The organism is Rhodoblastus acidophilus (assembly GCF_025961575.1).
Taxonomy (GTDB): domain Bacteria; phylum Pseudomonadota; class Alphaproteobacteria; order Rhizobiales; family Beijerinckiaceae; genus Rhodoblastus; species Rhodoblastus acidophilus_C.
Map to the genome: position 1 here is coordinate 1 of NZ_JAOQNX010000005.1, position 57,671 is coordinate 57,671.

Here is a 57,671-nt window from a genome sequence, read left to right on the forward strand (position 1 = left end):
GTGGCGGTGTTCTTCGGCATGCTGGGCGTGACCCTGTTCGGCCTGTTCCTCACACCGGTGTTCTACGTCCTGGTCCGGAGCCTGGAGGCGCGGCTGTCGTCCTCTCAGTCTCGAGAGATCGTGGCTGAGCATGGAGCGCCCGCGGAGTGAATTTGCATCGCAATTACGCGGGCGCCTGCGCGACAGTCGCGCTTGGGCGGCGCGATCGGCTGCATAAGCGACGATCTCAACTCGCTTGGGGGAGTCGCTGTCTCGGTCAACCTCGACCCAATCCGGCGCCGCTCGGGGCCTTTTAAGTTAAATCAAAGACTCAGCCCGCAAACAGACTACAACCGGACAGCCCATGCACGGGCGCCGGAACTTGCACGTCAGGCAGCTTTTGTGAGCGGTGAGGAGTGTCCTTGGAAGATCAATGCAATAACTCGTTGGTTTTAGGTCAGTTGCGGAGGATAGTGGCGGCTTCAGTTCGAGCGTTTCCTCGTGAAATTGAAGCGGGTTCGATCGCGCAAGAGTTTTTGGTTCCGCTTGATGAGGCCGAATCGCAGCTGGCGATCTGCGCCTCGCGTGGCTGGCTGGAACGCCGCCACACTGGCAAATTCCGTGCGACGCAAGCGGGCGCCAAAGCTGCGGGCGTATATTGGTGGCATCATGAGATTGGCGCGACCGATTGAGGTCAAAACACAGCGCGCAGATTTTCACCGACCTGTTGCGTCACAATCCGAAATCATCGTGGAAACGGTCGATCTGGCGCATGCGCTCATGCAGGATCGCGCCAAAACACGAAATGCCTTTCGTACCGGAAAACGTAGCCCTCGACGCCGAACTCGGCCGGGACCGGGCGTGACGGCGCCTCACGCGCCTCGACGCCTGAAGCGGGGCCGAAAATCCGCTAGTGCGGAAATTCTCTGATTTCAGTATCTTAGAAAACGGATGGCGGAGAGGGAGGGATACTCCGCCAAGTCCCTGCTTTCCTTGATTTCTCTAGGCTTTCAGGTCACGCTCTAGCGCCAGTGGGTCACACCTCGGGGCACAAGTCAAGCGTCACATTTCATCCCCTTTGGAAGCCACCAAAATGGCTCGCGAATGCGACCCGGCTCGTGACACACACATACGGCCTTTGCGGCGGTAGTCGCCGGAAGCACACATCAGCACCATGGGAGCATTGCCATCATCGGTGTGAACCGCGGGCGCCGAAAGGGCAGCGCCAATTTAGAAGCCGTTGTGAAGAGATTATCGACAAGATACCGAATGCTTGCGACCTCATCGAGCGATGCACCGGAAGCCGCCTCCGACGAGGTTTGAAGCTCGTTGAGGTTTGACAGCAACTCCCAATCTCGTAGGCAGAAGACGCCACTTTCGGGTGAGCCTCCGAGGCCAAGAACCACGCGGTGAACCGTCGCGCCGGTACCCGTAATCTCATCTTCCGACAGAGCAATGAGGAGCGGCCCCGCAAGGCCTTTGACCCGCGCGAAGAGTGCTTCCCGCTCACTGCTCTCGGCAAGCGCGCGATCCATCAGTGGATGCCCGATACCCAGCAGTTTGACCATCGCTTGGTCCGACGGTAGTGCGCGCTCTAAGACGAGTCCGTCGTATCGTTTTTTCAGATCGGGGCTTCCACGCCAGCTTTCCGGCGTTGCCACCGACAAGCCCGTTTCGGACCGCGTGACGCGACGGTTGGCCAGCAGCATCGCTTGCCGAAAAAAGGGCTCGAGAGCCGGCAGATCGAGCTTGGGGATCTCGGCGCTTGCCGATTGAAAATCGTAACGAGCAACGTTTCCAACTAGGGCGCGCACGGCTTCGACCGCATCCGTTCCCCCAAACTGAGCTGTTTTTGCATTGAACCAATCGGATAATCGGTCCGACGGACGCCTGAGCCCTTCGGCGAAAAGTTCGTCGAAAAACCCGCTGCTCGTCATACCAATCACCAATTGGGAGATGTCCTCTGCCTCTTCCATGGACGCTGAGAGCGCTGCCTGGATGCGAGTCAGCTTTTCCTGCAGCAGCGCCCAAATCCTCGCCTCGACAGTCTCTGGGTTTCGCAGAAGAAACACCTGTACCGCCCGCTTTTGGCCATAGCGGTTCAATCGTCCAACGCGCTGGTGCAGGCGCATAGGGTTCCATGGGAGATCGACATGTACGAGGGTCGCACAGCGCTCCTGAAGGTCGATTCCTTCGCCGCCGGCTTCGGTGGAGATGAGAAAGCGGGTTCGGCCAGCGTTGAAATCTGCAGCGGCCTTGTCGCGAGGGCACTGCAAAATACGATCTTGTTTCGCTTCGCCAGCGACGATCAGTTTTTCATCGCCGTTGATAAAGCCCACGCAGCCGGGCCCGAAACGTTTCTCGATGGACGAGAACACGAGGGACTGCGTCGCTTTGTACTCAGTGAAAAGCAGGACGGGCTCAGCCGCAGAAAGACGGGTTTCGATCAGGTCGACAAGGCGCGCAACCTTGGTTTCCTGTACGACCTTCCGAGCCAGCTCCAGGATCTCGCCAAGGCGCTCGATCTCGTCCTTCATGAGCATTAGCGCGATCTGATCCGGACGGCTCTCTTCAGCCTCTGCAGCTTCGTCCAAAGTCTCAGGCTCGATTTCGTCGGGGGGCGTCACATCCGACAACCGTCGCGCCAGCATCGCCCGGCGGCGTTCTAGAGCAGCTCCAATTGCCGCGATGGAACTAGCTGCTAGCTTCTGGAGCGCAATGAGAAGCAGCATTCTTGCCGTCTGTTGCCGCCCAGTGAGGCTCAATGCATATGCCCGGCCGTCGATGATAAAATTGCTCATCGTCTCGTAGAATGCGGCCTCGGCGGTCGAATAGCCGTAGTCGACAGTCTCGGTGGCGACGGGACGAAACAGCTTATTTCCTTGAAGGTCCGTTACCAAAGCCTTGTTGTTGCGAATCATGGCCTTATGAAGATCCGGCAACTGGGCTCCAATTTCGCGCTCCGGATCAAAGAGGTCTGGCCTTACGAGCTTCATAAGGGCCATGAAGCCGTAGTCCTTCCCCCGGTGTGGCGTGCCCGTGAACAGCACTAGGGATCTAACCTTTCCGGCGTCCTCGAGCGCCTGGAGCAACGAAAATGTAAGCGTCGTGGCTCTCTCCTGAGCCTGGAAATGGTGCGCCTCATCAACGATGATCAGATCCCACGGTTCGGCCGTTAGAAGCCTCTCCTTGGCGCTCTTCATGCGAAGCGTGTGGAACGAGGCCACCACTTGCTGCGACGTCTCCCAGAAGTTGATGCGACCGCGATCCAGATCCGCGGCGTATTCCTGCAGTCGGATGTCGAACATGGTCTTGAGCCGCGCCCGCCATTGCCCGACCAGACGGGCTGGCGTTAGGACGAGCAGCCGTCTAACCCGGCCCGACGACAGGAGCGGCTCCACGATCAGTCCGGCCTCTATGGTTTTGCCGAGACCTACATCGTCGGCCACGAGCCACCGCGTGGGCCAAGTGCGCGTGACCTGCCGGCAAACCCAAAGCTGATGAGGTAGAAGCTGCACCCGGGAACGCGAAAATACGCCCCACTGGTCATTCACCGAGCGAATTGCGAGCGCCTGTGCGCGGGTCAGCGTAGCGAGAGCCTCGTCAAAACGTCCATTCGCGAGCGCGTCCATGAGTGAACGCACGCGCGACAGTTCGGCGGCCTCCACCTGCTCGATGGCCATTCCGAACCGGACAACGACCGTAGCGCCGAGATCCGCAACGACGCGGCCTTCGCCGTGCTGCGGATGGCGGACGCACTGATCAGCCGTAAATTTTGTCATGAGGCCCAATCCTCATCGTCATCGGTTGACGTATTGTTGTCGAAGTCGAACGGCGTGGGCCCATGCAGGAGTGCTTGCAGCACTTCGACGCGGCGACCGTGCGCAACGATCTGCAACGGTAGATCGAGATCGCCAAGGAAAATGGCGCGATCGCCGATATGGGCTTCAACTTGGGCGTAAATCTCTGGGCTGAGATCCATGTTTGCCTCAGGCCCGAGATCGATGCCGAGATTGTTGGCGAAGAGCGAGCGCACGCGCGCCGTGCTGGCCCAGCCATAGGGACGCATGATGGTCGAGTCTTCAACTGACCAGACGTTATGACGCACCGCTTCGCGCACCAACCAGTTTGCGCCAAGGCCCAGGCTTTGGGTAAGAGGCGCGCCTTCAAGGCCGCGCCGCTGCCACAGCGGCGAGGCGCTCGGTCGCCACACATCCGACAGGGTGATGGAACCATGTTTTCGCACGATGGCTGGCAGTGTCAGTGCGAGATCTATGTACTCCGGTAGCCAGCGTGCGACGACGTAAAGATCGACAAGTGCGCGCCGCCACTGAGGAAACTCTATCCGCCAGGCGTCAGCCTGCGCAAAGTCTTCAAGTCGCCGGACCCAGGGCTCCGGGCTGTCGGGTAGCTGCGCGGACGCCATTTCGGCCCACCAGCCATCGCGAACGGCGGCCGCAATGAAGTTGCGGTGCTGCTGGTCGTCAGAGCGTCCGATCGTACGGAAAATGCCCAAAGCAAAAAAGGTGAACCAGCCAATGCGCTCATCATCACCCGATTGATCCGTAAGCAGTCGGGGATGGAAGTCTTCTGGGTAAGCATCACGATCTGATTGGACGCGTTCCTTGCGAGCCTCTTTTTTCCACCAGTCGTGCAGCCGCTCGAAAAAGGTTGCCGGGTCTACCCGCCCGTCCATAGTCCGAGGCTCTTCGTGATCGTCATTTTCTTGCTCAAACGTGATGGACCAGCGTTTCCGCTGTTCCTCGGGGTAAAGGCGTCCAAGCAGGGTCGGGAGGTCGTCGGGCGCAATCCTTGCTACAAGCGGGCTGGAGCGCAACTCGTCCGATCGCTCAGGCAACCAGTTTGGACGATTCCGCGCCAAAGTATCGCCCAAAGCCGGCCCTTGTGCGCCCTTCTGCACGTAGTTCAACATGGCCGCTTGCTTTTCCGGGTCGCTCATAAGCGACGCCCATTCAGCAAACGTCCCAGCTGTCTGCTGAAAGCCGCTGCGTTCCCGTGCGAGCCGGTATAAAGCAAGAGCCGAGTCCGCATACTCAGAGTCGGCCATTGCAGCGTCGGGCGCAAAGGCCAGGATCAGCGCTTCTTCGTCGGACACATCCGCCGATGCACGGGACGGCAACCGCGCCTCTCGCCAGGAGCCGTCAGCCATTTGGAAACGCCCTTTGCTGATGGCATCTAGCACCGCCTGCTGCTCTCCCCATGGGAGCTGGCTCACCCTCTCGCGGTTTAGAATTCGCCCCATTTGTCCGGCCCGCTCCGGTGTGATCCGACTGTCATCGCGCAGCTCCCTCGTGACCAACGTTGCGAGCGTCAAGGCGGATGGCGTGACGAAACCCAGGGCCGATAATTGCAATGCCGCATCCGATGAAACAGTGCTATCTGCTATATCAGCTAACGCCAGCCAGTCATTTAGGTCGGCCAAGATTGCTGGATTAACGAGGGCGCCGCTCGCGACGTGCCGGGCGTGCGCGCAGGAAAGAATGGAAAGGTTTTGGCAGGCCGGTCGGCAGGACTGGACAATCTCCCACCAACCGTCCAAAGCCTCGGTCCGGACCATGGAGATGACGCGCGATGGGATCATCGAAATCCATCGCAAACAGATCAGCCAACCGCCGCCAAAAAGTCGCCGGCCCGGTTTTCGATGAAGTATCGGCCAGTCCCGCCAAAGCAGCAAAAATCGCCCAGTCGCGAGCAATCAGGTCGTGAAGCTCGCACAATCGCGCGCCGAGGCTGGCGCCAATTCGTTCGAACGTGGCCTCGGGCTCATCTACGCTCCGCGCGAGCGAACCGCGGCCTGGATCAACGCGGAACTGGCGAGCATTCATCAGCCAGCCCGAGGCGAGGCTTTCCGCGAGCGGCGCCAGCAGCCAGAGATTCGGTAACCTTGCTTCGGCAGGCCTCGGTCCATCGGCTGAGAGAGGCATGAAAAAAGTTGTCTCTTCGCCGAGTTCGAGCGCCAGCCCCCGCCCTGGCTCCGCTCCTCCTAGCACCACAACGCTAATCCCCGGCGCCCCCGTCGCCTCGAAGCGCGCGGTCCAAACGCGCGATTCTGGCCCGGACAATTCAATCTTGCGAATGCAACGGCTCATCGCCGGCAACCACCGTGCTGCCTGCTGGAACGCCGTGACCGCGTTCTCCGCATGCCCTTCGCGACCAGGCTCGACCGGAATGTCGATGACCGTAGCCCGCCTCCCATCTTGGATGAAGTCAAGCGAGATACGCCGGCCGGCATCCCAGACGCCCGGCAACATACCGCCGTGCACCCGACAGGCTACAAACCCGCTTGCGATCCCGACATCCTCCGAAAGCAAATGCACGCTCTTGAAGCCTAAGCCGAAGCGCCCCGTTACCCCCTCGCGCTTATCCGAAAGGTTCATAAGCAGCATGTTGAAAAGATCGTGGTGCCAGCCCTCGCGCTGGCCAAACTCGGCATCTTCCCCAGGGTGATTGACGGGACGACCCCAATGCAGGACGCGTAGACCACGGTCTAACGACTCTAACCGGAACCACGCCTTATCGGGCGGAGGATGCTGGACGGCTGCATCGTCGGCGTTTTGGAAAAGCTCGAAGAGAACCCGGTCGGGGCTGTAGCCAAACTGCTCGATTTTTTCGCGAATGGTGTAAAGAAGCTCGCTCGCCGGCTGCTGCTGCTGCTGGACAGCTGTCCAGAGATTTCTTTTCAGCTCAGGAAGGCGCTTCGTCCGCTCATTTCCAGGAGGGATAGCGCCCTCACTACGTTTGTACTCGTCCAGCGCGCGGCGCAGCGCTGTGCCAGGCGTTGGTTTCAGTTCGTCAAGAATTTGAGGAAAGCGATCCTCCAGCCGCGCACAGGCGTCGTCGACGGTGGTCTGTTCGACGCGCGTGCATTCTCTGACCAGATCATCCAGCATCTCGACACACTGCGACTGATACCCATAACATTCGACAGCCAAGGTCCGGATCAGCTTTTGGATTTGTTCGGCTTCGACCGGTTGGGCGACATCGGCGACCATCACAGTCCGTAGCCAGTGATCTCTACCCTCCAAATCGACAGTCCTGCGGGGCCGGTGCCCATCCCCAATGATCAGCAAAGGTTCAAGAGATCCAGCGGGCAGTTGGACGCGTTCGCCCGTGAGCGCGAGCACGTCGACATGGCGCGGTTGCGCGAGCTCGAATTTGAGCAACGTTTTTTGGCGTATGTTGTAGAGGCTATGGCCCGGAAATTGAGGGCTGAACGCGTTATCAATTTCGTCCCGAATGCGTCTCCAAATTCGATCCGTGGCAGCCTCAGGTAACGCGAGTTCCTTGGAAACAAGCGCCCGGAAGCTTTCGGTCTGCCGGACGATGCCGACGAGCAGAGCCAGGAGTTCGGGCGGCACCTCGGACTTTGCGCGCGACAAAACTTTCTTCAGAGAGGTTGCACAGTCTCGTTCCAGTTGCAAAAGCGTGCGTGATTGAGCCGCCGAATTGCAAGACATTCCGCTGTCCGGCGCAACGTCAGATATCCGATCATCGGACGAGCTCGCCGGCCAGAATGCCTCCAATTCCCGTGCCAGTCGATGCGAGGCGGCAATCCCGCTGACGCCGCCCGCAACCTCCCGCGCTGACCGCCAATTTCCGTCCGAGGTAGGCACCAGTATGTCGGACATCACCTGTCGCAGCGCCGCAGACGGCCACGAACAGACGACGCAAAATGCACGGGTGAACACATCCCGCGCGGCCTCCACGCCCCCTTCTGCCAGTTCGGAGAGCGCTTGCATGTGTCGCACGGCCTGCTCGATGTCGCCTGCGGCCACCGATCCGAATGCAGATAGGATCCTAGCTTTTACGGGCGCGGGGAATAAAAGGAAGGCTGCTCAAGGCGGACGCCAAGATTCTCGGTCTTGACGAGGCTTACTTCGAGCTCAACCGCACCATGCGCATCGGCTGGCGCATTGACCTGGATTGCGATTTTAAGTCTTGGGAAGGACTCAAGGAAGCCATTGAGACGCTCGTCGTGGAGCATCGGCTTCCTTGCCTTCCCCATGCAGCTGTCGGACGGTGTTGCTCCGCGAGTGGCCGGGTCAGCCATCCCCATCTCTGGTGGCTGCTGCCTCATGGCGCCGCCGTCTGGTGTGATGAGAATGATCCACGGTGCAACCCTCGTCAAATCGCATTTTTCAAAGGCGTGGTCGGCGGCTGCACAGCGGCCCTGCTCGACCTTGGCGCCGACCCGACGGCGTGCTTGTTGCCGCTCAAAGGCAAATCGCCATTGTCGCCCCTATGGGACAGCGTGTTCTGGAACCAAGCCGACTTTCCCACGCTCGCCGACTGGGCGCGCTTCGTCGACACCGGCGCCAAACTCGCCACATTGTCCCGCGCCGCCGCCCGGCGCGACTCGGGCCTGTCGGCAAAGGAGTCAAACGCGGCGTTCTTGGCCTTCCGGCGTCTCGCCTTGGATGCGCTGCGCGCTATGGCCGAGGTCGCAGACCCAGAATATGTCGCTGCGCTCGAAGACCGCGCCGCCTTGAAGCGGCTCCTCTTGAACCGCAGCCGCCACGACGTCGCGGCCACGGCATCGACGCATGAAGACAGGAAACGCGCCTTTGCCGTCTTCGACCGCGTTGCCGGCTATATCGCGGAAGCATGGGATCCGACGCAGGTCCGCCGCCCGGTCGATCGCGGCGCCTGCGCCGCCGAGGTCGAGGGCCTGCCACTGCCCGCGCGCCAACGGATCGGCGCGCTTCACGCGGCGTGCGTGAAGTCAGAAGAAACCAGGCGCCGGATTCGCGACGCCTATTTCGGTCTGGCGGCCATCGGAGCCAAGGCGCCGACGCCCAAGTCGGTCGCTGGCTTCCTCCAGCTATCGGGGCGGCCCGTAAGCGAGAAGACCGTGCGGCGGCAATGGGATGCGGTCGTCGGCGACATGGTTCCGGACAGTAAGTGTTAGATCCCCGGTAGACGAGCGAGTTGATGCTGCGTGGACTACATGTCGATGACGTCGATTGTTGGGAAGGCCTGCGGCGTCAATCGGCGCCGCGGGCCTTAAACTGATGGGGCTGCTATTTGGACCAGTCAGGGTCGATGCAGGCGACGACGGCTTCCCTGAATTCCCCCGACACGCTGGACATGTTACGCCAAGTGAGACCGTTATCGACTTTGTCGGCGAGGTTGCTGTAGCCGAGGCGATAAAGTAACGCACCGAGGAGGACGCCCTCCCCCGAACTGCAATAGGAGCTGTATTCGTCAATGCGCTTGACGAAGACTTCCCAGTCACCGCCGTTAAAGTCGGTCGATTTGTGTCTGAAGTCGCCGTATGACGTCGCCGCTTCAAGCTTGGCTCCAAGTCCGATGGCGGAGATTACGCTCTTCACGCCGACGTTCTGTTTGAATTTTTTGAACTGCAACTCGCTCTCCTTTATCGCCACGGCCACTGCCGTGACGCAAGATTCTAGGGCGATAGAAGCATTAAAAACAATCGCTTATATATTTTTTGCTCGCGGACGAGCTCCTCCTGAAGCCTTTTGCATGGGCTTGGGATCAACGAGGATCGTCGGTGGATGCGTCGAGTGGCAGTGGTTCATAGAAAACATCGCGCCAAAGCTTCTGCTTCTGTAATGCGGAAAAAATGGCGATTTGTTCCAATATGCATGTTCACAAATGTTCTTCCCAAGATTCAATTGTGGCACAAATATGGCGATGGTCGCTCGAAATCAGTGATCATCGCACCCGATGATTCGCCCTGTGCTGCATCTCAGGTCGATCCTGAGATGAGAGCGCTGACCATGTTTCGGACAATAGGTGTCAGATCCCCGGGGAGTCCAACGTCGAAGCCAAAGAACATCCGCTAAATTAAAAAGAACTCACCTTGCATGAAAGTGATTCGCATCTGATACTCGACGCTAGGCCGTCAGGAACTCCTATTCGGGAAAGCCCCGAATGGTCCTGACCGATCTGCGTATACGCGAGCGTAGATGCCTGTGAATCCGCCCCTCGACGTCACAAGACGCGTGCAGGCTCTGTGGAGCCGGGGGAAAGAGGATGAAGCGTGATTTCCCTTCGTGGAGCGCTTTTACCATGCTTGATCAACAGCATGACAGTTTTCTTGTTTTCTCTCACGTCACCAACGACGGCACCGCGGCGGTATTCACACGTCGCAATCCCGGTTTTGTAGGCGACCCCGACTTCGACCAATTGTCAATCGCTGTGAACGGCGACGGGTTGATGGTCCTGTCGTGCGCAGATGGCGCGTCTTTGGTCGAGGTCGGCGACGGCACTCGCGAAAGCAGCGAGCAGGTGGCCGCCCTTGGTGTTGTAACCAGGGAGGCGATCTCGACGATCTTGGCGAAGAACACGTCGAAGCCCATGCGGGAATTCGCGATGGAATGGTTGGCGATGCAAGCTGTAAGGGCTTTCTCTCGCTTCGATGCGGAGCGGAAATTCCATAATGACGCTCAAAGACTGGCCGCTGCCCTCGGTCTGTGGTCGAAGAGCGAAGGAGTAGAGGCATGAACCGCGCAAAGGTCGAGCTTCCAAAACTCCCGCTCAATGTGAGCGCCTACATCGAAGCGCAAGAAGGGGCAATCGCCTCGTTACGCGAAATCAACTATTTGGAAAGCCATGGGCGCGACGCCGTTGGCGATGCCGACGCATTGCGTAAGATCATAGTCGGCCACCGCACCCGGCTCGACAGTCTTCGAGCTGTCGAAATTGCGACAGAAAGGCAGATCGAGACCGTATTGCGTTTCGTAAATGGTCGAGCCAAACGACACGCGGTCACAAATGCTCAGCAGATCGCAGCCATAGCTAAACAGATCAACGCGCACATGAATCAGGCGAACTTCTACTTGCGTGAGCGAGCCGGCGCCGAGGCGACGTACCGGAGCGGTGGAGCAATGGAAAAAAATCAGTCGCGTGAAATTACCCGGCTAGTCTTCCGTGTCGGCACCAACGGGAGGGCGCTCAGTCTCATCTATGCGGCGAAGGAACAAACGTCCGCCATGGATATCCAGACGCTGTCAATCGCGCTGAAGCCTGCGGCTCATGCATCGTGGCTGGCCCGCGTCGGGCGGAAATACGGTGTTCTATTGCGGAAGTCGCCCGCGCTCGATTTGACCATCGCGGAAGAACAGAAAAAGCAGATGGCCTTCGAATTCGTCTGACGCCTCTCCACTTGGTCGCGAAAAATAGCTTAAGAGGTCGCCACCGAAAAATCGGAGGCGACCTTCTTTATATTGGTGCTTTAGAATGGATTCTTTCGATTTCGTATTACGACAGCATTGAATATTTCCTGATCACGATTCAAAGTTGTTGAGAGCATTAGATAAGCCAGCAATTGGATGTATTACACACATCCATCTGGCCAGGAGGACGCCTCCGTGGACCACCAAGTTTCCAACGCCCCCAGCATGTCGGATCAGGGCGGGGTTGCGCGACCGTCGCTCGCCCGCAAGCCGTTATCCATCCGTCTGTCGGAACAAGAGCTGCGAGCCGTAATCGCCGCCGCGAGCGCATGCGGGCAGGAGCCGAGCGTCTTCATCAGACGCGCCGCGATGTCTGCTGCCGGCCGGCCCGTGTCGGCGACGGTGGCGCGACGCGACGCACTTGCGCAGGAGACGGCGAAGGCCATCGGCCACCTCGGTCGCATCGGTAGTCTTTTCAATCAGGTTGCTCGGATTGCCAATTCCGGGCGGCTCGGCGCAGCGGACGCGGCTTACGCATATGGACGGGCCGCGCGGGAACTGGCGTCGCTCCGGCAAGCTCTGATCACGCAGAACGGGGATTGACGTGAGTTGTGATTATCACCTCTGTCAGGCACGGTCGGACGGATTGCGATTGTCGCCGGCTTGCAGATCACCTCTCCATAAGGATCGGGCAGACGGTGCGGATCGTCGCTTCTTTGGATGTCGATCCGACTTTGCCTCTAGCCGACATCTTCAACGATCTGCGGCGATCGACACTGTTGTCGCGACGCGCTTCCGTCGGCTTTCATCACATCACGGTCAATCCTGCGAAATTATGGTCAGCCATGCAACGGGACGAGGCGTTTCGTCGCGTCCTCGTCGAACTAAGAGCGGTTTCTCATGCTTGGGTCGCCGTCGAGCATGCTGGCAAAGTGCGCGCCATGGCTGGTGGAGCGCCGACTCATTGGCACATGATTATCGCGCATGTTGGCCCGGACGGTCGGGCGCTGGACATGCGCGGCTCGTTCGCGCGGTTGGAGGCAATAGCGCGCACATGCGAGGCCGATTTCGGCGAGCCGCTGACGCGGGTCCGCCGCACGGCAGCCGTAGCGCGGCAGTTGGGGCAAATGGGGCGGGAGGATGTCGCCACAGCCCTGACTTCAATCTCGACCGGCATGATGCCGCGCAGCGCGATGTCGTCGTCGAGTCGCCAGCGCGCTGCACGGGAAGGACTCGACCTGCCCGCAGCCCGCGCGGCGGTTCGTGCGGCTTGGGATTCCGAGGACTTCATCGGCACGCTGGCGGCCTCAGGTTTGCGACTCGGACGAGGGGACCGAAGACCGATACCGGTAATCAAGACCGTCGATGGACGGGTGGTCGGCGCGGCGGATCGGCTGGCTGGCGTCGCGCGCACAGAGGCGATCAACCGGTTGGAGGCTGAGATGGCGAGACCGAAGAAAACGAAGCAAGGAGAGACCGATGAGCGAAAAGACGACTCCCGCAGACGAGGCTCCGCTGCTCGTCCGGCACGGAAAAACGATTTGGCGCGACGTGGTCGAGACGAAGGCGACGGCGGAGACGATTCTGGGTCTGCTGACGCCGGAGGAAGAGTCGCCGGTCCTCGATTCGCTAACGCGGATCGAAGCCAAGCTCGACACCCTCCTCTTCCTGCTACTGCCGCCCGCAGCCGGCGCCAGCGCGCCCTAATTGAGCTGCGGATGGCGGACGCGGTGGCGAGGGCTCGGGCACGGAAGGGCCGCACCACAGCGTCCGACGTTCAACTGACGAAAGCAGCGTTATGGCGGCGCCTTTTCGGCGCTGACCTGTCGCCGGAACTCATAGCGGCGCTCTCTTACGTCGATGTAAGGGAACGGCTTGTGAAGTTGACGAGTGGTGGCTGGGTTCGCGACCAAGGGGACAAAATGTTTGCCTCTGGCGCCGATCCGCGCGTGGTCGCCATTATGGTCGAAGCAGCCAAAGCGAAGGGGTGGCGCGGCGTTAGGATTTGGGGTGACGAAGCTTTTCTGCGCGAGGCCCGGCACCAGTTTGAGTCGGCTGGTATCGCCGTCGAGGTTGTCAATCCGCCGCAGGTTTCCAAGATCGAGCCGGTAGAGGCACCGCCCGTTGCGCCTCCGGACACGGCTGAGGTTTTGGCGCAATTCCGCCGCTGGCGCGCCAACGCCGAGGGGAGGCTCGCCGATATTCGTCACCCGGCGGCGCCGTCCGCAGACTTGATTGCCGCGCGGACAGCGGAAAAGGAAACGGAAGACGCATGGCGTCATGCCGTTCAGCGCGAAAAGGCAGCGCGGCAAGCGCGGAACGCAGCGCGACAGGACTTTGAAAAGGCTGGATTTCTAAGTCGAAAAGCCGCGCGCGCACGGCTGGAGGCCGCGCAAGCTGATCTTGAAGCGCTCCGTGAGGCGCTCCGCGATGCGTCTGGTGAACACGACGACGCCAAGCTGCAAGCCGACAACCTTCAGCGCGACCACGACCAGGCAGAGCGACAGCGGCGCGCCAATCGCGCCGGCGAGGAACGCCGCGCGCAAGCCGAAGTGGTCTTTGCTTCGGAATGCGCGCGGATCGCGGCGGAATCGCTCGACATTGCGGTCCATGGGCGCGAAGCCGTCGAGGCCGAAGCCCGGGCGCAACTGGCTGCGCGAACCACCCGCGATGCTGCCGACGCTCTTTTTGGCGTTGATGCGGAAGTCAGCTCAGTGGTCTCTCCCCCCTGAAGCTCCCGGTCCTACCCAACGTCATCGTTTTGGCTTGGCTTCCGTCAAGCTCCAGAAACCGTATTTCCGGCCATGGCTTTTTCGCAGCTCGGTCACATAGGCGGCGTGGTCCGCGATGCCGCCCCAATCCTCGATTTCGGCGGCGAGCGTTTCCAGTTGCGCGAGGTAGCGGGCGCCGTGGCCATAGGCCTGCGACTTGCCGCGCTTGAGGATGTCGTCGAGCAGGGCGCGATACAGCACGCTTGCGGCCAGCGGAAATTTCTCTTCCAACGCCGAGGCCGCGCGTCCCAAAGCGCCGTAGTGCTGGCCGTCCCACTGTCCGGCCTTCGCCGCCACCAGTTTCGCCGCACGGTCGAGGTGCGGCCATGCGATGAAAAAGGCCAGCGCCGAATAGAGCTGGCGGCTCGCCTCCACATGAGCGAAGGCGCGGGCCAGTTCGTCATCTTCCTCGAAATCGCCGAGTTTTTGCAGGTAGTCGCGCAGCGGCGCCGGATCGAGCGTCTCCGCAAACGCTTGCCAGCGCAACGTTTGCGCCGACGGCTTGTCGCCTTGCGCTTCCAAAATGCGCGCCTCGAGGGCGACCCTCTCGACGTCATGGAGCCGCCTGATCCTGCCCTCGGCGACATCGGCGCTCGATGCATAGGCGACGCCACCCCGGTGGTCCCGGCGCGCCCAGTCCAGCGCCTCATCAAGCCGCCCCGCCGCCAAAAGTCTTTCCGCCGCGCGCAGTGGGTTCTGGCTCCATGCGGGCCGCTGCGCCTCCAGAATGAGAAAGGCGTCCAGATCGCCGCGCGCGTCGGCGACGGCCTGCCGCACCCTGATGAAGTGATCTTCCGGCCCCGCCTTGGCCAGTTCCCGGTCCCATGCCGCCAGCGCCGGCCCCGGCAACAGGGGGGCTATGGCGATGGCGATTTCGGCGCCGAGACCATGGGTGTCGAGGTCGAGGCTTTTGGTCAGCCGTTTGGCGAGGCCGGCGCGTTCGCCTTCCGGCAGCTTCTGCGCCAGTTCCGGCGCCGCCTTGGCCGCGCGCCAATACACGTCCTGGATGCGCCCGCTGGAGTCGTCGATGCGTTCAAAAACCTTGGCGTGGGTGTCGACAAAGCGTAGCAGGCGTTCCAACGCCATGGCAGCGGCGGCTTGCGCCAGTTCTTTGGCGATGGTCTCCACCGTGGCGGCGAGATCGGCGGCGAAATCTTTTTCCTTCTCCCATGCCACCATGGCGCGCGCTTTTTCCAGCGCGGCGAGGCGGCGGTCGATCAGGGCGGCCACGGCCTCCGGTCCCTTGGCACCGGCCAGCGCCGCATTGACCTTCTTGCGAAAGGGGGCGTTGGCTTTCGTCTCGTCCAGAATGATTTGGGCCAGCTTTTCGGTGCCGAGCGCGACAAGATTTTCTAGTGAGAGGGAGGTTTTGTGCGCCATTCCATTTCCTCGCAGCGCCAATGACGGCGTCACAGTCGCGCAGCGCTTTGCCAAAGCTCATCCCTGCAAATAGCATGGTATAATGTTTAATCGGGCGATTCGCCGCCAACGGATTTTCTCTTGTTCAAACTCCGCGACCCGAGCATCGATTTGATCAACGATGGCAAGTTTCGTATCGTTGATCCGGGTCCGTTACATGCGCCAATCTGCGGATTTTCCATCGCCAGAGACATCGATTTTTCATTGACGTTGGAGACAGAGGCCAGCGCGGACGCAAAGTCGACGTCGGTCGAACATCCATCGGGAACGGTGCGGCTGAACACCGAAAAGGTTGAACTGGTCAACGATGCCGGCATTAAGGCGGTGATGTCTGGCGTGCAGCCGCATTCCTACATAATCACGGACTATTTTGGGCCTGGCGTTCGCAAGGAGACGTCTCGGGTCCATTTGCTTACGGTAGAGACGGCAGCCGCCACCGCTCCAGCTTACACGATTGAATGGCTCCAAAACGTGCCGTCGAAACCTTTCGTCTGGCCCGACCTGCTCGAAACATTAACCGAGCCGGGTGCCGGAAACGGCATCGAATTTTCGGAAAAAGGCCTGCGTCTTTTCGACCAAGAAGGTCGGCAAGGATTTTCGCGCAATTCTGCCCGCGTGACGATCGCCGGCCATCACCTATGCGCTTGTTCACTCGATCGCCCTGACGATGAAGCCAAAAACAGGCCCGGCATCATTGTTTATGCGGGCATCCCCGACGACCTGACCAGAAAGAAAATTCGGACCGCACTGGGATTCGCGCTTGGTAGTTATCTCGTCGAAACCGGCCACACAATCTATGATCACGACTGGAGGATCGTGAGCGCGAGTGTCCGCAGCGCCTATAGCCTCGGGCAAAGGGCCTTCGACCTTTTCACGCTGCCCCTTGCTCATTTGAGCGATCACAACTGGCTTCATGAACTCGGGCGCCAGAAGCTAACTCGCCTGTTGAATGCGCTGGTCGAGAAGTATGACGATCTGGACCTTGGCAACTTGAGCTGGAACTATTGGCATGCGCGAACGGCGACAGTGCACATTGCCCCGGCGCACTACGGTGCCGCCATTGAAGCGTTACAGCGTTCGTACATGAAACTGAATCCAGACAAGGTTCCGACGACAATCTTGAGTCGGGCGGAATGGACAACGCTGCGATCCGCCATCGGCAACACAATCATGGCCGCCAGCGCCACTGAGGAACAGAAACGACTTCTTGGCGGCAAGGTCGACAGTCTGAATGCTCGTCCTCAGCGCGAACTTTTGGCTTCGGTCCTTCGGGAACTCGATATCGACCTTGGGGTCGATGAGGACGCCGCATGGCGCCGGCGAAACTCTGCCGCCCACGGGTCCCCGATCACGTCCGGCAAAGAGGTTTCGGCAATTCGGGACATGCGATTGCTTGAGGGGCTCTTTCATCGCATGTTGCTCCGGGCCGCCGACGCGGCTGACGCCTACATCGACTATGCGTCGCCGGGACATCCAATTCGTCCACTGAAACAGCCCCCGGAAAATGTCGTCACTGCTGCTGGTCGATAGGATGCACAGGTGGCGCGAAGTCGCCAGAGCGCATCCAAGGCCGCCGCGTCGGACCATTCACTTGCCGCCGCCGAATAAGGATCGCGTGGTAGCGGATGGCGTGGGCCGGTTGGCCCAACATAGGAGTCCCGTCGACGTCTTCCGTTCGCTCATCGGGCTGGAACCCCTCGTCGTCTCGCTGGAGCGGGCGAAACTCAAACTCGAAATCGGGATGCTTCTTAGCGTAGGCATCGAGGTCGTTGACGATGCGCTTTTCGTATCTGCGGGCACGCGCCCAAACCTTCTCTGCTTTGCCAGTCTCTCGCGCCTTGGCGTGCACCTGAAAGACGCAGGCCGACAGGAGGCGAGGCGCGAACTCGTCCTTCAGGCAATTCACAAACGACAAGATTTTCTTCAGGTCTTTCTCCAGCTCGCCGCCTAGCTTTTTGGCGCCGATCTTCACTTCGACCAGAAACTCGGGGATACCACATCCAAGTACGGCGACGTCAAAACGCTTGCTTCCAAGCGTGAAAGGTTTCTGGAAATTGCGGATCAAGGCATGTCGCTCGACTCGGTTCGCAAGAAATTCCAACGCGACATCCGGATAGCTCGAACGGAGGAGCGCCCGAGCAATTTCGACGGTCATCAAATATTCAGTTGCGACCGCGTCGCCGTGGTAATCTGTCAATTCCGCCATAAAGGATTTGGCGTTTTCCACGCCCGAGCACACCGCCTTCAAGCGGGTTGTTTCGACGTCGCTTAAGTCCAAGCCCGACCTTCCCATGTCCGCCTTCACTCGCCCTGTGCTGATTAACCGGCGCGGTCGGCCTTACTCCGTCGCGGCGGCATTGCGCCCGCGTGTCCTGCGCGGCGCGGCGACGGGTGAGGCTTTGATTCGCTCCAGCAGGACCGACGCGGGTTCGTCATCGGGGTCTTGGGGCACAAGCTCGCCGCGAAAAGCTTTGGCGAGAAGGGCCTGATCCAGCCGGTCGAGGATTTTGGAGGCCGACGCCGCCTCGGCGGCCATGCGATCGATTTTGGCGAAAGCGGATTCGATGCGGCGGACGATTTCGCCGGCTTGCTCCGAGTCCACAATGGGAACTTCGAACGCGCGAATCTGCTCAAAACTCAGATGAGGCCGGGCAGCGCCATACATTGCTTCGTTGAAGTCGCCTCGACCATGTTTTTCGCTGTTGAACCAGTAGGCGTAGAACGACGCCACTGATGGGTCGCTGAGCCGAAGCAGAGCTACACTCTGACATACAAAGTAATTCTCATGCTCGTCTGAAACCCAGCAGATGTCGCCCGTTCCCGCTCCGACGATAGTCAGAAGAAGATCGTTCTTTTGAATTTTTGACCGTTGGGCATCACGTCCATCTAGAGGTGGATCAACGAACCGTTTCGGCGACGGGTCGAACCGCAACGGTCGTATGTTCCCGGCCAGCACAAAAACGCTCTCACCCCGATCATAATAGGTCGCCCAATCCCGCGATCCACTTGTGAGGTGTGACATGAGTTCGCCGAAGGGCCGTCTTCTGGCGTCCTCTGTGGCCATGGCGATGATCTCACCCATGATCGCCTGTTTGGCGCGGGCGACGAGGGCGGGGATGCGGTCGAGATCGGCGCGAGCGCGTTTGCTGCTCGCGTCCAGCGCATCCAGTTTGGCGACGATGCGGCGTTGCTCAGGCAAAGGCGGAAGCGCGATATGAAACGCCTTGACCTCGGGAAAATAGATCGTCGTGTGCGTCGATCCATTCCCGAAGCGCCTGATGTCACTGCCTTCGGCCAGAAGCGCCAGCATCAAATAGTCGGGGTCAAGCGCATCGCCACATGACCAAGTGACAAAATCCTGACTGGTCGCCATCGGACGCGCCATCTTGACGACGTATCCGACGGATGCGGTTCTGGACAAACAAACCGTATCTTTTGGCAACCAGCGCGCGGCTGAATTCGCCAAGCCGAGTTCTGTCACATGCTGTTCAGTATCTTCGATGACGCGGCCATGATGCCGGTTGGCGTCGCGCAGACCGATCCATGGAACATCGCCATCCCAGTATTCGGGAAATTGGCGGCTCGGCGTGTGGCCTGTTCCGAGTTCGGCCAAATCGGAAAGCGGCGTCCAAGCCCATCCGCTCTTGAGCTTTGTGCAAGGGTTGCCAACGGAGATCGCATTCTTGCCCGGAATAACCCGTTCACTCGCGGGACGGCCACTCATTTCAAATTCATTCCAGTCTAGGTCCCGTTCTGGCTTTACTGATCAATGCGCCGCATTCGTTCTTGGCGGTTCGGGCAAAAGCCGGCCATCGGCATCGACGAGGACAACCTTTCCATCACGGCAGGTCGCAAGGGGGCGGCCCGTGCGGCGAGAGTCCTCAAGCAGCGCTTGCCCGGCGGCCTCGATGCCCTGCTTGATGCCCTCCATCAGTGAGGGCGGGGTGCGCTGCGTCATGGCATTTGCTCCTGAACCCGGCTCCACAGCGCGGGATCGTGAAGGGTGACGGCTCCGGCGCGCTTTTCGACGATGAACCGCGCGGGCGAAAATTCCGCGTCCAGAATAGCGCCGTCTTCGGCCATCGGCCAATAGAGATCCAACAGATTGCGCCAGCCGGCGCCATGGCGGCGGCGGATGACGTCGGGCGGGATGTCATGGCCGCCCTCGCTGACCCGACGGGCGACGCGGACCATGGCGAGTTCTGGCGAGCGCAGCCAGAAAAACAGCAAGGTGAAGCGATAGCCGAGTTGTTGGCATCGGCGGATCAGGGCGGCGTGGCCGCGCCCGGCGCAGGTGGTTTCGAAGGCGAAGGATGCGCCGGCGCCGATCAACTGTTCCATCCGCTCCAGCATGACCCGTCCCGCCGCCAACGCCGCGCCGTCCGGATTGAACGGCGACAACCCCTTGGCGATCTCGTCGGCGTTGACGAATTCGACGATACCGGTGAAGCGCGGCAACAGCACCTTGGCGGCGGTGGTCTTTCCGGCGCCATTGGGGCCGCCGATGACGAGAAGCTCCTTCATGCGACCGGCTCGCCGGCCAGTTCCTCGCCCAGCGCCTCGATCTCCAGCAGCGCGCTTTTCAGATGCCCCATCAGCGCGTCGATCAATTCCTCCGGCTCGGTCAGCGTATCTTCGGCGTCATTGGACGCATCCCGCAGCCAGGTGATGTCGAGATTGTCGCCCCGCGCGGCGATGAACTCGCGGGTGAAACAGCGGAAGCGGCCTTCCTCGCCCTGATCGACGCGGGGCGCGCGGCCTAGCGGATCGGTGCCGAAGGCGGTTTCAAAATCGGCGAAATGTTCAAGCGTCAACGGGCTGGTCTTGCCAAAGGCGGGCATATTTCCGCGCAAGTCATAGATCCAGACTCTTTCGGTCTGGCCGCTGTCGCCAATCCCCTTGGTGAAGAAGATGACATTGGTCTTCACGCCCTGCGCGTAAAAAATGCCGGTGGGCAGGCGCAGAATCGTGTGCAGGTCGGCGCGGTCCATCACCATCCGCCGCAGGTCGCGCCCGCGACCGTCTTCAAACAACACGTTGTCGGGCACGACAATGGCGGCGCGCCCGCCGGGTTTTAACGCACGCAGGCAATGTTCCACAAAGGGAAGCTGATAGGAGGATACGGCGGCGGTCACGGTGAGGTCGTCGCGCGACGGTTTTCCGCCCGCCGGGCCGAACGGCGGATTGGTGAGGATGACATCGGCCTTTTGCAGCTCGGCGCCATCGGGCGAAAGCGTGTCGCCAAGGCGGATGTGCCAGCTGTCGATCCCGTGCAAAAACAGGTTCATCAGCAGCAGGCGATAGACGCCCTCGACGTTTTCCATGCCATGCAAAGCATGGTGGATCTGGAATTCCTGCGCCTTGGGCGGGAGGGTGAAGAAGTCATCCGTGGCGGCGCGCATATAACTGTTGGCGGCGATGAGGAAGCCGCCGGTGCCCGTGGCGGGGTCCTGAATGGTTTCACCGGCTTCGGGCTGCATCAGCCTCACCAGCAGGTCGATCAGCACGCGTGGGGTAAAATACTGTCCGGCGCCGCGCTTGGTTTCCTCGGCGTTTTTCTGCAACAGGCCTTCGTAGAGATCGCCGAAGGAATCGCGCGCCTCGCTGAACCAGCGCAGGTCGTCGATGGCTGCCACCAGTCTGTCGAGGTTGACCGGCTCGCGAATAAAAGTGGCGGCGTTGGCGAAGACCGCTTGCACCGTGCGATCCAGTCGTTTTTCCGGGTCGCCGAGATCGGCGAGGATGCGGCGATAAAGCGCCAGCCGCTTGATCCCCTCCTCGGCGACAAGATCGCCCCAGCGCGCGCCGGCCGGAATCTTGCCGTCCTCGCGCTTATGTTCCGCCATCATTTTGAGGAACAGCAGATAAGTCAGCTCGGTGACATATTGCTGGTAGGTGATTCCGTCTTTACGGAGCACCGTGCAGAGCCGCCAGAGCTTTTGGACCAGATCGGACGAGGGATTCATAGACACTCCGAATCGACCGGCTAGCTGGCGCGGCCCCAGATCGCTTCGTTAAAGTCGGCAAGCACGTCCTGCAAGCCATGGCCGAATTCTGCGTCAACGGTGTCAAAACCGCCCTGCGCCGCGAAGGCCGGCTCGGCGAGGATGGCGCGGTCGCCGACGGGTTGCTCTTTCAGGACGCGCCCGATGCGCCGCAGCCATTGCTTCTGTTTTTGGGTCCATGGCTTTGCGGCCTCGATCCGGGCAAGCGCGGAATCGACGCGGGCCGCATAGGGAACGAGCGGATCGCCCAACGCGGCCTGCCGGACAAAGCCGATGATGTGGGCGGCGATGTCGGCGTTGCGGGCGCGGCCATAGGCGCGGCGCAGCTTGGCTTCGGAAAAGCCGTGGTCGTCGAGTTCGGCGGCGAGGGTTTTCAGTTCGTTGCGGGTGAGTTCGCGGGGTTTTTGCGTCGCGGCGATCAACGCCGCCGATGCATTCATGTTCTCGCGCACGAACCGCTCGAAGGCGGAGATATAGTCTTCCGGACTGGCGGCGCCTTCGAACACATCCTCGACGGACACCAATTCATCGGAATGGGTGGAAATGTAGATCCCCCGGTCGCCGCCAGCCGGGCGGGCGCCCGAGGCGACGCCCAGCGCGGACGACTGGCTTTGCAAAAAGGCAGCGGCCTCATGAGGCGCCGCCGCGCGCAAGCGGGCGAGGAATTGTTCGGGCGTGGCGCCGGAAGCGCGCTCAAAAGCCTCGCGCTGCGGCTCGGTGAAATGGCGCATGGCGCGGCGCAGGCGCACAACGATCTGATCGCGCACGAAGATGCGGTCCTCGTCCGTCGGCGCCCGCAAGAAATCCGAGACGAGAGTGGCGAGCGAGACATTGGCGTCAACGACGACCGGCCTCATGTCGGTGACGGCCTGAAGATTGGCGTAGATATCGACGGCGTCGAAAATGCGAAACACTTCCTTGCCGATCTCGTCGCATTTCCGCGTCGCCCGCCCGATCATCTGGTCATAGAGGATGCGGCTGTTGACCCGGCGGACGAAGACCAGATTGCAGATGGCGGGAACATCGACGCCCGTGGTGAGCAGATCGACGGTGACGACATATTTCGGGCGAGGGTCGTTGCGGTAGGCGAGGATGAGATCGCCGGGCTTGTCTACCTTGCCGGTGATTTTTTGGACGAGGTCGTGCGGCTGCGGACCGTATTCGGTTTCCAACGCCTTGCGGAGCTGATCGACCAGCGTGTCGGCGTGGTCGTCGCGGGCGGCGAACAGCAGGGTTTTGCCGGGGGCCGAGGGCGGGATTTCCAAGGCGACGGCCTCGGCCACGACGCGGTTGAACTCGGTCGAATAGACTTTTTTGTTGAATTCCTGGATTTCGAAATCGACCTGATCGGGCGTTTGGAAAAGGTCGATCTGGCCGCTGCGGGGATCGATGATTTCGACTTCGTCACCCGCCGAAAAGGTGATGCCGGCGACAGCCAGGGCGGTCTTGATGCGGCGCGGCGGCGCGTGGTCGATGAGATAGCCGTCCACGACGGCCTGCCGGTAGCTGTAGCGATAAACGGGGGCGCCAAAAATTTCGGCGGTATGCAAGGCGGGCGTCGCGGTCAGCGCGATATTGGCCGCGTCGAAATAGTCGAGGACGCGGCGGTATTTGGAAAGGTAATCCTCCAGCGAGCGGAATTCGAGGTCCTCCTCGCGCAGTTCGGCGTCGAGCGTATAGCCGCGATGCGCCTCATCGACGACGATGCAATCGTAGGTTCCCGGCGAGGGGCGTTCGTCGATGCCCTCGGCTGAGATGACCCGCTTGACCATCGCCTGCACTGTGGCGACGTGGACGCGGGTTTCCTTGGCCGGCAGCTTCGCGTCGAGTCCGGCGACCGAATAGCTCTCGTCAAACTTCAGAAGGCCCTCAAGTTCGGTATTGGCGAGGGCGCGCAGGGTTTGCTTGCCGAGTTCGTTTCGGTCGACCAGAAACAGGATGCGGCGGAACCGCTTGTGCTTGAGCAGCCGATACATCAGGGCGATGCAGGTGCGGGTTTTTCCCGTCCCTGTCGCCATGGCGACGAGAATTTCGCGCTGGCTGCGTCCGAGCGCCGCCTCGATTGCCGTGATCGCCTCCTGCTGATAGGGGCGAATGCCGGCGTAATCGAAGGATTCGGCGGCGAGGCCTGAGCCATCGGTCGTCTGCGCCAGCTTTTCCCTGAGATCGTGCGGTGTGAACCAGTCGCTCAGGGCCAAGGGCAGATTGGCGGCGCGTCGGGCGTCGCGGAACCAGACGCCGGATTTCGTCAGCATCTGCTTCACATAGGGGCGACCGTTGGTGGCGAAGAGAAAGGGAACGCCGCCGGGCGCATCCCCCGACAGCGCGGCAGGCAGGCGGTGTTCGTTGTCCAGCTTGACGCCTTTGGCATAGCGGCCAGTCTGGACCAGAACGCCGGGAACATCGGTCTTGCCGCGCTTGGCTTCGATCAGGCCAACGCAATGACCATCGAGAAACAGGGCGTAATCGACGGGGCCGGTGGCGGTTGGCCATTCGGCGATGGCTATGGCTGGCGTGGAATCGGGACGTGTTCCCGCAGCATGGCGCAGGCGCGCCGAATCCACGGTCCAGCCGGCTGCGGCCAGCTTGGCGTCGATGAGGACGCGGGTGTCGGCTTCATCCAGTTCAATGTTCGCGTCGGCGGTTTCGGCCTGCTGCGCCCTTTGCGCCATGTCGGCGGGAGTCTGACTTTGCGCCTCGGCCCGCAGGCGGTCGAGCGTGCGCTGGACTTGGTCGCGGGCTGCGGCTTCTTCCGCCGCCAATTGCTCCCACTGGACGCGTTCTTCAGCTTCGCGTTTTGCCAAGGCCTCGGCGTCGAGGCGACTGCGCGCGGTCTCCTCGGCGACCCGACGCGCTTTTTCCGCTGCGCTTTCGGTTGCGGCGAGCTGGTCGCGCAGCCGCGCGATCTCTTCGGTCAGTTCGGCCTTTGAGTCGTTCGGCGGTTCGGGCGGGCAAAAGGCGCCGGCATGGAAATTTCTGTCCGGTCCATAAGCGCGCAGGAACCACACGCCGAGTTGGCGCGCGACCTTCAGCCCGGTCAAGGCCTGCTGTGGCGTGCCGAGGTTTTCGTGGACGGCGGCGTTGCCGTATCGGCGAAGAAAATGGAAGACGTCTGCCGCCTGCTTCGGCAGCTTGCCTGCTTGTTGCAAGCTGCGAAGGGTCTCGTCGAAATTGGCGCGGGCGTCGAGGGCGAGACCGTTTCGGGCGGCGAGCGATTTCGCCATGTATTCAGCAAATTGCCGCAATTTCCCCAGCGCGGTTGGGGCGTCCGCATGGAAGGCCCATTCGGCGAGGGCGCCCAGACGGGCGAGGTCCGCGTCAAATGACTTCAGGAAATCGAAGTTGCGAGAATTCGGGCCCACAATGGCCGCCTGCTTGGTTTCGAACGCGGGCATATTGGCTCAGGCTCAGGCATTCCGCAACGGTCGTCATTTCTTGCGTTTGGAGCGGCCATAACGCCGCGCGCAGCGAAGATGTCATCGCGAGGACTTCAAGAGCCAGCGAAACACAGGGCAGCGTCATGGTCACCGCCAGCAGCGAGCGCCGTACTGCCTGATATGGGGAAATTGACCGCCCCAGCCGCGCGATCAACCCGGCTCGCTTCCTCCCGTCGTTCCGCCGGTCGTGCAGCTCCGCCCCGCACGCGGCGCGCCGAAAGCGCGGGGTTTGATCGCGCGGCCATTGGTTCGGTCCGCATGTCCCCATCAGGCCGCACACGGCCCGCGACCAAGGGGACCATGATGAAAGCCCAGCATTTCGACATCCATCAGAGCATCACCGACACGATCATCGTCGCGATCGAGCGCGGCGCCGGCGAGTTCCAGCTTCCATGGCATCGGTCGGCGGGGAGCGCCATGCGCCCAACCAATATCGATTCGAAAAAGCGGTACAGGGGCGTGAACGTCGTCGCTCTCTGGGCGATCTCCGACCAGCATGGCTATTCGTCGGGCCTCTGGGGCACCTATCGCCAATGGGCGGAGGCCGGCGCCCAAGTCCGCAAAGGCGAGAAGGCGGCGTATGTGGCCTTCTACAAGGAGATCGCGGTCACCGACGAGGAGGACCGCCGCGAGACGCGCCTCATCGCACGCGCGAGCCCGGTCTTCGCGGCAGAACAGGTGGACGGCTATGCCGCGCCCACGCCAGACGCAACGACGTCTCCCATGACGCCGATCGAGCAAGCCGAGGCGTTTGTCTCTCACACAGGCGCGGTGATCCAGCATGGTGGCGACCGAGCCTTCTATCGCCCGGCAACCGACCAGATTGCTCTACCGGTCCGCGAAGCCTTCGTGGGAACTCCGACGATCTCCCCGGCGGAAGCCTATTACGCGACCGCATTTCATGAGCTGACCCACTGGACTGGCCATGAGAGCCGCTGCAACCGTCAACTTGGCAAGCGTTTCGGTGACGCGGCGTATGCGGCGGAGGAACTCGTTGCGGAACTCGGCGCCGCTTTCCTCTGCGCGGACGTTGGCGTCAGCGCGGAACCGCGACTCGACCACGCTCAATATCTCGACCACTGGCTCCGCCTGATGCGAGCCGACAAGCGCGCCATTTTCACCGCCGCCGCGAAGGCGAGCGAGGCGGTTGCCTATTTGACGGCCTTGCAAGGAGGGTGAGGCGAAGGCCTCCTTTCTTCCGTCCTGTGCGGAAATCAAGATTTTCGCACGTCCAGATGGGCTCTTGTGAAACAACGAGTTAGCATGTGCAAAAGTCTGGTGCGAAAAGGATGCGCGGATGGCCGTAATTGGATATGCAAGAGTTTCGACCGACGGCCAGTCTATCGATGCGCAGGTTGCGGAGTTGTCGGCAGCGGGCGTTGACCGAATTTACCGGGAGAAGGTGAGTGGCGCGAAGGCGGATCGGGCCGAACTCAAGCGCGCCATAGCCGCTGTTCGAGGCGGCGACATTCTCGTCGTTACTCGCCTCGATCGCCTTGCCCGTTCCACACGTGACCTTCTAAATGTTTTGGCCGCACTATCGGATCAGGGCGCTGGTTTTCGATCGCTGCGCGACACTTGGGCCGACACGACGACGGCGCATGGCAGGCTGATGGTGACGATCTTGGCGGGACTTGCGGAATTTGAGCGCGAACTCATCCTTGCACGGACCGGCGAGGGCCGGGAAAGGGCTAAGGAACGAGGAGTCCGTCTTGGCCGAAAGCCGAAATTGACCGCACATCAACGCCGCGAGGCAATCGCGAGACGTGAGGCTGGAGAATCGGTCTGCGAGATCGCACGCTCCTACGCCGTGCATCACACAACAATCTGCCGGCTGCGATAAGAGCATCTGCGTCGCTGTTACAAGCCGTGCGCGAAGGCGTACGGTAGAATTGCGATGACGCCATTCTCGACATGCCGGAGAACCTGGTCTTCAGCTGTGATCAGAGAAGGTGGGCTTGAGAGCCTACGCAATCACTTGTTAATGGTTTAGTTCGACGTTCGAAGACGGATGACGCGCGGAAGCCTGACGACCTCGTTTTATGTCTGCGCAGCAGCCGCGATCTCCGTGAAGATTTGCCAAATGGCCTTGGATGATATGTGCGAATTTGGAGGCAAAGGTGGTTGATATTAATCAACATGATAGCGCCCTGTTGATAAAGGCCATTATGGACGGAGACGCCGTACTCTTTCTTGGTGCTGGCGCATCGGCCACTTCGACCAACTCCAAGGGAGAACGGGTCAAGCAGGGCAGAGCCTTGGCCGAGCGCCTCGCAACGGAGGCCGGGTTTCCGTACGCTGGGGAGCCGTTGCCGGACGTCTTGGAAGCCGTGACCGGTCATCGCATAAGTAAGCAGCAGTTCGTCGATATATTGCAGGCTGAATACACCTCCACGACACCCTCAGATGAGTTGAAAAAGCTATTTAAATATAGCTGGCGACGTATTTACACATGGAATATAGATGACGCTATTGAAAACACAAAACACAGCGCGCAAACTCGGCGATATGTAAATGGGCTATCCGACAAGGTTTCGTCTTATACAGGAATTGAATACGTACATGTCGTTCATCTTCATGGAGAAGCACTAAAGCCGGAACACGGTTTTATATTTACTCCAAAAGAATACAACGCACGACTCAATGAAGATCGTCATGACTGGTATCGCCAAGCTGCGACTGATTACGTAGCAAAGGTACCTATTTTTATCGGAAGTCGCCTTGAAGAGCCAATACTATCTGCTGAGCTTGATCGCGCGCGTCCTACGCCAGACTCGCAGCTCGGCCTTGCATTTCTAGTCACGCCTGACGATTTTACTCCTATACAATTGGCAGGGTTCGCATCACGAAACATCGTTGTAGTTAAGGGTTACTTGAGCGACTTCGTTCAGTGGCTCGATAAAGCAATCGGCCCTCAAGTCACGCCATTAGATGTCAGCCAGTCTAACAGCCTATTTACTCGAAAGCTCGCGGCACGCATCACTCCCACCAAGAGCGAGGTTGACACAGCAGATTCAATTGTCCTGCACACGTGGCTAGATACTAAAAGCAAGGCTGAAGAGCTTCAAGGTCTCGCGCGGGCCGAAGTTGCGAGGGCATTCCTGGAAGGGTTCCCGCCTACGTGGAAGTTGGCAGCTACGGATATTCCCGTATGGCTGACTAAAACAACCGAACTGTACACGGCTTTGTCAAGCTCTATTGCCTCAAGAGATAGAATGTTTCTCGTTTATGGGCAGGCTGGAAGCGGAAAAACAACAGCTCTTCTTCAGTCGATGATCAGGTTTATGCGGGAAAATACAAGCTATCCTGTTTACGAAATCAAAAGCGATGCAAAGTCGCTTCGCTCGTCCTTGGAGTTGATTCATAAACTACATAAGGACGAGCATGCTGTCGTATATGTCGGGGATGCAATCCTGTTCGGAGATTTATTAGAAGAGGACATTTTGACGCTCCCTGCCGGAAGCTTGACTGTAATCTCTAGCGCGCGAACGAGCGAATGGCGTCGCCATATCGAACGTCGAGTCGGGGATGTCACAACAAGCTTTGAATTTCAGCGCTTTGTGTCGGACGATCATGCGGCTTTGATTGATCGCCTACTCAAATATGTACCTGCGCCGTATTTTAGGAAATTGTCGCCATCCCAGCGCGCAGAGAAGCTTGCCTCATCAAAGGATCAGCTACTCATCGCACTAAAGGAGGCAACGTCATCTGAGAGGTTTACAAAAATCATCGCAGATGAATACGAAAACCTACCGGATGATGATTGTAGAAACCTTTTGCTGATCGTTGGCTTGGCAACCATGGCCCGCACCGGGATATCAAAGGGGGCGACTAGGGAAGCTTTCAATCGGATTAGAAAGTCGCTATCTTTCGAGGGGGCGCTGGGGCATTTGGCAGGCATTGTGTCGCCTAATCCATCAGACAGATACGTCGCGCGCCATGAAGTTTACGTCAGGCACATCATTGAGAATGTTGCTGATTTCAAGAGCATAATTCATGCTGCTATACAAATTCTTAGAACATACACAAAATATGATCTTCCGATTGTAAAGAATGTTGTGCGTCTTGATGGCGCATTGTTCAAGTTCATACTTAACCATGACTTTATTGGCGAAAATGCACGCCGAAGGAATGAGATTCGTAGAGGGCTTGAGCTGTACAAGAGTTTTGAGATAGATTTCCAGCTCGATGGTCATTACTGGCTACAATACGGGCAGTACCTCGCTATGTTCGGCGAATTGGAGCCCGCCATCACAGTCCTGACCAAGTCGATAGAGGCATATCCGGGCAATAGCTACGCTTTACATGCTCTCGCAGATTTGCAATTGCGTGTTGCCTACGAACGTCAAAACTACGATTCCGAAACGGCGAGGTTGCTCACGGCAGCTGCTACCACGCTTGAGGCGTTACATGCGCGTGAATACTCGGATGTCGATTATTACCCTATAGTGACTCTTTCGGAGAAATACATAGGAGCCTTGATAAAAAACAGGCAAATGGAAACGGCGCTTGATGCATCGCGACGATATTATAAAATAATTTCTGAAATACCGCATGAAAACGAACAAATGTCGAAGGCAAAGATTAAGCTTGCTCACTTTATTACCCACAGAACGTGGAAAGCCGTGGACGACGCGCCACAACCTTTAAAGGCGCGCGATGCCAAGCGACGCAAAAAGGGTCCTAGAAAACGGATTAAACGCGCTGGTCCAAAAAACGCGGGTTAGGGACGCAAGAGAGTATCGAAGCTATCCAACCGTTTTGAAGTCGCCGCTGCCGTTGAACGGCGCGGCGGCTTTACGGAATAGAGACACGTCAACGCGTCAGGCGATGAGTCCCTTGAGGGAAGGATAGGCGGCAGGCGACCACGCAGCTCTTTACGACTCAGACGGGCCCTTCTTGGGTCTGCCCCCCTTCCTTACCTTCGACGCCATGGCCTCGAAATCCAGTCCCTTGAATACGGACCAGTCGATGGCCTCCATCAGCGGCAGTCGAGCCAGCTGTTGGCATTCCGCCCTTGTCAGGGAACGGTTGGAGCCATAATCGTCATGGACGTCAACGCGTGTGCTCTGCCCCATCTGCTTGCGCCGCGTCTCGCCTTCGATCGCGGCATCGACCATCGCGTCCTTGGCGCCGTGGCGCAACGCGTGGGGAACCTCGATGTTGCAGCCGATCGCGCCGGCCTTTTGTAGCAGGCGACCGCACCGCTTTGATGCTGCGTCGGCAGGGTCCGCGCAGGCGTGCAACTGGCGGAAGATGAACGCATCCCCTTGTGCTTTGGCCCAATCGGTGAGGCCGCAGTCGTCCCACAGCTCGTGGAGAACAAAGAAGTTCAGGCTGTCCGGCGTCTTGTAAGGCACGCGGTACCATTTTCCCTTCTGCGAGTCGAAGGCCACCCCGTCGATGCGGACAATGCTGACGCCATGTTTCGTCTGGAAGTCACTGCCGCGCAGATAAGCGAGCAAGCCGAGTCGCCGCGACGTGGTCTGCGCCAGCGCCGGAAGCAGCGCGTCGTCGATGAAGCCGGAGGCGACGCCGATGCGGAACACCTCGTCGAGCCGCTCGGCGTCGAGTGCCTCGCGAGTGGCGGAGGGTCTCAACTGTTTTGGCCAGATCAGCCTCATTTTGCCGAAGGGGTTGTGAATAGGGTGTATTCGAACGGCGTGGTTGATCACGGCCTTGATGGCAGGCAGGTAGCCATCCTCCATCGTCTTGCGGGTCAGCCGCTCCCAACAGTTTTCCTTTTTGTTGATCTCGATGGCCGCCTTCGGTCCGATCGCCCGAACGGTGGAGGATTCTGGCATTTCCTTGCCGAAGGCGAGGGGAAGGTGCTGCGCCTCATTGACAAACTTTTGCAGATCGAATGGCAGGTATTGATCAATAGGCTTGTCGCCCATGACAGCAACGAAGACTTCGGCGCGCATGCGCGCCGTCGAAATCGCGCCCCTTTCAGCCCCGGCGCCTTCGCGCAGTTCGAGATATTCGGCGAGGGCTTCGCTGAACAGGGGCGCCTCGGATTTGGGGCGTGCGGGCGCAGCCGGCTGCGCTGGCATGGCCGCCTGCGGCGCTGGAGTAATGGTTTGCGGCGAGTTGGGCGTGGCGGCGATCTCGGGCGAAACAACAGGGACGGACTGCCGCGCTCCTACGTCACCACCTAATGGCTGGGGCAGCCCATTGCCCAGACCGCCGCTCACAAGAGTCTGCGTCATGGCGTTGAAGGCCGCAGCCCCTGCGTTCACGGCCTCCTCGAACGCAGTCATCCGGTACTTGAGGTTGGCGCGCAGGAGATCGGCGTTGGCGGCAATCGGGGAATGCGTTCCTTCGCCAAGCCGGATGTCCCGTTCAAGGGCGCAACCTTCCCGTATAAAGGCAAGATGATGCTCTGCTCGAGGAGGAAGAGCGGGAAAGGGCGGCGCTTCCTTCTTCACGGTCACTAAAGCTGTGGCGAAGAGCTGCGCCATTTCCTTGAGGAATGCCGACGCCTCTGGAGGGGAGGAGTCGCCATTCCTCGCGTAGCCATCGCCGAAATCGAACTCGTCTTGCTGCATCTTGTCTTCCATCCGTCTGTCCCAGCGGGCGAAGAGCGCCTCGGCGAGGTCGGCGAGATGCAGCGCCCATGCTTGGGCGGTACGAGTCGACACAGCTCCCAGTCGCAATCTATGAGGCGCCGGTTTTTTCAAAACGGCAAGCCTCTTCGGCAGGCGAGGGCGAATCTGGAAGAAGAAGACGTCGCCGCGGCGCACGAGGTAGGAGGGGCGGCTACTGCGGCGGCGGACTACATTATGGACTACAAGTTGGGATACATCGTTCGCCATGGCTCGACCGGTTTTTGGCCGAACCCGTGACTTTCAGGCGTTTCCGCTTGGGCGGAAACTGGCGGATGGGGGATCAGAAACTGGCGGAGAGGGAGGGATTCGAACCCCCGATACGGTTGCCCGTATGCCGCATTTCGAGTGCGGTGCTTTCAACCACTCAGCCACCTCTCCAATCCAGGTGTGTCGACGAGGCCAAGGGCTCGCCGGTGGTGAGGCGGCGCAATAACATGCCCCCACGCAAAAACGCAAGGCTCAACCGCACGTAAAAATGATAAAGATCGCCAACGCCAGCGTCCCGCCGATCCGGCCTTGACTTGGCTCGCCTTTTGCGTCTATGAAGCCAGACGGTCTGTCGTGGCGTTCCGCCGCGATTTCTCGTTTTTGCCCTGCAAAGACGGCCGTTTCCTTGGGTTTCGGGCCTCGCGTCCAAACCTTTCCCTGCTGGTTCAGCTGCAAAAAAGCCGGTCGCGCAAAAAAAAAAGCGCAGATCGGAAGAGAACACGAGGAAAAACGATGTTCGCAGTCATCAAAACCGGCGGCAAGCAGTATCGCGTCGCCGCCGATGAAAAAATCACCGTCATGTCGCTCGAAGGCAATGCCGGCGACAAGGTCACTTTCTCCGACGTTCTGATCGTCGAAAAGGACGGCGCCGCCACCATCGGCGCGCCTTTCGTCGCCGGCGCCTCCGTCACCGCCGAGATCGTCGAACAGGCCCGCGGCCCGAAGGTCATCTCCTTCAAAAAGCGCCGCCGCAAGAATTCCAAGCGCAAGCGGGGTCACCGCCAGGATCTGACCATCGTGCGCATTCTCGAAGTCGTCGCCGCCTAATCCGCGCGAAAACTTCTTCAAACTGGAACTCGGCCGCGCATGCGGCGTTAAGGATCTCGGAGCAGGACAATGGCTCACAAAAAGGCAGGCGGTTCATCCCGCAACGGGCGCGACTCTGACGGTCGTCGCCTTGGCGTGAAAAAATTCGGCGGCGAAGCGGTGTTGGCTGGCAACATCCTCGTGCGTCAGCGCGGCACCAAATGGCATCCCGGCGCCAATGTCGGCATGGGCAAGGATCACACCCTGTTCGCCCTCGTAGACGGCAAAGTCGTGTTTAAAACCCAGGGCGCCCGATCGGTCATTACCGTCGCCGCCACCCCGGCCCAAGTACCGGCCGAAGCCGCAGAATAAATCCGGGAGATGAAACGGTCTCCCGAGGCGCAAGTTCCCGGGAGGCCGAAAGGCCCGGTTTTCAAGCCCAAAATCTGGGCGCGAAGACATCCAGCTCCAAGCTGCCAGGGGAACGCGCGCGTTCCCCTTTTTGCTTGCGAACTGGAGTGTCTCTATGTTCCCTGATCTCGCCCGCGACGACGTTTTTCGTCTCGAAACGCGCCGCCTCTGGCTGCGCTGGCCGGAAGCCGCCGATGCGCCCGTCCTCGCAGCCCTTGCCGGCGACTGGGAGGTCGCGCGCCTCACCGCCCATATTCCGCATCCCTATGGCGTTGACGACGCGCAGGCCTTCGTGCGCGACAGCCGGGAGGGCAATGCCGCCGGGCGGCATTTGCGCCTGGTGATGACGCGGAAAACCGGCGATCGCGCCCCCATCGGCATGATCGCTTTGGAGCCCGGCGCTCAAAAATTCGAGCTCGGCTATTGGCTGGGCCGCGCTTTTTGGCGACAGGGTTTTGCCGCGGAGGCGGCGGGCGCCATGATCGACGCCTGTTTCCTGGTGACGCGGGCGCCTGCGCTCACCGCCGCCGCGCTGGAGGAACATACCGCTTCGCAGGCGGTGCTGCGCCGCGTCGGTTTTGCCCCGGTGGGCGAAGCGCCGGCGCCGGGCCGCCATGCCGGGGCGAAAGCGCTGCTGTTCGCCCTCGACCGCGAAAGCTGGGCGCGCGCCGCTTGAGGCGCGGCGCGCCTTGAGCTAGAGCCTGTCCACGGCGTTTTCGCCGGGGCCGCCCCTGCTTGGACCGCCCTCGTCCTTCGAGACGCCCGCTGCGCGGGCTCCTCAGGATGAGGGCTACTTTTGATGAGGGCTCCTTTGGACGAGGGCTCCTGGGGGGCTTCGGGGTGATGCGTTTTTCAGAGCTGGCCAGAAAGAAGAAAAGTAAATGAAATTCCTTGACCAGGCTAAGATCTACGTTCGCTCCGGCGACGGCGGGGCGGGTTGCGTCTCGTTCCGGCGCGAAAAATTCATCGAATTCGGCGGTCCCGATGGCGGCGACGGCGGACGCGGCGGCGATGTCGTCGCCGAATGCGTCCAGGGTTTGAATACGCTGATCGACTATCGCTACCAGCAGCATTTCAAGGCCAAGACCGGCATGCACGGCATGGGCAAGAACCGCGCGGGCGGGCGCGGCGCCGATGCGGTGTTGAAAGTGCCTGAAGGCACGCAGATTTTTGAAGAGGACGGCGAGACTCTGATCGCCGATCTCACCGAGGTCGGGCAGCGCGTCGTCATCTGCAAGGGCGGCAATGGCGGGTTTGGCAATCTGCATTTCACCACTTCGACCAATCGCGCGCCGCGCCGGGCCAATCCGGGCCAGGAGGGCGAGGAGCGCACCATCATTCTGCGCCTGAAACTCATTGCCGACGCGGGGCTGGTTGGTTTGCCCAATGCGGGAAAAAGCACGTTTTTGTCGACGGTTTCCGCCGCGCGGCCGAAGATCGCCGATTATCCGTTCACGACCCTGCACCCGAATCTGGGGGTGGTGAATTGCGACGGGCGCGAATTCGTGATGGCCGACATTCCCGGGCTGATCGAGGGCGCGCATGAGGGCCATGGGCTCGGCGACCGCTTTTTGGGCCATGTCGAGCGCACCGGCGTGCTGCTGCATCTGGTCGACGGCGCCGGCGAGCATGCCGGCAAGGCCTATAAGATCGTGCGCGGCGAGCTGGAGGCCTATGGTCATGGCCTCGACGAAAAGCCGGAGGTGGTGGCGCTGACCAAGACCGACGCGCTCGATCCGGAGACGCTGAAGCAGCAGATCGAGCGGCTGAAGCGGGCGATCAAGAGCGCCGGGCCGGTTTTGCCGGAGGGCGAAAAGCCGCGGGCGCCGTTGAAAATTTCGGCGGTCGCTGGGGAGGGCGTCACCGAGGCCTTGCGGGCGGTGCTGGCCTTTGTCGACGCCAAGCGCCGTGCGGAGGCCGAGGCCGCGCCGGCGCCGGAATGGCGGCCATGAATAGCCGACCGCCGGGCCGGCGCGTTGGCGCTTTTTTGGCGCCGTTGTTTTCGGGCTTTCGGCCGCGGATTCGGGGTTTTTCTACCTTGAGTTGAAAACGAATCGCGAAATGTGATCGCATTTTCGCGTTTTTTTGCGTTTTTTCGCAAAAAAGCGATCAAAACGCGTCGGTTTTCGCGCCTACAATTCTGGGGTTGTGGCGGAGCCCGCGTGGGACGGGCGCGAGTCTTCTTGTCAAAAACCCTTTAAATTCAGGTTTTTGGCGTGAAAACGTTTCACGTGGAACATAGAGTGAACAAAATACGCGTTTGTCAAGCCCCCGAAAAGCGTTTTCACTTTTCATCATTTGCCGGCCGGAAACGCTTCGCGAGAGCGGCTCAGGCTTGTGCCGATGGGCGGCAATGCTTAAAGCCGTCATGAGCTGAGCAAAGCAATCAAAAACCTTGGAGCGACGGAGTTCGTCGCCCTCTGTTCCGCGCCCATCAGGTGGCGAGACATGGATTGCTTCGCTGCGCTGGCAATGACGATCCGGAGGCTTGGCGTAAGCAGGCGCCGGACAGCTATAGCAAGAGACCGGAATGTTCCTGCCCCATCTCGAAGATTTCAAGCGCATCGTCATCAAAGTCGGATCGTCGCTGCTGGTGGACAGCAAGCGCGGCGAGGCGCGGCGCGACTGGCTGCATGGGCTGGTCGACGATCTCGCCGACCTCCATGGCGACGGCGCCGATATTCTGGTCGTCTCCTCCGGCGCGGTCGCGCTCGGGCGCTCCGTGCTTGGTCTGCCCCCGGGGGCGCTGAGACTGGAGGACAGCCAGGCGGCGGCCTCCGTCGGCCAGATCGCCTTGTCGCGGATCTGGGCCGAGGCTTTCGCCAAGCGCGGCATTGTCGCCGGGCAGATTCTGGTCACCTGGCAGGACACCGAGGAGCGGCGCCGCTATCTCAACGCCCGCGAAACCGTGTCGCGGCTTTTAGGCCTGCGCGCGGCGCCGGTGATCAACGAGAACGACACGGTGGCCACCGCCGAAATCCGCTATGGCGACAATGACCGGCTCGCCGCGCGCGTGGCGACCATGGCGTCGGCCGACCTGCTGATTCTGCTCTCCGACATTACCGGGCTTTTTGACGCGCCGCCGGCCAACAATCCCTCGGCAAAACTCATTCCGGTCGTGCCGCGCATTACGGCGGAGATCGAGGCGATGGCGGGCGGGGCGGCCTCCGAATTGTCGCGCGGCGGCATGCAGACCAAGATCGAAGCCGGCAAGATCGCGACCTCGGGCGGCGCCCATATGGTGATCGCCGACGGTCGGCAGAACAATCCGGTCGGCCGCATCGCCAAGGGCGCGCCCTGCACCTGGTTTTTGACGCCATCCACGCCCGTAAAAGCGCGCAAGAAATGGATCGCGGGATCGCTGGCGCCGCAGGGGGTGATCACCATCGACGACGGCGCCGTCCACGCGCTGGCCTCCGGCGCCAGTCTGCTGCCGGCGGGGGTGACGGCGGTCGACGGAGATTTTTCCCGCGGCGACAGCGTGATCGTGCGCGACGCGCACGGCGGCGAGATCGGGCGCGGGCTGGTCGGTTACGACATCGGCATGGCGCGCAAAGTGATCGGGCTCAACTCCCGCCACATCGCCAGCGTGCTGGGCGTCGAGGGCCGCACCGAAATGATCCACCGCGACGATCTCGTGCTTGCTGGCGATCCCATCGAGTGATCAGTTCGGCAATCTGAGCTGCTTGTCGTCGATGCGCAGGGTCCACAGCAGGCCCGCATCGTCATAAACGATCCGCGACGGGCCTTCGGTCGCGCGGGGCAACAAATCCTCGACCAGGGTCAGGCCGAAATCGGGCTCGGGCGCCGGCCGGGTCGGCGATTTTTCCCGCCAGACCAGCTCCAGTCCGGCGAATCCATCCCCTGCGACCGGCGCCCAGCTGATGGCGACATTGGGGCCGGCGCGCGCGCCGTCAAGGTGTGAGGCGGCATTGGCCGCCATTTCATAGACGGCCAAGGCGACGTTTTGCGCGCATTCGGGGCTGAGCACACAGGGCGGACCGCGCAAGACCGCCTGTCCGCCGCCCGGCCAGGCCGCTTTCCAGGCCGCGGTGAGCAATTGCCGGAGGTCGACGCCGCGCCATTTGGTCTCCACCAGCAATTCGTGGGTCAGCGCCAGCGCGCGGATGCGCCCGTTGAATTTCTGCACAAAGCTCTGAACGTCGGTGGCGGAGCGGCTGGATTGGCGCGCAATGCCCTGGATGACGGCGAGCAGGTTTTTCGTCCGGTGGGTAAGTTCGCTGAGCAAAAAGGTGAGTTCGTCCTGGCGGCGCCGGTGTTCGGTGGCGTCGATGGCGGTGGTGAGCAGGCCCACGACTTCGCCGTCGCGCCACAAAGGTTCGATCGACTGGTCGAAATAGCGGACGCTGCCGTCGAGCGTCACCGCCAGCTCGTTCTGCACCAGGGTTTTGTGCTCGAGCGCGCGCTGGCTGGCGTCGAGAACGGAGGACAAGGCGTCGGCGGGCACGACATCGCAGGGCAGGCGGCCGATGAAAGCGTCGGCATGGAGGGGGCTCGGCAGATTGTGGACCCATTGATAGCGCAACTCCAAATCCTGCTGCGCCATGCTGACCCGGGTTGTCTTGAGGGCGTGGACAAAGCGCTGGTTGGCTTCGTCCAGGGCGCGGGTGCGCTCGGCCACCGCCTTCTCCAGCCGGGCGTTCTCCGCCATGAGATCGCCGCGCGACGGCAGCGCGATCAGGCCGGGGATCAGCCCCCAGCAGGCCAGCGAAAGCGTCAGCGCCACGCCCACGGAGATGATTTCGAGGCTTTCGATAAAGGCCGAGCCCGGCGCATAAAGCATGAACGCGTCGAGGAAACGCGACAGGCCGAAGGCCGAGAGCCCGGCTATGGCGAACCAGGCGACGCGGCGCGAATCCTCCAGAAGCGACGCGCGGCTGCGCAGGTAGAACAGCACCGCCAGGGCGCCGGAAAAGCACGCGACGCCTGCGGCAATGTCCGATACAAATCGCATTGCCCCGTCTCGCGCCCGCCTCCCCGATCAAGCCGCGTTGGCCGGCTCCCGTCCCGCCTTGGCGTCGAAGAACAGGGCCTGGCTGACCACGGCGCGCACCATATCCTCCTCGAACGGCTTGGCGATCAGGAAGGTGGGCTCGGGCCGCTTGCCGGTGAGCAGGGTTTCCGGATAGGCGGTGATGAAGATCACCGGCACCGCGAAGGATTTTAGAATGTCCTGGACGGCGTCGAGGCCCGAACTGCCGTCGGCGAGCCGGATGTCGGCCAGCACGAGGCCGGGCCGCAGCCGCTCCGCCATCTCCACGGCTTCCGCCCGGGTGCGGGCGTTGCCGCAGACCTGATGACCCAGGCCCTTGACGATGCTTTCGAGATCCATGGCGATGATCGGCTCGTCCTCGATGATGAGGACATTGGTCGCGACCTGCTCGCTGATCTCGCGGCCGGCGGCCTCGATGAGCCGCGACAGGCTTTCGGGCGAACGCTCCAGCACCTGCGCCGCCTGTTCCGGGGTGAACCCCTCGACGGCGGTCAAAAGAAAGGCCTGGCGCGGCAGCGGGGTGATGCCCTCGACGCGGCGTTCGGCCGGGGTGCCGGGGCCGCGCACGGGGGCGGCGCCATTGAGCGGCAAAGCGTTCCAGATGCGGGAAAAGGCGCGGTAGGTCGCCACCCGGGACTCGCAATCGGTATCGTAAAGGGTCGGGTCCTCGACCAAAGCTTCGAGCATGGCGACGACATAGGCGTCGCCGCTCGCCTGGCTGCCGCTCAGCGCGCGCGCATAGCGGCGAAGGAAGGGAAGCTGCGGACCAACAAGCGCGGAAAGGGACATAAGAAACTCCAGCCCGTCTGACTGACCTTCAAAAACACCTAGGACATAGGTTCGGTTCCGCCATTTAACAAAGAAAGCTGCGCTCCAGCAATTTGCGCGCACGGCACGGGACAATGAGGCGGCGGCGAAGACCGGAACAATGTCTGGGGGGCGGCGTTGGCGGTCAAACGGAGGATAAGCATGGCTATCGGTTCGCACGCCAGGGGCGCAGGAGAAGCTTTGAATGAAGCCGTGGTTCGGGAGGTCGCGGCGGAAGTCGCCGACACCGGTTCCGCCGCGCCGGGGCGCAGGAGCGACGCGGCCGAGGTCGCGGAGCAATTCGCCAATCTCGCCAACACCATGGGCGAATATGTGGTGGACGCGCTGGAGCGCTCGGTGGCCTCGCGGCCGTTCATGTCGCTGGCGGCGGCCGCCGGCGCGGGCTTCCTGTTCGCGCAATGGTCGCTCGGGGGACGCCGTTGAGGACGGAGGGCGCGGCTTCGCCCCGCGAGCGCGCCGCGCGCTCCATTGCTGTCGGCGCGGGATTTGCCGTGCTGGCGGCGCTGGCGATGTTGGTGACGCTGGTCTCTCTCGCCGGCGCCTCCTATCTGGTGCTGCTTGATTCCCTGCAACCGCGTTACGCCGCCTTGTGCGTCGCCGGCGGGGGGCTGTTCGTCGCCTTGATGGCGGGTCTGATCGGGCGGGCGCTGATCGACGGCGGCCTCGAACGGCTGAAAGTGGCGGTGCGCACCAGCGCCGTCGTCGCGCTCGCGCCGCACGCGCTGCGCTTCGGCCTGCGCAACGCCAAGCTGGTCGGGCTGGCCTCGACGGCGGCGGCGACTTATTTCGCTTTGCGCAGTTCGCGTCGGCCGGATTAGGGCAAGGCGCGGTCTGGCTCGGCCATGAGCGCCTCCGCCACGGTCTGCGCCGTGACTAACAACGGCACCGCCAGAATGGCGCCGACGGGTCCCCACATCCAGCCCCAGAACACGATGGCGAGGAAGATGAGGAATGGATTGACCTCGTGGCGGCGGCCCAGCAACGTCGGAAGAATGGCCATCTCGGTCAGCAGGTGGACCGCGAGATAGAGCGCGGCCGGCGCCAGGGCGAACAAACCCTGGTGGGTCAAAAACCCGGCGACCGTCAGCGCCAGCGTGATCAGCGACACCCCAATATAGGGAACGTAGCCCAGCGCAAATGTCATGACCGCCCAGAGCAGCGGCTGCGATAGGCCAAAGGCCAGCGCGATCGCGCCGGTGAGCGCCCCGACTGCGCCATATACGAGCGCCGTCGTGGCGAAATATTGCGACAGCGCCCGCTCGACGGCGGCGATCGTCTTCAGGGTGGAGAGACGGCTGGCGCGTTCCGGCATGGCCAACACCATCTGCTTGCGGATGGAGTCGCGGCCGGCGACGAAAAAGGCGAGGCAGGGAAAGAAGATCAGCAAGCCCTCCAGAGCGGGCGTCAGCCGGCCGAGGAAAGCGGTGACCCAGCCCATGGCGTCGCCCAGGCCCGGGGCGGCCGCAGCGCTCGCGTGGCTCTGCCCCAATTCACCGAGCAGGCGGTCGAGGCGCTGCGCTATCGGCTGGCTCATATCCGCCAGGGCGCGCGCCATATCCGGCGCCCGCGCCAACAGGCTGGCGAACGGCTCGGCAAGACCGATGATGAGCATCAGCCCCAGCGAGACGGCGCAGATCACCACGAGCGTGTTGGCGAGCACATAGGGGAGTCCGAGCTGGGTCAGGCGCTCGGCGATCCGCGCCAGGATGATGCCGACGAAGATCGCGGCGAAGATCGGCGCCATCACGTCGGCCGCCGTTCTCAAAACCGCGAAGACGGCGAGCGTGAACAGCCCGATGGCGGCGTAATCCGCGAGGCGCGTTCGCCGCCCGGCGTCGGCGGCTAGCGCCTCCGGGGGATCGATCTTGTTCACCGCTCGCCGCTTTTCTCCTTGGGGCGACGCATCGTGTAGGCCGGCGGATCGCTCGCCGGGAAGGACTCCCACGACGCCTCCGCCACCTCGTCCCAGGGCCGCTTCTGCTCCTTCTTCTCGTCCTTGGGTTTTTCGCGCTTTTCCGCGCGGGGCTTGGCTTGTGCCATTTTACCTCTCCGTGTCGCCTCTGAAATGGTCGCGCCGGCCCCGCAAGCAAGCGGAGCCGGCGCCAAAAACGGAACTTCCGCGCCGCCGAACGATTAACGTGGCTCTTGCGGCGGAGGTCCCGTGTCATCACGCTTTCCCGAAATATTTCGCCGGTATCAGGCCACGCGCGCGCTCAGCCGCACGCTCGCCGCGCCGCTGTCGGACGCCGACGCCACCGTGCAATCCATGCCCGACGCCAGCCCGGCCAAATGGCATCTGGCGCACACCAGCTGGTTCTTCGAGGCGATGGTTCTGCAGCGGTTTTCGAAGGATTATGCGCCGTTCGATCCCGCCTTCGGCTACCTGTTCAATTCCTATTACGAGGCGCTTGGCGCGCGACACCCGAGACCTCGGCGCGGCCTGCTCACGCGGCCCACGCTCGATTCCATTTACGCCTATCGCGACCATGTGGACCGCGCGGTCGAAGCGTTTTTTCAGCGCGCGTTTTGCGAAGCGGCGGGCGAGTTGATCGAACTGGGTTGTCATCACGAGAGCCAGCACCAGGAGCTCCTGCTGACCGACATCCTGCATCTGTTCGCGCAAAACCCGCTGCGCCCAGCCTACAAGGAGCGCGCGTCCGATGAGGCCGGCGAAGCCACGCCCGTGCGCTTCCTGGCCTTTGCCGGCGGCCTCGCGGAGCTCGGCGCTGGGGTCGAAAATTTTGCCTATGATTGCGAGCGTCCGCGCCACCGCGTTTTCGTTTCGCCTTACCGGCTCGCGGACCGGCTCGTCACCAATGCGGAATGGATCGCTTTCATCGACGCGGGCGGCTACGGCAACCCGCTGCTGTGGCTGTCCGAAGGCTGGGCCAAACGTCTTGCGGAGGGCTGGACCGCGCCGCTTTATTGGGAGCGGCGCGAGGGCGCGTGGTGGACCATGACGCTCTCAGGCCTGCGGCGCGTCGATCCCGCCGCCCCCGTCGCGCATGTCAGCTATTTCGAGGCCGACGCCTTTGCGCGCTGGTGCGGCAAGCGCCTGCCGACCGAAGCGGAATGGGAGCTGGCGGCGGAACCCCTGCCGATGCGCGGCAATTTTTTGGAGACGGGGCGGTCGCGTCCGGCTGCTGCGGAAGGAGAAGGGCTGCGGCAAATGTTCGGCGACCTCTGGGAATGGACCTCGAGCCCGTTCTCCCCCTATCCGCGTTTCCGCCCCGCCGAAGGCGAGGCGAGCGAATATAACGCCAAATTCATGTGCGGACAGTTCGTGCTGCGCGGCGGCTCCTGCGTCAGCCCGAAAGCGCATATCCGCGCCACCTACCGAAATTTTTTCCCGCCCGACGCCCGCTGGCAATTTTCGGGCGTACGCTTGGCGGAGGATTCATGACCGAGCTCGATTTGCAAAGCCGTTGGAGCGAGGCTTTTCGTTCCGCCGTCGTCTCAGGCCTTTCCGCGCCGCGAAAGCGCCTGCCAAGCTGCTGGCTCTATGACGCGCGCGGCTGCGACCTTTTCAACGCGATCACCCGGCTCGACGATTATTACCCCACCCGCGCGGAGACGGAGATCTTGTTGCGCCACGCGTCTGATATCGCCGAATTCTGCGGAGAAGGCGCGGCGCTTCTGGAATATGGCGCGGGGGCCGGCGTCAAGACCGAGCTTCTGATCGACGCGATGAATGCGCCGCGTCTCTATGTCCCCATCGACATCGCCAGCGACGAACTTTTGACCACGACGGAACGCATGGGCCGGCGGTTTTCGTCCCTACAGATTTCGCCTGTCATTGCCGATTTTACCGGCGCATTCGACCTGCCCGCCCTCCCGCCTGGACCGCGCGTCGCCTTCTTTCCCGGCTCGACCATCGGCAATCTCGACCGGCGCGAGGCCATCGCCTTTCTCACGCGCATGCGCGCCCACGTTGCGGGCGGCCGGGCGATCATCGGCGTCGATCTCAAGAAGGATCGCAACATCCTGCTCAGCGCCTACGACGACAGCGAGGGCGTCACCGCCGCCTTCAACCTGAACCTGCTCGCGCGGATCAATCGCGAACTGGACGGCGGCTTTCCGCTCGACCGTTTCGCGCACAAGGCGCGCTGGAACGAAGCGGAGTCGGCCGTCGAAATGCATCTTGTCAGCCTCGACGCGCGGGAAATTCCGGCGGCGGGCCGAGATTTCGAATTTCGGGCGGGAGAGTCCATCCACACCGAGAGTTCGCGCAAATACGATCTCAACTCCTTCGCCGCTTTGGCGGAAGCGGCGGGCTGGCGGCTGGCGCGCTGCTGGCGCAACGCCCAGTTCGCCGTGCTCGGGCTCGAAGCCAACCTCGCCAGTCCATTGGAGGCATGGTCTTAGGCGCGACGCCGCGCCTGCATCGCGCGCCGCCCATCTTTCGGCTCATTCGGGTTCGATAAGCTTTGGTTCAGGTTTGAGTGCAAAATAACCCGATGATCCGCGCCGCGCTGTTCAGATTCGCCCGTATCGCGCTCGCGACCGTCCTGGTCGCGCTGGCGGCGTTCGGCCATGTCTATGGCAAGGCCCATCACGATCACGGCCAACCCGAACAGCGCCTCGCCTGGACGGACGTCGAAAAATCCGACCCGGCGATCGCCGCCGCATCCGGTCTCCTCAAACTCTCTCCCGCCACGGCGGGGCAGCCACATCAAGGCTTGGTCGACGAGCGCGCCTGCGGCTGCTGTTTTTCCGGCTGCGGCTGTTGTGCGACGGCGCTCTGGCGCCAGGCCGAGGATTTTCCGCCCCCGGCGATGATCCTCGCGGATTCGCTCATCGCGCCACAACCGGACGTCCCCTCGGGCCTGCGCCCAAAATCGCTGTTCAGGCCGCCGCGGCTCGCCGGCTGAACCTGCGCGCGGCGTAACCGCCGCATTTCCAAAACGTCCAGTCCCTCACGCGCGCCCCCGGCGCGAACGTCGCTGCGCCCGAGACGCGCATCGCGCGGCGTGGAGTTTTAGCATCATGAGCCGCTCTTCCCTGGCCTTGCTGGCCATTCTGACCTTCATCCCCGCAGCCGGCGCCGCGACGCCGATTGCTCTTCTCGATGCCTGCGGCCACGAAAGCCGCGCCTCCCACGTCCAGAGTTGCGAAAAGAACAAGGGATCCTGTTTGCAGGATGTCGGCCCTTCGTCCCGCCGCACCCATGAAATCACCCACTGCGCCATCACCTTCAGCCAATGCATGAGCCGCGGCGCCGCCGCGTCCGCCATCCACTGATCGGAGACGAGACATGCCCAGCTCCCTGCGGCCCGCCCTGATCGCGCTGGCCTTTTCCATCACCGCGCTCTCGCCCGCCCAGGCGGCGGAGCCCGCCGAACCCCATTCCGCTGCCGAACCCCATTCCGCCCATGGCGAAGTCCCGCTTGCCGCCGAGCAGATCGAAAAAGCCGGCGTCACCGTCACGCGCGTCGAACCCGGCGTCATCGCGGAGCAGTTTTTCGCGCCCGGCGTCGTCATCGCCGACCAGGACCGCATCGCCCGCGTGCCCGCGCGGGTGATCGGCTCGGTGGCGGAATTGCGAAAGCGGCTCGGCGAGACCGTGGCCACAGGCGAAATCGTCGCCATGCTCGACAGCCGCGAAGTCGCCGACGCCAAGAGCGAATGGCAGGCGGCCCTGGTCAATTACGACCTGCAAAAAACCCTGTTCGACCGCGCGGCCAAACTCTGGGACAAGCGTATCAGCGCCGAACAGGTCTATCTGCAAGCCAAGACCACGGCGACCACCGCGCAATTGCGGGTGAATCTCGCCCGGCAGAAACTGCGTTCGCTGGGGGTGAGCGACGCGGAAATCGACACGCTGCGCGCCGCCGACGACTCCGCCAACCTCGGCCTCTACCCGGTGCGCGCGCCCATCTCGGGCCGCGTCATCGAGCGCAAGGTGGATGTCGGCGCCTCGGTCGGCGGCAACAACGACCCCTCCGAACTCTACGCCATCGCCGATCTCAGCCGCGTCTGGATCGATCTTTCCATTCCCGCCAGCGAATTGAACGCGATCCGCGAGGGACAAAAAGTTTTTTTGCGCGCGCCCAACGATGAGACGCTGTCAGGCGAAATCATCTTCATCGGCCCCGTGCTCAATCCCGAGACCCGCTCGGCGCGGGTGCTGGCCGCCGTCGACAATCCTGGCCTGGCGCTGCGTCCCGGCGGTTTCGTCAACGCCACCATCGCCGTGCGCGACACGCCGGTGGCTTTGCGCGCGCCAAAATCGGCGCTGCAAACCGTCGAGGGCAAGACAAGCCTGTTCGTGCGCAACGACAAAGGTTTTGTCGCTCGCGCCGTGGGGCTGGGGCGTTCCGACGCGCAATTCGTCGAAATCACCGAGGGCCTGACGGCGGGCGAGACCATCGCATCGGAAAATTCCTTCATTCTCAAGGCGGAACTCGGCAAGGCCGAGGCCGGCCACGACGAGTGAGGCGGCCATGATCTCGCGCATTCTCGCATTCTCGGTCCATCAACGCTGGGTGGTCGTCTTCCTCAGCCTGATGGCGGCGGCCTTCGGCCTGTTCGCCCTGCAAAAGCTGCCGATCGACGCCGTGCCCGACATCACCAACAACCAGGTGCAGATCAACACGGTCGCGCCCTGGCTGTCGCCGCAGGACATTGAAAAGCAGGTCACGTTTCAGGTCGAAACCGCGCTCGCCGGCGCGACCGGGCTCGAATACACGCGCTCGCTCTCCCGCAACGGCTTTTCCCAGGTCACGGCGGTCTTCTCCGAAAAGACCGACATCTATTTCGCCCGCCAGCAGGTCAATGAGAGGCTGCGCGAGGCCAAGGCGTCGCTGCCGCTCGGCGTCGAGCCGCGCATGGGGCCGATCTCCACGGGCTTGGGCGAAATCTACATGTGGACTTTGTCCTACAAGCCGAAGCCGGAAAAAATCGAGACCAATCCGCCGGCCGGCTGGCAGCGGGACGGCGCCTATCTCACGCCGGAAGGCCAGAGCCTGCGCACGGAGATCGAGCAGGCCGCCTATCTGCGCACCGTGCAGAACTGGATCGTGCGGCCGCAGATCAAGACCGTCCCCGGCATTGCCGGCGTCGATTCCATCGGCGGCTATGAAAAACTCTATCAGGTCCAGCCCGATCCCAACCAGCTCATCGCCGCCGGCGTGTCCTTCGCCGATCTCGCCGCCGCGCTCGAAGCCAACAATTCCAGCCGCGGCGCCGGTTTTGTCGAGCGCAACGGCGAGGCCTATGTGGTGCGCGCCATCGGCCGGCTGGAAACCATCGCCGACATCGAGAATGTGGTGATCGCCTCGCGCGGCGGCGTGCCGATCCGCGTCAAGGATGTCGCCAAAGTGTCGATCGGCGCGGATCTGCGCACCGGCAGCGCCAGCGCCAATGGCGAAGAGGTGGTGGTCGGCACGGCGCTGATGCTGATCGGCGGCAACAGCCGCACGGCGGCGGCCTCCGTCGACGCCAGGATCGCCGAGATCGCCCGCAACATGCCGCCGGACATTGCGCTGACGCCGGTGCTCAACCGCATGCAGCTCGTCGACGCCACCGTGCGCACCGTGGCGAAAAACCTCGCCGAGGGCGCCGCGCTGGTCGTCGCCGTGTTGTTCCTGCTGCTCGGCAATCTGCGCGCGGCGCTGATCTGCGCGCTGGTGATCCCGTTCGCCATGCTGATGACCTTCACCGGCATGGTCGAGACCCGGGTGAGCGCCAATCTGATGAGCCTGGGTGCGCTGGATTTCGGCCTGATCGTCGATGGCGCGGTGATCGTCACGGAAAACGCGCTGCGCCGGCTCGCCGAACGCCGCCACGCTCTGCGCCGCGCGCTCAGCCAGCCCGAGCGCATGAGCGTGGTGATCGGCGCGGCGCAGGAGATGATCCGCCCCTCGCTGTTCGGCCAGGCGATCATCATGCTGGTCTATGTGCCGCTGCTCACCTTTACGGGGGTGGAAGGCAAGATGTTCCAGCCGATGGCGCTGACGGTGATCATGGCGCTGGTCGCGGCGTTCGTCCTGTCGCTGACGCTGGTTCCGGCGCTGATCGCCATCGCCATTCCCGCGCCCGAAACCGAAGAGGACAACGCCCTCGTCCGCGCGATGCGCCGGGTCTACGCGCCGATGCTGGCCTTCGCCATGCGGGCGCCGGTGCGGACGGTCGCGGGCTCGACCGTCCTGTTCCTGCTGGCGCTGCTGCTGTTCGGCCGGCTCGGCCAGGAGTTCGTCCCAACCCTGGACGAGAAGAACATCGCCATGAACGCGCTGCGCATCCCCAGCGCCTCGCTCAACCAGTCGCAAGCGATGCAGGCGCAGGTGGAAAAGGCCATCGCCGCCTTTCCCGAGGTCAAGCTGGTCTATTCCAAGACAGGCACGGCGGAGGTCGCCTCCGACCCCATGCCGGTCAACAGTTCGGACACGTTCATCATCCTCAAGCCGCAGTCGGACTGGCCCGATCCGCAGGAGAGCAAGGAGGCGCTGCAGGCGCGGATCGCCGAGGCGGTCGGCGCATTGCCCGGCAATGTCACCGAGTTCTCCCAGCCGATCCAGTTGCGCTTCAACGAGCTGATCGCGGGCGTGCGCGGCGACATCGCCATAAAAGTGTTCGGCGATGAATTCGAGCCGATGCTGCGCGCCGCCAACCAGATCGCCGGCCTTTTGCGCACGGTTCCGGGCGCGCAGGATGTGAAGGTCGAGCAGGTCAATGGCCTGCCCTCGCTGGAAATCGCCGTCGACAAGGAGGCGGCGGCGCGGTTCGGCCTCAGCGTTTCCGCGGTGCAGGATGTGATCGGCGCCGCGGTCGGCGGCCGCGAGGTCGGCGTTGTCTTCGAAGGCGACCGCCGTTTCGCCCTGACCATTCGCTTGAGTGAAAACCTGCGCTCGGACATTGAGGCGCTAAAAAACCTCCCGGTCCCGCTGCCCGGCGTCGCGGGGAAGGCGCCGGTGGTGCTGATGAAGCAGATCGCCCGGTTCGACGAGCGCGACGGTCCCAACCAGATTTCGCGCGAGAACGGCAAGCGCCGCGTGGTCGTCACCGCCAATGTCCGCGGCCGCGACGTGGCCTCGGTGGTCAGCGAAATCCAGCAGCGCACCCAGGCCGAGGTGGTGGTCCCCCCGGGCTATTGGCTGCAATGGGGCGGGCAGTTCGAAAACCTCGCCGCCGCCAAGGCGCGGCTGAGCCTGGTCGTGCCCGCCTGTTTCGCCATGATCCTGTTCCTGCTGTTCGCGGCGCTGGGACGGATGCGCGACGCGCTGCTGGTGTTCAGCGCCGTGCCTTTGGCGCTCACCGGCGGCATTGTCGGGCTCTGGGCGGCCGGACTGCCGTTTTCAGTGTCCGCGGCGGTCGGCTTCATCGCGCTCTCCGGCATCGCCGTGCTCAACGGCCTGGTGCTGCTCACCTATGTGAAGCAGTTGCAGGCGGAGGGCCGGTCGCTGCCGGAGGCGATCCGCGAGGGCGCGCTCACCCGCCTGCGCCCGGTGGCGATGACGGCGCTGGTGGCGGCGCTGGGCTTCGCGCCGATGGCCTTGGCGACGGGCGCGGGCGCCGAAGTGCAAAAGCCGCTCGCCATTGTGGTGATCGGCGGGCTGATCAGCGCGACCCTGCTGACCCTGCTGGCGCTGCCGGCGCTCTATCTGCTGTTTGGCGGCAAGCGCGGCGCGGCGCGCGCAAGACCGCAAGCGGCGCCGGAGGTCATGGCGGGCAAGCGTCCGTCATGATCGCCTCGCCGTTGCGCGCGCTTTGTCAGGCGCGCGCAACGGCCCGCGCCGCATTTGAATGGGCATGACGTCCTCGTCCGATCGCGTATAGTTTGGCCATGGACATGCTGACATTCGTCACCGCCGCGGCTTCATTGCTGGCGACGCCCGGGCCGACCAACACCTTGCTGGCCGCCTCGGGCGCCAGCAGGGGCGTGCGGCGGTCGCTGCCACTGCTCGCCGCCGAACTCGCCGGCTATGGCCTCGCCATAGCGACGCTTCGCCTCGCCCTCGGCCCCTTGATCGCAAAAAGTCCGGCGCTTGGCGCGGGGCTCGGGCTCGCCGTGACGCTCTACCTGCTCCATGTCGCGGCCACCCTATGGCGGCGCGGCGCGGCGGAGGACGTTTGTGCGGGACCGATCACTTTTGCGCGCGTGTTCACCACCACTTTGCTGAACCCCAAGGCCCTGATCCTGGCGTTCACGGTCTTGCCGGCCCCGACAGATGCGGCGCTGTTTTCTTCCGCCGCTCTGCTGGCGGCGCTGATCCCTGTTCTGGGAGGGAGCTGGCTGGCGATGGGCGCCCTGGTCCGGCAAAACGGCGCCCTCGCGGCGAGGGGCGGCGTCGTCTACCGGTTCAGCGCCCTGGTCCTGGTCGGGTTCGCCGCAATGATCGGCACGCATGCGCTCGGCATCGCGTAAGTCCCGCGCGCCGCCTATCTCGGCGCAAACTGCCGGTTGAGGCCGCGCACGCGCATGGCCGCGATCGAGGTCCGGTCCAAAATCAGCGCCATGGCGTCGCGGACGTCGAGCATGACGTCGCGGATGGCGCAGGCGTCGACATCGCCGCAATCGGTGCAAGGCCGATAGGCGGTGCGGCTGGCGCAGGCGATCGGCGCGAGCGGTCCGTCGAGGATGCGGATGATCTGGCCGGCGGTGATCGCGTCGGCGGGGCGCGCCAATTGGTAGCCGCCGCCCTTGCCCTTCTTGCTGGTCAGCAGGCCCGCCTTGGTCAGCTCCAGAAGGATCGCGTCCAGAAACTTGCGCGGAATATTATTGTCCTGCGCGATGGTGGCGGCGAGCGCGATCCCGTCGGCGCCGGCGAGATGGATCATCGCCTTCAGCCCGTATTTGGCCTTGTTGGAGAGCATTCTCTAAAATTCCTCAGTCGCGGACGCCATAGGCGAGCACGAGATGCGCGATCACGGCTTCCGCGCCCAGGGCGCGATAGGCGTGCGGAACGTCGGCGTCGAAATGGATGGCGTCGCCGGGGCCGAGCCGATGCGGCGGTTCGCGGCCCGCGACGATTTCAAGCTCGCCTTGCACGACAAGGATGTTTTCCGACGTGCCGGGCGCATGGGCCTGGGATTGTTCGTGGTGGCCGGGGGCGATGGTCAGTTCGTAGATTTCGACGCGCGGCGTTTCGCCGAACACGGTCAAGGCGCGCGAGCGAAAGGCGCCGCCGCTGGAAATCAGGACATTGGCGTCGGATTTGCGGATCACGGCCGCGCCGCTGCGACGGGTCGGGGCGATCAGGCTGCCGAAGGGCACGTCGAGCGCATTGGCGATTTTCCAGAGCACATCGATGCTGGGCGCGCGCTGGCCGTTGACGATGGCCCTGAGCTGGTCCTCGTCCACGCCGGCGAAATCCGCCAGCCGCTCCAGGGCGCCGTCCTCCCGCCGCAGGCGCGCGCGAAGCCGCGCAGCGGTGATCAGCGTCAAATCCTGTTCGGTGACCGGCGGCCCTTCGACATGCTTGGCGTTCACGTGACGGCTCCTAAAATCCATGAACACCATGGAATAAACCTCCTGTGCCGCAGGTCAAGCCGGCGCCGCCGTCCTATCAGGGCAAGCCAGCCGTCCGGGATCGACGAAGGCCACGCGGGTTTAGGCCAGCACTTGTTTACCTCTCAATCCTAACCTGTGATCGATCATGTGGTACAGGCGAGGAAGAGCTTGATGGCGTCCATAGCGCGTGCGGTCATATCGATGCTGTCTCGAACATCTCTCGGGAAGATCGCCGGGGCCGTTCCCGGCGTGGAAAACCTTTATCGCGACCTGGCATGGACCAGCCCGAGGCTCTGTGGCCAACACTTCGGCTCCTACGCCACCTACGACGAGGCCCTGACCGCAATTCCGAAGAAGCTTGCAAAGGGCTGGGATCACAGTGAACTCAATGCCGCAGATCACTTTCAGCCGTCGATGTTTGCATCGCTGTTCTGGCTGCGCGAATTGTTGCGGCCCGGGGATCGTATCGTCGACTTCGGTGGAAGTGTCGGCAATTTATACTATGCCTTCACCGGCCGGTCGCCGTTACCTGAAGGCGCCAGCTGGCATATTATCGAAGTGCCCGCGACCGCAGAGAAAGGCCGCAGACTTGCGGAGCGCCGCGGAGCATCGAACTTGAATTTCTGGACTGGCATCGAAGATGTCGGGTCTTACGATATTTTGTTTAGCGCCGGCTGCCTACAGTATATGGACACTGACGTCACCGAATTCATTCCCGGCGCGAAGAAACCAAGGGCCGTCATCATAAACAAGATTCCGCTTGGCGAGCGCCCGCAGTTCTGGACCTTGCAGAACCTGGAAAGATACGCATCTCCTTATCGTGTGTTCAACGAAGATGAACTGCTCTGTTCCATGAAGGAGCAGGGGTACCGCGTTCGCGATCGTTGGCCGGTTTCGGAACTTAAGATTGAAATTCCTTTCCATCCGGAGCTTTTCTTGAATGAACAGGCAGGCCTCGTCTTCGAACGCGGCTGAATAACCTGAATTTCTCCCGCGTCTCGAAGCCACTGTGAGCCGCTCCGGCTTTGCCGGAGGCCGTTTTGGTCAAATCAGGCCGCGATGGCGGTCTGATTGAGCGAGGCGATCATAGCGCGCCTCCGTTTCGGCAGGCGGGATGTCGCCCATTGGCTCCAGCAGCCGGCGGCGATTGAACCAGTCGACCCATTCCAGCGTCGCGACACAAATTGGCTGCCGCGGTCGCTGTGATGGACGAGGCCGTCGCCATGGATCGAAGTCCACTTGCTCTCCGGCGAGCTGGTCGCCTCGAACGTTGACCCATCCCGGTCTGGCCAGGGAAACGACGGCGCCCCCCGTCGACCACACCGCGACAGGGGACACGATCGCCGCGAGTCGGCGCGCAAAATATTTCGGTTTGACCCTTCCTCGCCGGCAAACAGTTCTTTCCTGGGGCCGCCAAGGTTTGGAAGGGCCATCCATTGACCTGAGAAACCTTATAATCTACTAATTTTATATAGTTAAGCAGCGCTGACAACGCAAACAACGCTGGAGAGGCGTCATGAAGACTTCGCTTCGATGTCGGACGGTCGTTTCGTCCCAAAAGTTTCCGCGCGCGATTCGCGCCGCCGTCCCTCCTTGCAACCCCTGGTCTCCTATGTCCCATGCTTATGTCATCGAGTGCGGCGAACTGGCCGCCGGCATCGTCACGCGAGAGAGTCGCGGTTTCATCTTCCACGCCGCGGCGGACGCGTTCCTCCGGCTCAACGGGCAGACGTTCCAAACGCCTCAGGAGGCGCAACGCGCCGCCGAGAACCTGCGCCGCAAGAAAAGGCCCCGCGCACGCTCGTGATTGAGATTTGACGTCCTCCTTCCGGCGTCAAACATCCCGCCCGAACGGCCTGCCGCCGTTCGGGCGCTTTTGTCCTCCGGCGCTGGCGGGGGAGCGCCGCCTTGAAAGCGCATTGCAGGGTTGATCCAGACGCATGTCGGGCGAAAACGCCCGAAAACACGTCGCTGTCCGGCGCCTAGGCGGGGCGCCTCCTCCCTGCGCAAAAAGATTTATCTTGTCTATAAAAATAATAGACTATAGCCTTTGCTCCATCTTCGCGGGCGCTGTCGCATGCGCCTGCAAACGGAACAGGGTCCACATGAGCAACAGCAAATCTTCCGGATCGCGCCGCACTTTCCTCGCCGGCGCCGCAGCTTTCGGCGCCGCGGCCCCGCTGGCCCTCGCTGCGCAAAAGGTCTTCGCCACCCCGCAGATCCAGCGCGCGCCCTTCGACGGCGCGCCGATCTGCACGACCGGCGCCGCCGACGCCGCCGCGCCCGCCGCCGGAAACCTGAAGAAGATCACCTTCGCCTGGAACGCCGGGGCCTCCTGCCTGGTCGGCGTCACCGTCGCCAAGGAGAAGGGGTTTTTCGCCAAGCACGGCCTCGACGTCACCCTGGTCAATTACGCGGGCTCGACCGACCAGTTGCTGGAAACGCTCGCCACCGGCAAGGCGGACGCCGCCGCCGGTATGGCGCTGCGCTGGCTCAAGCCGATGGAGCAGGGGTTTGACGTCAAAATCGTCGCCAGCACCCATGGCGGCTGCCTGCGCCTGCTCGCCCCCACCGCTTCCGACATCAAGAGCCTCCAGGACCTCAAGGGCAAGATCATCGCCGTCAGCGACATGAACTCGCCCGGCAAGAACTTCTTCGCCATCCGGCTGAAGAAAGTCGGCCTCGATCCCGAAAAGGACGTGGAGTGGAAGCAGTTCCCCGGTCCGCTGCTGCGCGTCTCCGTGGAAAAGGGCGAGGCCCACGCGCTCGCCGACAATGACCCCATCACCTTCCTGTTCCAGAAGGACGGCTCCTTCCGCGAAATCTCCTCCAACAATGACGGCGACTACGCCTCGCGCGTCTGCTGCATCATCGGCGTGCGCGGCAGTCTGCTGCGCGAGGACAAGGCGGCGGCGACGTCGCTGGCGCTGGCCTTGATCGAGGCGGCGGAATTCGCCGCGCATCACCCGGAGGAGGCGGCGGCGACCTATGCGCCCTACGCGCCGGGCAAGGTCGAGCTGGCCGACCTCGTCACTTTGGCGAAATACCACAAGCACCACAACCATCCCGTCGGCGTCGACCTCAAGAAGCAGCTAGCGCTCTACGCCGAGGAGCTGAAGCTGGTGTCGATCTTCAAGCCCTCCACCGATCCCAAGAAATTCGCCGAACGCATTTATGCGGACGTGGTGAGCTGAGGAGGTTTCATGTCGCTGCTCTCGATCGAGGCTGAAGCCTCAAGAGGCGCGCCGGCGCTCCCGTCACGGGAGACGCTGACGCGCGCCGCGCTGGCGATCGCGGCCGGCGCGGCCTGGCTCGTTTTCGCCGTGATCACGGAGACCTGGCCTGACGCCGGAGAATGGGGGCGGGGGCCGGAACTGGCCCGCGCCACCGGCGGCTTTGGCGGCGCGCTGATCCTCGCCGGCCTGTTCGGCGGCTTTTTCCCGCGCGTCGCCGCGCGGGTGCGGCGCTACACCCCGTGGCTGCTGGCGCTCGGCCTGGTCTTCATCCTCTGGCAGCTGACGACGGCCAAGCTGGCGATGCTGCCGCAGCCGTTCTTCCCGCCGCCGCATGCGCTGGTCGAAGTGTTCGTCGACGATTGGCCAAAACTCTGGGAAAGCGTGGTCGCCTCGATCCGGCTGGAGCTGCTCGGCTTCCTCGCCGGCGCCGTGGCCGGCTTCCTCGTCGGCGTGTCGCTCGGCTGGTCGCGCGCCTTCGGCTATTGGGTGCATCCGGTGATGCGGCTGATCGGTCCGATGCCCTCGATCGCCTGGCTGCCCATCGCCTTCTTCGCCTTCCCCTCGAGCTTTTCGGCCTCCATCTTCCTGATCGGCCTGACCACGGGCTTTCCGGTCGCCGTGCTCACTTGGTCGGGGGTCGCCAGCGTCAATTCCGCCTATTACGACGTCGCCCGCACGCTCGGCGCCAGCCGCGCCTTCCTGATTTTCAAGGTCGCGATCCCGGCGGCCTTGCCGCATGTGTTCGTCGGCCTGTTCATGGGGCTCGGCGCCTCCTTCGCCGTGCTGGTCACGGCGGAAATGATGGGCGTGAAGGCGGGACTCGGCTTCTATCTGCAATGGGCGCAGGGCTGGGCCTCCTACGCCAACATGTATGCGGCGCTGCTGGTGATGTCGCTGATGTGCTCCGGTCTGATCACGCTGCTGTTCCGGCTGCGCGACCGGTTGCTGTCTTGGCAGAAGGCGGAGGTGCAGTGGTGAGCCTCGCGCATAAAATCTCGATAGCTCCCGGCCCTTCCAAGGTTCCCGGCGTCGAAATCGCCATCAAGGACGTCAGCCATCGCTTCGATCTCGAGGGCGCGCCGCTGCCGGTGCTCGACCGCGTCAATTTCACCGCGCAACGCGGCGAATTCGTCGCGCTGCTCGGCCCCTCTGGCTGCGGAAAATCGACGCTGCTGCGGCTGGTCGCCGGGCTCGAGCCGCCGACCCAGGGCGCGATCACGTCCAATGGCGCGCTCATCGCCGGCCCCGATCCGTCGCGCGTCGTCGTCTTCCAGGACCCCACCCTGTTTCCCTGGCGCAATGTGCGCGACAATGTCGCGCTCGGGCTGGAGGCGCAGGGCCTGCTCAAACAGCGGGGCGCCCGCATCGACGAAACCCTGGCGCTCGTCGGCCTTGAAGCTTTCGCCAAGGCCTTCCCGCATCAATTGTCGGGCGGCATGGCGCAGCGCGTGGCGCTGGCCCGCGCCCTGGTCAACGATCCCGAGTTGCTGATCCTCGACGAGCCCCTGGGCAAACTCGACTCGCTGACGCGTCTGTCGATGCAGGGCGAGATCGTCAACCTGTGGCGCCGCTCGGGCTTCACCGTTCTGCTGGTCACCCACGACGTCGAGGAAGCCCTGCTCATGGCGACGCGGGTGATCGTGTTCAGCGAGCGCCCGGCGACCATCAAGGCCGACATCGCCATCGACCAACCCTATCCGCGTCACCGCGACGATCCCGATCTCGTCGCCCAGCGCCGAAACATCCTCGGCTTGCTCGGCCTCGACGGCTCCTGGTGAGTTTCCAAAAATGTCAAACAAACTGATTTCCCTGGCTGAAGCGGGGCGCCGCTTCAGCTGGGACGGCATGCAATACGCCAGCGGCGCCGCGCTGCCGGTGGGCTCGGACGCGCTTGTGTTCGGCCGCGAACTGTTGCGCCAGAAGCGCAAGGACCTGCACGCCATCTTCCATTGCTGCGGCCAGCAGCTCAATCTCCTGGCGGCGGCCGGCGCCGCCACCAAGGCGGAATGCGGTTTTGCCGCTCTCGAAGTCGTCGGCTTCGCCAACGGCCTGCGCCGCGCCGTCGAAAGCGGCCAATTGGCGCTGGAGGATTTTTCCAACCTCGCCATGACCCTGCGCCTGCTCGGCGGCGCCCTGAACTGGCCTTTTGTCCCAGCGACGGTGAACATCGGCTCCGACCTTCAGGACCGCAGCGCCTTTGCGCCGGACGACTATCCGGCGCATTCGAAGATTCCCGCGGTGACCGATCCTTTCAGCGGAAAAACCATCGGCGCCTTCAGTCCGTTGAAACCCGATGTCGCGGCGATCCATGTCACGCTCGCCGACCCCAATGGCAACGCCATTCTGATCGGCACGGAATGGAGCCGATACGAACTGTCGCGGGCGGCGAAAAGAGTGGTCTTGATCGCCGACGCCATCGTCGATCCCGCCTGCATCCGCCAATTCCCCAATCTGGTCCGCATTCCCGAGATCATCGTCGAGGCCGTGGTCTACTGGCCGTTCGGCGCCTGGCCGCATTCCTCGCCGGGCGTCTATGACATGGACGAACAGCATATGTTCTTCATGAACAAGGCCCTCGCCACCGAACAGGGAACGGCCGACTACATCCGCGATTTCGTCGACAGTTATTCGGACATCGACAGCTATCTCGACGTGATCGGCCGCGACAAAATCAAAACCTTGTCGGCGAGCAATTCCAGCTTCCTGCTCGATCCCTATCGCCGCTGGATTCTTGCGCCCGAGGATGTCGCCGGCCTCACCACAACGGAGTTGGCGGCATGAGCGCGGCCCTCGACTACACCCGCCAGGAAATGATGGCGATCGCCACCGGCCGCGAAATCCGCGACGGCGAACTGGCGATTTTCGGCGTCGGCCTGTCGATGCTCGCCGGCTTCTTCGCCCAGGCCAATCACGCGCCCAATCTGCGCAGCATGACCGAGGGCGGGGTTTACGGCGCAACGCCGGTCGGCGGCCTGCCCTGGGGCATCGAGTGCAACCGCCTCGCCGTCAACGCCACCAGTTTCACCTCGGCGCTCGACGCGCTGGGCTTTCTCGTGGCCTCCGGACGCTGCGATGTCGGCGTGATCGGCGCGGCGCAGGTCGACAAATTCGGCAATGTCAACACCACCGGAATCTGGGACGGCGAGATCGGCCCGCATTATCGCCCGCCGAAAACGCGATTGCCGGGCGCGGGCGGCGCCAATGACATCGCCTGCGGCGCCAAGCGTTTTATTGTCATGGTGACGCACGAGCCGAAACGTTTTGCCGAAAAGGTGACCTATATCAGTTCGCCCGGCTATCTCGACGGCGGTCTTTCCCGCGCGCAGCACGGATTTGTGGGGGGCGGCCCCTCGGCGATCATCACCACGCTCGGCATCCTGCGGCCGGAGCCGGGCACGAATGAATTCGTGCTCGACGGCTGGTTTCCATTTTCGAGCGTCGAGGAAATCAAGGCCCACACCGGCTGGGCGCTCCGCGTCGCCCCGGACGCGCGCGAAATCCCCGCGCCGAGCGAGACGGAACTCGCCAATCTTCGAAAAGTCGATGAGACCGGCGCCTTGCGCAAGAAATAATCCCCCCAGATATTCATCCGACATTGGAGACAGCCATGAACGAGGCTCCCTTGCTGCTGCGCGCCGACGATGCGGGCGTGGTCACGCTGACCCTGAACCGGCCGCAGGCCCGCAACGGCCTGTCGCTCGGCCTGTTGACGGTCTTGCGCGACGCGCTCGCTGAGATTGACGCGGACGCCGACGCCCGCGTGGTCATCATCGCCGGCGCCGGCCCGGCGTTTTGCGCCGGCCATGACCTGAAGGAGCTGCGCCGCAAGAATTATGACCCCGCCTATGTCGACGACCTCTTCGCCATCTGCGCCGAGGTGATGCAGGCGATCGTCAATCTGTCCAAACCGGTGATCGCCCGCGTGCATGGCGTCGCCACCGCGGCGGGCGCGCAGCTCGTCGCCAGCGCCGACCTGGCCTTCGCCGCGCAGGATTCGCGCTTCGCCACGCCGGGCGTCAACATCGGCCTGTTCTGCTCGACGCCGATGGTGGCGCTGTCGCGCAATGTGTCGAAAAAACAGGCGATGCAGATGCTGCTCTCCGGCGACCTCATCGACGCCGAAACGGCGCTGCGCTTCGGCCTGATCAACGAAATCGTCCCCGCCGCCGAACTTGAGGCGCGCACACTGGAACTCGCGCAAAAAATCGCGTCGAAATCGCCGCTGACCCTCGCCATCGGCAAGAAGGCGTTCTATCGACAGGCGGAGCTGCCGCTGGCCGAGGCCTATGCTTTTACGCGCGAGGTCATGGCGGAGAATTTGAAGGCGCAGGACGC

General features: G+C 62.4%; 51 protein-coding genes and 1 tRNA gene (1 of these 52 running past the window's edge). 33 read left to right on the plus strand and 19 right to left on the minus strand.

All coding sequences use genetic code 11. From position 1 onward, the window contains the following. Window positions 1-401 precede the first annotated feature (401 nt). Window positions 402-671, plus strand: a complete 270-nt coding sequence (locus tag M2320_RS04545) for a hypothetical protein (protein WP_264596253.1) — start codon at window positions 402-404, stop codon at window positions 669-671. A gap of 474 nt (window positions 672-1,145) precedes the next feature. On the opposite strand, the gene M2320_RS04550 is transcribed toward M2320_RS04545, so the two are convergent. From M2320_RS04550 to M2320_RS04560, 3 genes are all read right to left on the minus strand, one after another. Further along, window positions 1,146-3,761, minus strand: a complete 2,616-nt coding sequence (locus tag M2320_RS04550) for a DEAD/DEAH box helicase (protein ID WP_264596254.1) — start codon at window positions 3,759-3,761, stop codon at window positions 1,146-1,148. Next, window positions 3,758-5,353 carry a hypothetical protein gene (locus tag M2320_RS04555; protein WP_264596255.1) on the minus strand — a complete coding sequence of 532 codons (1,596 nt, stop codon included), beginning with the start codon at window positions 5,351-5,353 and terminating at the stop codon, window positions 3,758-3,760. Before M2320_RS04555 ends, M2320_RS04550 begins: the two co-directional genes overlap by 4 nt. A gap of 79 nt (window positions 5,354-5,432) precedes the next feature. Continuing rightward, window positions 5,433-7,775, minus strand: coding sequence for a hypothetical protein (locus tag M2320_RS04560; RefSeq protein WP_264596256.1), 2,343 nt, complete (start codon window positions 7,773-7,775; stop codon window positions 5,433-5,435). Between the two features lie 119 nt (window positions 7,776-7,894). On the opposite strand from M2320_RS04560, the gene M2320_RS04565 reads away from it, so the two are divergent. Continuing rightward, window positions 7,895-8,908 (plus strand): hypothetical protein, encoded by a 1,014-nt coding sequence (locus tag M2320_RS04565; RefSeq protein ID WP_264596257.1) that lies wholly within the window; start codon window positions 7,895-7,897, stop codon window positions 8,906-8,908. Window positions 8,909-9,020: 112 nt separating this feature from the next. Here the strand turns inward: M2320_RS04565 and M2320_RS04570 are convergent, their stop codons facing one another. After that, complete coding sequence (locus M2320_RS04570; RefSeq protein ID WP_264596258.1) at window positions 9,021-9,365, minus strand: hypothetical protein; 345 nt, start codon at window positions 9,363-9,365, stop codon at window positions 9,021-9,023. Window positions 9,366-9,999: 634 nt separating this feature from the next. Here M2320_RS04570 and M2320_RS04575 point away from each other — a divergent pair. The 5 genes from M2320_RS04575 (at window position 10,000) to M2320_RS04595 (ending at window position 13,873) form a co-directional block, all read left to right on the plus strand. After that, window positions 10,000-10,470: a hypothetical protein gene (locus tag M2320_RS04575; protein ID WP_264596259.1), complete on the plus strand. Its 471-nt coding sequence runs from the start codon at window positions 10,000-10,002 to the stop codon at window positions 10,468-10,470. Continuing rightward, the gene (locus tag M2320_RS04580; protein ID WP_264596260.1) at window positions 10,467-11,120 is read left to right on the plus strand and encodes a hypothetical protein; all 654 of its coding nucleotides are present in this window, start codon (window positions 10,467-10,469) and stop codon (window positions 11,118-11,120) included. The genes M2320_RS04575 and M2320_RS04580 overlap by 4 nt, the downstream gene beginning before the upstream one ends. A gap of 216 nt (window positions 11,121-11,336) precedes the next feature. Further along, window positions 11,337-11,744, plus strand: a complete 408-nt coding sequence (locus M2320_RS04585) for a plasmid mobilization protein (RefSeq protein ID WP_264596261.1) — start codon at window positions 11,337-11,339, stop codon at window positions 11,742-11,744. A gap of 876 nt (window positions 11,745-12,620) precedes the next feature. Next, entirely contained in the window at window positions 12,621-12,848 is a 228-nt protein-coding gene (locus tag M2320_RS04590; protein ID WP_264596262.1) for a hypothetical protein, read from the plus strand. Window positions 12,849-12,859: 11 nt separating this feature from the next. Then, window positions 12,860-13,873: an LPD7 domain-containing protein gene (locus tag M2320_RS04595; RefSeq protein ID WP_264596263.1), complete on the plus strand. Its 1,014-nt coding sequence runs from the start codon at window positions 12,860-12,862 to the stop codon at window positions 13,871-13,873. Between the two features lie 21 nt (window positions 13,874-13,894). Here M2320_RS04595 and M2320_RS04600 read toward each other — a convergent pair whose 3' ends face one another. Next, on the minus strand, window positions 13,895-15,292 hold the full coding sequence (locus tag M2320_RS04600) for a DUF6880 family protein (RefSeq protein WP_264596264.1): 1,398 nt from the start codon (window positions 15,290-15,292) through the stop codon (window positions 13,895-13,897). Between the two features lie 120 nt (window positions 15,293-15,412). Between M2320_RS04600 and M2320_RS04605 the strand changes: the two genes are divergently transcribed. Continuing rightward, window positions 15,413-16,861, plus strand: coding sequence for a hypothetical protein (locus M2320_RS04605; RefSeq protein ID WP_264596265.1), 1,449 nt, complete (start codon window positions 15,413-15,415; stop codon window positions 16,859-16,861). Here the strand turns inward: M2320_RS04605 and M2320_RS04610 are convergent. Genes M2320_RS04610 through hsdR form a run of 6 tightly spaced genes read right to left on the minus strand, consistent with a single transcriptional unit; the run spans window position 16,842 to window position 24,731 of the window. Continuing rightward, window positions 16,842-17,609, minus strand: coding sequence for a hypothetical protein (locus M2320_RS04610; protein WP_264596266.1), 768 nt, complete (start codon window positions 17,607-17,609; stop codon window positions 16,842-16,844). The genes M2320_RS04605 and M2320_RS04610 overlap by 20 nt on opposite strands. Window positions 17,610-17,669: 60 nt before the next feature. Continuing rightward, the gene (locus M2320_RS04615) at window positions 17,670-19,055 is read right to left on the minus strand and encodes a restriction endonuclease subunit S (RefSeq protein ID WP_264596267.1); all 1,386 of its coding nucleotides are present in this window, start codon (window positions 19,053-19,055) and stop codon (window positions 17,670-17,672) included. Window positions 19,056-19,097: 42 nt separating this feature from the next. After that, on the minus strand, window positions 19,098-19,289 hold the full coding sequence (locus M2320_RS04620) for a hypothetical protein (RefSeq protein ID WP_264596268.1): 192 nt from the start codon (window positions 19,287-19,289) through the stop codon (window positions 19,098-19,100). Continuing rightward, window positions 19,286-19,855: an AAA family ATPase gene (locus tag M2320_RS04625; RefSeq protein WP_264596269.1), complete on the minus strand. Its 570-nt coding sequence runs from the start codon at window positions 19,853-19,855 to the stop codon at window positions 19,286-19,288. The genes M2320_RS04620 and M2320_RS04625 overlap by 4 nt, the downstream gene beginning before the upstream one ends. Next, window positions 19,852-21,297: a type I restriction-modification system subunit M gene (locus M2320_RS04630; protein ID WP_264596270.1), complete on the minus strand. Its 1,446-nt coding sequence runs from the start codon at window positions 21,295-21,297 to the stop codon at window positions 19,852-19,854. Before M2320_RS04630 ends, M2320_RS04625 begins: the two co-directional genes overlap by 4 nt. Before the next feature lie 20 nt (window positions 21,298-21,317). After that, the gene (gene hsdR, locus M2320_RS04635) at window positions 21,318-24,731 is read right to left on the minus strand and encodes a type I restriction-modification system endonuclease (protein WP_264596271.1); all 3,414 of its coding nucleotides are present in this window, start codon (window positions 24,729-24,731) and stop codon (window positions 21,318-21,320) included. Between the two features lie 342 nt (window positions 24,732-25,073). Between hsdR and M2320_RS04640 the strand changes: the two genes are divergently transcribed. The 3 genes from M2320_RS04640 to M2320_RS04650 all read left to right on the plus strand — a co-directional run bounded on the left by M2320_RS04640 (window position 25,074) and on the right by M2320_RS04650 (window position 29,500). Beyond that, window positions 25,074-25,952, plus strand: coding sequence for an ArdC family protein (locus M2320_RS04640; protein WP_264596272.1), 879 nt, complete (start codon window positions 25,074-25,076; stop codon window positions 25,950-25,952). 118 nt (window positions 25,953-26,070) lie between these two features. Then, window positions 26,071-26,616 (plus strand): recombinase family protein, encoded by a 546-nt coding sequence (locus M2320_RS04645; protein WP_264596273.1) that lies wholly within the window; start codon window positions 26,071-26,073, stop codon window positions 26,614-26,616. A 277-nt stretch (window positions 26,617-26,893) separates the two neighbouring features. Then, the gene (locus M2320_RS04650) at window positions 26,894-29,500 is read left to right on the plus strand and encodes an SIR2 family protein (protein ID WP_264596274.1); all 2,607 of its coding nucleotides are present in this window, start codon (window positions 26,894-26,896) and stop codon (window positions 29,498-29,500) included. Window positions 29,501-29,650: 150 nt separating this feature from the next. Here the strand turns inward: M2320_RS04650 and M2320_RS04655 are convergent, their stop codons facing one another. Then, entirely contained in the window at window positions 29,651-31,588 is a 1,938-nt protein-coding gene (locus M2320_RS04655) for a hypothetical protein (RefSeq protein WP_264596275.1), read from the minus strand. An 81-nt stretch (window positions 31,589-31,669) separates the two neighbouring features. Then, window positions 31,670-31,759 (minus strand) — tRNA-Ser (locus M2320_RS04660). Between the two features lie 342 nt (window positions 31,760-32,101). Between M2320_RS04660 and rplU the strand changes: the two genes are divergently transcribed. The 5 genes from rplU to proB all read left to right on the plus strand — a co-directional run bounded on the left by rplU (window position 32,102) and on the right by proB (window position 36,470). After that, entirely contained in the window at window positions 32,102-32,416 is a 315-nt protein-coding gene (gene rplU / locus M2320_RS04665; protein WP_184430501.1) for a 50S ribosomal protein L21, read from the plus strand. Between the two features lie 69 nt (window positions 32,417-32,485). Continuing rightward, window positions 32,486-32,767, plus strand: a complete 282-nt coding sequence (gene rpmA, locus M2320_RS04670) for a 50S ribosomal protein L27 (protein ID WP_184430500.1) — start codon at window positions 32,486-32,488, stop codon at window positions 32,765-32,767. 154 nt (window positions 32,768-32,921) lie between these two features. After that, window positions 32,922-33,482, plus strand: a complete 561-nt coding sequence (locus M2320_RS04675; protein WP_264596276.1) for a GNAT family N-acetyltransferase — start codon at window positions 32,922-32,924, stop codon at window positions 33,480-33,482. A gap of 205 nt (window positions 33,483-33,687) precedes the next feature. Continuing rightward, window positions 33,688-34,758: a GTPase ObgE gene (gene obgE / locus M2320_RS04680; protein ID WP_184430498.1), complete on the plus strand. Its 1,071-nt coding sequence runs from the start codon at window positions 33,688-33,690 to the stop codon at window positions 34,756-34,758. A gap of 578 nt (window positions 34,759-35,336) precedes the next feature. Further along, entirely contained in the window at window positions 35,337-36,470 is a 1,134-nt protein-coding gene (proB, locus tag M2320_RS04685; RefSeq protein ID WP_264596277.1) for a glutamate 5-kinase, read from the plus strand. Here the strand turns inward: proB and M2320_RS04690 are convergent, their stop codons facing one another. After that, a complete protein-coding gene (locus M2320_RS04690; protein ID WP_264596278.1) occupies window positions 36,471-37,781 on the minus strand; it encodes a sensor histidine kinase in 1,311 nt (436 codons plus the stop codon). It lies immediately after the preceding gene. Between the two features lie 27 nt (window positions 37,782-37,808). Then, window positions 37,809-38,609 (minus strand): response regulator, encoded by an 801-nt coding sequence (locus M2320_RS04695; protein ID WP_184427109.1) that lies wholly within the window; start codon window positions 38,607-38,609, stop codon window positions 37,809-37,811. Between the two features lie 180 nt (window positions 38,610-38,789). Between M2320_RS04695 and M2320_RS04700 the strand changes: the two genes are divergently transcribed. Beyond that, on the plus strand, window positions 38,790-39,071 hold the full coding sequence (locus M2320_RS04700) for a hypothetical protein (RefSeq protein WP_264596279.1): 282 nt from the start codon (window positions 38,790-38,792) through the stop codon (window positions 39,069-39,071). Further along, window positions 39,068-39,466 (plus strand): hypothetical protein, encoded by a 399-nt coding sequence (locus M2320_RS04705; protein WP_264596280.1) that lies wholly within the window; start codon window positions 39,068-39,070, stop codon window positions 39,464-39,466. The genes M2320_RS04700 and M2320_RS04705 overlap by 4 nt, the downstream gene beginning before the upstream one ends. Here M2320_RS04705 and M2320_RS04710 read toward each other — a convergent pair. After that, the gene (locus M2320_RS04710; protein ID WP_264596281.1) at window positions 39,463-40,521 is read right to left on the minus strand and encodes an AI-2E family transporter; all 1,059 of its coding nucleotides are present in this window, start codon (window positions 40,519-40,521) and stop codon (window positions 39,463-39,465) included. The genes M2320_RS04705 and M2320_RS04710 overlap by 4 nt on opposite strands. Continuing rightward, the gene (locus tag M2320_RS04715) at window positions 40,518-40,688 is read right to left on the minus strand and encodes a hypothetical protein (RefSeq protein WP_184427105.1); all 171 of its coding nucleotides are present in this window, start codon (window positions 40,686-40,688) and stop codon (window positions 40,518-40,520) included. The genes M2320_RS04710 and M2320_RS04715 overlap by 4 nt, the downstream gene beginning before the upstream one ends. Before the next feature lie 121 nt (window positions 40,689-40,809). Here M2320_RS04715 and egtB point away from each other — a divergent pair, with 121 nt between their 5' ends. From egtB to M2320_RS04750, 7 genes are all read left to right on the plus strand, one after another. Beyond that, the gene (gene egtB, locus M2320_RS04720; RefSeq protein WP_264596282.1) at window positions 40,810-42,051 is read left to right on the plus strand and encodes an ergothioneine biosynthesis protein EgtB; all 1,242 of its coding nucleotides are present in this window, start codon (window positions 40,810-40,812) and stop codon (window positions 42,049-42,051) included. Beyond that, the gene (gene egtD, locus M2320_RS04725) at window positions 42,048-43,013 is read left to right on the plus strand and encodes an L-histidine N(alpha)-methyltransferase (protein ID WP_264596283.1); all 966 of its coding nucleotides are present in this window, start codon (window positions 42,048-42,050) and stop codon (window positions 43,011-43,013) included. Before egtB ends, egtD begins: the two co-directional genes overlap by 4 nt. A gap of 92 nt (window positions 43,014-43,105) precedes the next feature. Further along, window positions 43,106-43,519 (plus strand): hypothetical protein, encoded by a 414-nt coding sequence (locus M2320_RS04730; RefSeq protein WP_264596284.1) that lies wholly within the window; start codon window positions 43,106-43,108, stop codon window positions 43,517-43,519. Window positions 43,520-43,634: 115 nt separating this feature from the next. Beyond that, complete coding sequence (locus M2320_RS04735; protein WP_264596285.1) at window positions 43,635-43,889, plus strand: hypothetical protein; 255 nt, start codon at window positions 43,635-43,637, stop codon at window positions 43,887-43,889. Between the two features lie 13 nt (window positions 43,890-43,902). Further along, entirely contained in the window at window positions 43,903-45,084 is a 1,182-nt protein-coding gene (locus M2320_RS04740) for an efflux RND transporter periplasmic adaptor subunit (protein ID WP_264596286.1), read from the plus strand. Window positions 45,085-45,091: 7 nt separating this feature from the next. Then, a complete protein-coding gene (locus M2320_RS04745) occupies window positions 45,092-48,334 on the plus strand; it encodes an efflux RND transporter permease subunit (RefSeq protein WP_264596287.1) in 3,243 nt (1,080 codons plus the stop codon). Window positions 48,335-48,438: 104 nt separating this feature from the next. Continuing rightward, the gene (locus tag M2320_RS04750) at window positions 48,439-49,014 is read left to right on the plus strand and encodes a LysE family translocator (RefSeq protein WP_264596288.1); all 576 of its coding nucleotides are present in this window, start codon (window positions 48,439-48,441) and stop codon (window positions 49,012-49,014) included. A 14-nt stretch (window positions 49,015-49,028) separates the two neighbouring features. Here the strand turns inward: M2320_RS04750 and M2320_RS04755 are convergent, their stop codons facing one another. Both M2320_RS04755 and M2320_RS04760 read right to left on the minus strand, forming a co-directional pair. After that, window positions 49,029-49,463, minus strand: a complete 435-nt coding sequence (locus M2320_RS04755) for an RrF2 family transcriptional regulator (RefSeq protein WP_184429476.1) — start codon at window positions 49,461-49,463, stop codon at window positions 49,029-49,031. 13 nt (window positions 49,464-49,476) lie between these two features. Then, the gene (locus M2320_RS04760; protein WP_184429475.1) at window positions 49,477-50,079 is read right to left on the minus strand and encodes a helix-turn-helix domain-containing protein; all 603 of its coding nucleotides are present in this window, start codon (window positions 50,077-50,079) and stop codon (window positions 49,477-49,479) included. A gap of 192 nt (window positions 50,080-50,271) precedes the next feature. On the opposite strand from M2320_RS04760, the gene M2320_RS04765 reads away from it, so the two are divergent. The 8 genes from M2320_RS04765 to M2320_RS04800 all read left to right on the plus strand — a co-directional run. After that, window positions 50,272-51,075: a methyltransferase, TIGR04325 family gene (locus tag M2320_RS04765; RefSeq protein ID WP_264596289.1), complete on the plus strand. Its 804-nt coding sequence runs from the start codon at window positions 50,272-50,274 to the stop codon at window positions 51,073-51,075. 541 nt (window positions 51,076-51,616) lie between these two features. After that, the gene (locus M2320_RS04770) at window positions 51,617-51,907 is read left to right on the plus strand and encodes a hypothetical protein (protein WP_319801413.1); all 291 of its coding nucleotides are present in this window, start codon (window positions 51,617-51,619) and stop codon (window positions 51,905-51,907) included. Between the two features lie 298 nt (window positions 51,908-52,205). Further along, window positions 52,206-53,294, plus strand: coding sequence for an ABC transporter substrate-binding protein (locus tag M2320_RS04775; protein WP_264596290.1), 1,089 nt, complete (start codon window positions 52,206-52,208; stop codon window positions 53,292-53,294). 9 nt (window positions 53,295-53,303) lie between these two features. Beyond that, window positions 53,304-54,314, plus strand: coding sequence for an ABC transporter permease (locus M2320_RS04780; protein WP_184429473.1), 1,011 nt, complete (start codon window positions 53,304-53,306; stop codon window positions 54,312-54,314). A 14-nt stretch (window positions 54,315-54,328) separates the two neighbouring features. Further along, complete coding sequence (locus tag M2320_RS04785; protein ID WP_425540651.1) at window positions 54,329-55,114, plus strand: ABC transporter ATP-binding protein; 786 nt, start codon at window positions 54,329-54,331, stop codon at window positions 55,112-55,114. 10 nt (window positions 55,115-55,124) lie between these two features. Next, entirely contained in the window at window positions 55,125-56,117 is a 993-nt protein-coding gene (locus M2320_RS04790) for a CoA transferase subunit A (RefSeq protein WP_264596292.1), read from the plus strand. Then, the gene (locus M2320_RS04795) at window positions 56,114-56,908 is read left to right on the plus strand and encodes a CoA-transferase subunit beta (protein WP_264596293.1); all 795 of its coding nucleotides are present in this window, start codon (window positions 56,114-56,116) and stop codon (window positions 56,906-56,908) included. Before M2320_RS04790 ends, M2320_RS04795 begins: the two co-directional genes overlap by 4 nt. Window positions 56,909-56,943: 35 nt before the next feature. After that, window positions 56,944-57,671 carry the 5' portion of an enoyl-CoA hydratase gene (locus M2320_RS04800; protein ID WP_264596294.1) on the plus strand. It continues 58 nt past the right edge of the window, so 728 of the gene's 786 nt are visible here — the first part of the coding sequence; it begins with the start codon at window positions 56,944-56,946; the stop codon falls past the right edge of the window.

Bases quoted from the DNA above. Each gene is read 5' to 3' on its own strand.
- M2320_RS04550 (WP_264596254.1), bottom strand. From the start codon at position 3,761: ATGACAAAATTTACGGCTGATCAGTGCGTCCGCCATCCGCAGCACGGC.
- M2320_RS04565 (WP_264596257.1), top strand. From the start codon at position 7,895: ATGCGCATCGGCTGGCGCATTGACCTGGATTGCGATTTTAAGTCTTGG.
- M2320_RS04575 (WP_264596259.1), top strand. From the start codon at position 10,000: ATGAAGCGTGATTTCCCTTCGTGGAGCGCTTTTACCATGCTTGATCAA.
- M2320_RS04580 (WP_264596260.1), top strand. From the start codon at position 10,467: ATGAACCGCGCAAAGGTCGAGCTTCCAAAACTCCCGCTCAATGTGAGC.
- M2320_RS04590 (WP_264596262.1), top strand. From the start codon at position 12,621: ATGAGCGAAAAGACGACTCCCGCAGACGAGGCTCCGCTGCTCGTCCGG.
- M2320_RS04595 (WP_264596263.1), top strand. From the start codon at position 12,860: ATGGCGGACGCGGTGGCGAGGGCTCGGGCACGGAAGGGCCGCACCACA.
- M2320_RS04600 (WP_264596264.1), bottom strand. From the start codon at position 15,292: ATGGCGCACAAAACCTCCCTCTCACTAGAAAATCTTGTCGCGCTCGGC.
- M2320_RS04615 (WP_264596267.1), bottom strand. From the start codon at position 19,055: ATGAGTGGCCGTCCCGCGAGTGAACGGGTTATTCCGGGCAAGAATGCG.
- M2320_RS04620 (WP_264596268.1), bottom strand. From the start codon at position 19,289: ATGACGCAGCGCACCCCGCCCTCACTGATGGAGGGCATCAAGCAGGGC.
- M2320_RS04625 (WP_264596269.1), bottom strand. From the start codon at position 19,855: ATGAAGGAGCTTCTCGTCATCGGCGGCCCCAATGGCGCCGGAAAGACC.
- M2320_RS04630 (WP_264596270.1), bottom strand. From the start codon at position 21,297: ATGAATCCCTCGTCCGATCTGGTCCAAAAGCTCTGGCGGCTCTGCACG.
- hsdR (WP_264596271.1), bottom strand. From the start codon at position 24,731: ATGCCCGCGTTCGAAACCAAGCAGGCGGCCATTGTGGGCCCGAATTCT.
- M2320_RS04640 (WP_264596272.1), top strand. From the start codon at position 25,074: ATGATGAAAGCCCAGCATTTCGACATCCATCAGAGCATCACCGACACG.
- M2320_RS04645 (WP_264596273.1), top strand. From the start codon at position 26,071: ATGGCCGTAATTGGATATGCAAGAGTTTCGACCGACGGCCAGTCTATC.
- M2320_RS04655 (WP_264596275.1), bottom strand. From the start codon at position 31,588: ATGGCGAACGATGTATCCCAACTTGTAGTCCATAATGTAGTCCGCCGC.
- rplU (WP_184430501.1), top strand. From the start codon at position 32,102: ATGTTCGCAGTCATCAAAACCGGCGGCAAGCAGTATCGCGTCGCCGCC.
- rpmA (WP_184430500.1), top strand. From the start codon at position 32,486: ATGGCTCACAAAAAGGCAGGCGGTTCATCCCGCAACGGGCGCGACTCT.
- M2320_RS04675 (WP_264596276.1), top strand. From the start codon at position 32,922: ATGTTCCCTGATCTCGCCCGCGACGACGTTTTTCGTCTCGAAACGCGC.
- obgE (WP_184430498.1), top strand. From the start codon at position 33,688: ATGAAATTCCTTGACCAGGCTAAGATCTACGTTCGCTCCGGCGACGGC.
- proB (WP_264596277.1), top strand. From the start codon at position 35,337: ATGTTCCTGCCCCATCTCGAAGATTTCAAGCGCATCGTCATCAAAGTC.
- M2320_RS04690 (WP_264596278.1), bottom strand. From the start codon at position 37,781: ATGCGATTTGTATCGGACATTGCCGCAGGCGTCGCGTGCTTTTCCGGC.
- M2320_RS04695 (WP_184427109.1), bottom strand. From the start codon at position 38,609: ATGTCCCTTTCCGCGCTTGTTGGTCCGCAGCTTCCCTTCCTTCGCCGC.
- M2320_RS04700 (WP_264596279.1), top strand. From the start codon at position 38,790: ATGGCTATCGGTTCGCACGCCAGGGGCGCAGGAGAAGCTTTGAATGAA.
- M2320_RS04715 (WP_184427105.1), bottom strand. From the start codon at position 40,688: ATGGCACAAGCCAAGCCCCGCGCGGAAAAGCGCGAAAAACCCAAGGAC.
- egtD (WP_264596283.1), top strand. From the start codon at position 42,048: ATGACCGAGCTCGATTTGCAAAGCCGTTGGAGCGAGGCTTTTCGTTCC.
- M2320_RS04730 (WP_264596284.1), top strand. From the start codon at position 43,106: ATGATCCGCGCCGCGCTGTTCAGATTCGCCCGTATCGCGCTCGCGACC.
- M2320_RS04735 (WP_264596285.1), top strand. From the start codon at position 43,635: ATGAGCCGCTCTTCCCTGGCCTTGCTGGCCATTCTGACCTTCATCCCC.
- M2320_RS04740 (WP_264596286.1), top strand. From the start codon at position 43,903: ATGCCCAGCTCCCTGCGGCCCGCCCTGATCGCGCTGGCCTTTTCCATC.
- M2320_RS04745 (WP_264596287.1), top strand. From the start codon at position 45,092: ATGATCTCGCGCATTCTCGCATTCTCGGTCCATCAACGCTGGGTGGTC.
- M2320_RS04750 (WP_264596288.1), top strand. From the start codon at position 48,439: ATGCTGACATTCGTCACCGCCGCGGCTTCATTGCTGGCGACGCCCGGG.
- M2320_RS04755 (WP_184429476.1), bottom strand. From the start codon at position 49,463: ATGCTCTCCAACAAGGCCAAATACGGGCTGAAGGCGATGATCCATCTC.
- M2320_RS04765 (WP_264596289.1), top strand. From the start codon at position 50,272: ATGGCGTCCATAGCGCGTGCGGTCATATCGATGCTGTCTCGAACATCT.
- M2320_RS04770 (WP_319801413.1), top strand. From the start codon at position 51,617: ATGAAGACTTCGCTTCGATGTCGGACGGTCGTTTCGTCCCAAAAGTTT.
- M2320_RS04775 (WP_264596290.1), top strand. From the start codon at position 52,206: ATGAGCAACAGCAAATCTTCCGGATCGCGCCGCACTTTCCTCGCCGGC.
- M2320_RS04780 (WP_184429473.1), top strand. From the start codon at position 53,304: ATGTCGCTGCTCTCGATCGAGGCTGAAGCCTCAAGAGGCGCGCCGGCG.
- M2320_RS04790 (WP_264596292.1), top strand. From the start codon at position 55,125: ATGTCAAACAAACTGATTTCCCTGGCTGAAGCGGGGCGCCGCTTCAGC.
- M2320_RS04795 (WP_264596293.1), top strand. From the start codon at position 56,114: ATGAGCGCGGCCCTCGACTACACCCGCCAGGAAATGATGGCGATCGCC.